Origin of the sequence: Agrobacterium sp. LY4, assembly GCF_001526585.1 — a bacterium.
Lineage (GTDB): Bacteria > Pseudomonadota > Alphaproteobacteria > Rhizobiales > Rhizobiaceae > Agrobacterium > Agrobacterium leguminum.
Map to the genome: position 1 here is coordinate 57,672 of NZ_ASYA01000001.1, position 57,290 is coordinate 114,961.

General features: G+C 59.6%; 54 protein-coding genes, 1 tRNA gene and 1 pseudogene (2 of these 56 cut by a window edge). 28 read left to right on the forward strand and 28 right to left on the reverse strand.

What is annotated here, in order from left to right:
* The 5 genes from L904_RS00265 to L904_RS00285 form a co-directional block, all read left to right on the forward strand.
* Positions 1-964, forward strand: the 3' portion of a protein-coding gene (locus L904_RS00265) for a tripartite tricarboxylate transporter substrate-binding protein (RefSeq protein ID WP_003524332.1). 20 nt of this gene lie to the left of the window's left edge; 964 of the gene's 984 nt are visible here — the last part of the coding sequence; its start codon lies off the left edge, out of view; its stop codon occupies positions 962-964.
* A 99-nt stretch (positions 965-1,063) separates the two neighbouring features.
* Positions 1,064-1,525 (forward strand): tripartite tricarboxylate transporter TctB family protein, encoded by a 462-nt coding sequence (locus L904_RS00270; RefSeq protein ID WP_020810348.1) that lies wholly within the window; start codon positions 1,064-1,066, stop codon positions 1,523-1,525.
* A gap of 9 nt (positions 1,526-1,534) precedes the next feature.
* The gene (locus L904_RS00275; RefSeq protein WP_003524335.1) at positions 1,535-3,040 is read left to right on the forward strand and encodes a tripartite tricarboxylate transporter permease; all 1,506 of its coding nucleotides are present in this window, start codon (positions 1,535-1,537) and stop codon (positions 3,038-3,040) included.
* 148 nt (positions 3,041-3,188) lie between these two features.
* Positions 3,189-3,401, forward strand: coding sequence for a SlyX family protein (locus L904_RS00280; protein ID WP_020810347.1), 213 nt, complete (start codon positions 3,189-3,191; stop codon positions 3,399-3,401).
* A gap of 13 nt (positions 3,402-3,414) precedes the next feature.
* Positions 3,415-3,966 carry a DUF924 family protein gene (locus L904_RS00285; RefSeq protein WP_020810346.1) on the forward strand — a complete coding sequence of 184 codons (552 nt, stop codon included), beginning with the start codon at positions 3,415-3,417 and terminating at the stop codon, positions 3,964-3,966.
* Positions 3,967-4,032: 66 nt separating this feature from the next.
* Here L904_RS00285 and dnaJ read toward each other — a convergent pair whose 3' ends face one another.
* From dnaJ to L904_RS28290, 4 genes are all read right to left on the reverse strand, one after another.
* Positions 4,033-5,169 carry a molecular chaperone DnaJ gene (gene dnaJ / locus L904_RS00290; protein WP_004439156.1) on the reverse strand — a complete coding sequence of 379 codons (1,137 nt, stop codon included), beginning with the start codon at positions 5,167-5,169 and terminating at the stop codon, positions 4,033-4,035.
* 90 nt (positions 5,170-5,259) lie between these two features.
* Positions 5,260-7,161 (reverse strand): molecular chaperone DnaK, encoded by a 1,902-nt coding sequence (gene dnaK, locus L904_RS00295; RefSeq protein WP_003524342.1) that lies wholly within the window; start codon positions 7,159-7,161, stop codon positions 5,260-5,262.
* Positions 7,162-7,470: 309 nt separating this feature from the next.
* Positions 7,471-7,560 (reverse strand) — tRNA-Ser (locus L904_RS00305).
* A gap of 4 nt (positions 7,561-7,564) precedes the next feature.
* Positions 7,565-7,870 carry a hypothetical protein gene (locus L904_RS28290; RefSeq protein ID WP_245303270.1) on the reverse strand — a complete coding sequence of 102 codons (306 nt, stop codon included), beginning with the start codon at positions 7,868-7,870 and terminating at the stop codon, positions 7,565-7,567.
* Between the two features lie 77 nt (positions 7,871-7,947).
* On the opposite strand from L904_RS28290, the gene L904_RS28295 reads away from it, so the two are divergent.
* The 10 genes from L904_RS28295 to deoA all read left to right on the forward strand — a co-directional run bounded on the left by L904_RS28295 (position 7,948) and on the right by deoA (position 17,005).
* Positions 7,948-8,097 (forward strand): hypothetical protein, encoded by a 150-nt coding sequence (locus L904_RS28295; RefSeq protein ID WP_245303271.1) that lies wholly within the window; start codon positions 7,948-7,950, stop codon positions 8,095-8,097.
* Between the two features lie 75 nt (positions 8,098-8,172).
* Positions 8,173-8,823, forward strand: coding sequence for a peptide-methionine (S)-S-oxide reductase MsrA (msrA, locus tag L904_RS00315; protein ID WP_020812546.1), 651 nt, complete (start codon positions 8,173-8,175; stop codon positions 8,821-8,823).
* Positions 8,824-9,037: 214 nt separating this feature from the next.
* A complete protein-coding gene (locus L904_RS00320) occupies positions 9,038-10,030 on the forward strand; it encodes a BMP family protein (RefSeq protein ID WP_003524348.1) in 993 nt (330 codons plus the stop codon).
* A gap of 82 nt (positions 10,031-10,112) precedes the next feature.
* Positions 10,113-11,618 carry an ABC transporter ATP-binding protein gene (locus tag L904_RS00325; RefSeq protein ID WP_020812545.1) on the forward strand — a complete coding sequence of 502 codons (1,506 nt, stop codon included), beginning with the start codon at positions 10,113-10,115 and terminating at the stop codon, positions 11,616-11,618.
* A 7-nt stretch (positions 11,619-11,625) separates the two neighbouring features.
* Positions 11,626-12,729 carry an ABC transporter permease gene (locus L904_RS00330; RefSeq protein WP_020812544.1) on the forward strand — a complete coding sequence of 368 codons (1,104 nt, stop codon included), beginning with the start codon at positions 11,626-11,628 and terminating at the stop codon, positions 12,727-12,729.
* Positions 12,730-12,735: 6 nt separating this feature from the next.
* Positions 12,736-13,707, forward strand: coding sequence for an ABC transporter permease (locus L904_RS00335; RefSeq protein ID WP_003493080.1), 972 nt, complete (start codon positions 12,736-12,738; stop codon positions 13,705-13,707).
* Between the two features lie 19 nt (positions 13,708-13,726).
* The gene (locus L904_RS00340; protein WP_003524353.1) at positions 13,727-14,116 is read left to right on the forward strand and encodes a cytidine deaminase; all 390 of its coding nucleotides are present in this window, start codon (positions 13,727-13,729) and stop codon (positions 14,114-14,116) included.
* A complete protein-coding gene (locus L904_RS00345; protein ID WP_003524354.1) occupies positions 14,116-14,916 on the forward strand; it encodes a purine-nucleoside phosphorylase in 801 nt (266 codons plus the stop codon). Before L904_RS00340 ends, L904_RS00345 begins: the two co-directional genes overlap by 1 nt.
* A 2-nt stretch (positions 14,917-14,918) precedes the next feature.
* Entirely contained in the window at positions 14,919-15,692 is a 774-nt protein-coding gene (gene deoC, locus L904_RS00350; RefSeq protein WP_020812542.1) for a deoxyribose-phosphate aldolase, read from the forward strand.
* Positions 15,689-17,005, forward strand: a complete 1,317-nt coding sequence (deoA, locus tag L904_RS00355) for a thymidine phosphorylase (RefSeq protein WP_080657640.1) — start codon at positions 15,689-15,691, stop codon at positions 17,003-17,005. The genes deoC and deoA overlap by 4 nt, the downstream gene beginning before the upstream one ends.
* Here deoA and L904_RS00360 read toward each other — a convergent pair.
* From L904_RS00360 to cyoA, 9 genes are all read right to left on the reverse strand, one after another.
* Positions 16,998-17,519: a TIGR02281 family clan AA aspartic protease gene (locus L904_RS00360; RefSeq protein ID WP_020812540.1), complete on the reverse strand. Its 522-nt coding sequence runs from the start codon at positions 17,517-17,519 to the stop codon at positions 16,998-17,000. The genes deoA and L904_RS00360 overlap by 8 nt on opposite strands.
* Positions 17,520-17,653: 134 nt before the next feature.
* The gene (gene upp, locus L904_RS00365) at positions 17,654-18,283 is read right to left on the reverse strand and encodes a uracil phosphoribosyltransferase (protein ID WP_003524359.1); all 630 of its coding nucleotides are present in this window, start codon (positions 18,281-18,283) and stop codon (positions 17,654-17,656) included.
* Between the two features lie 95 nt (positions 18,284-18,378).
* Positions 18,379-19,356 (reverse strand): adenosine deaminase, encoded by a 978-nt coding sequence (locus L904_RS00370; protein ID WP_020812539.1) that lies wholly within the window; start codon positions 19,354-19,356, stop codon positions 18,379-18,381.
* Positions 19,353-20,573 (reverse strand): phosphopentomutase, encoded by a 1,221-nt coding sequence (locus tag L904_RS00375; RefSeq protein WP_035264400.1) that lies wholly within the window; start codon positions 20,571-20,573, stop codon positions 19,353-19,355. Before L904_RS00375 ends, L904_RS00370 begins: the two co-directional genes overlap by 4 nt.
* 113 nt (positions 20,574-20,686) lie before the next feature.
* On the reverse strand, positions 20,687-21,448 hold the full coding sequence (locus tag L904_RS00380) for an SURF1 family protein (RefSeq protein WP_020812537.1): 762 nt from the start codon (positions 21,446-21,448) through the stop codon (positions 20,687-20,689).
* Positions 21,449-21,725: 277 nt separating this feature from the next.
* Positions 21,726-22,121, reverse strand: a complete 396-nt coding sequence (cyoD, locus tag L904_RS00385; RefSeq protein WP_003514416.1) for a cytochrome o ubiquinol oxidase subunit IV — start codon at positions 22,119-22,121, stop codon at positions 21,726-21,728.
* Positions 22,121-22,747: a cytochrome o ubiquinol oxidase subunit III gene (cyoC, locus tag L904_RS00390; protein ID WP_020812536.1), complete on the reverse strand. Its 627-nt coding sequence runs from the start codon at positions 22,745-22,747 to the stop codon at positions 22,121-22,123. The genes cyoD and cyoC overlap by 1 nt, the downstream gene beginning before the upstream one ends.
* Positions 22,748-22,753: 6 nt before the next feature.
* The gene (cyoB, locus tag L904_RS00395; RefSeq protein ID WP_003524365.1) at positions 22,754-24,757 is read right to left on the reverse strand and encodes a cytochrome o ubiquinol oxidase subunit I; all 2,004 of its coding nucleotides are present in this window, start codon (positions 24,755-24,757) and stop codon (positions 22,754-22,756) included.
* A gap of 76 nt (positions 24,758-24,833) precedes the next feature.
* Positions 24,834-25,907 (reverse strand): ubiquinol oxidase subunit II, encoded by a 1,074-nt coding sequence (cyoA, locus tag L904_RS00400; RefSeq protein WP_031234366.1) that lies wholly within the window; start codon positions 25,905-25,907, stop codon positions 24,834-24,836.
* Between the two features lie 306 nt (positions 25,908-26,213).
* Here cyoA and L904_RS00405 point away from each other — a divergent pair, with 306 nt between their 5' ends.
* The 3 genes from L904_RS00405 to L904_RS00415 all read left to right on the forward strand — a co-directional run bounded on the left by L904_RS00405 (position 26,214) and on the right by L904_RS00415 (position 35,216).
* Positions 26,214-27,542 (forward strand): MFS transporter, encoded by a 1,329-nt coding sequence (locus L904_RS00405; protein ID WP_020812534.1) that lies wholly within the window; start codon positions 26,214-26,216, stop codon positions 27,540-27,542.
* 406 nt (positions 27,543-27,948) lie between these two features.
* The gene (locus L904_RS00410) at positions 27,949-33,450 is read left to right on the forward strand and encodes a glutamate synthase-related protein (protein WP_020812533.1); all 5,502 of its coding nucleotides are present in this window, start codon (positions 27,949-27,951) and stop codon (positions 33,448-33,450) included.
* Entirely contained in the window at positions 33,447-35,216 is a 1,770-nt protein-coding gene (locus tag L904_RS00415; RefSeq protein WP_020812532.1) for a sulfite reductase subunit alpha, read from the forward strand. The genes L904_RS00410 and L904_RS00415 overlap by 4 nt, the downstream gene beginning before the upstream one ends.
* A gap of 39 nt (positions 35,217-35,255) precedes the next feature.
* On the opposite strand, the gene L904_RS00420 is transcribed toward L904_RS00415, so the two are convergent.
* From L904_RS00420 to fabA, 5 genes are all read right to left on the reverse strand, one after another.
* Positions 35,256-35,849, reverse strand: coding sequence for a TadE/TadG family type IV pilus assembly protein (locus tag L904_RS00420; protein ID WP_020812531.1), 594 nt, complete (start codon positions 35,847-35,849; stop codon positions 35,256-35,258).
* The gene (locus L904_RS00425) at positions 35,846-36,442 is read right to left on the reverse strand and encodes a TadE/TadG family type IV pilus assembly protein (RefSeq protein WP_020812530.1); all 597 of its coding nucleotides are present in this window, start codon (positions 36,440-36,442) and stop codon (positions 35,846-35,848) included. The genes L904_RS00420 and L904_RS00425 overlap by 4 nt, the downstream gene beginning before the upstream one ends.
* A 188-nt stretch (positions 36,443-36,630) precedes the next feature.
* Positions 36,631-37,437, reverse strand: coding sequence for an enoyl-ACP reductase FabI (fabI, locus tag L904_RS00430; protein ID WP_020812529.1), 807 nt, complete (start codon positions 37,435-37,437; stop codon positions 36,631-36,633).
* Between the two features lie 6 nt (positions 37,438-37,443).
* The gene (gene fabB / locus L904_RS00435; RefSeq protein ID WP_003524377.1) at positions 37,444-38,667 is read right to left on the reverse strand and encodes a beta-ketoacyl-ACP synthase I; all 1,224 of its coding nucleotides are present in this window, start codon (positions 38,665-38,667) and stop codon (positions 37,444-37,446) included.
* Between the two features lie 75 nt (positions 38,668-38,742).
* Entirely contained in the window at positions 38,743-39,258 is a 516-nt protein-coding gene (fabA, locus tag L904_RS00440) for a 3-hydroxyacyl-[acyl-carrier-protein] dehydratase FabA (RefSeq protein ID WP_003507274.1), read from the reverse strand.
* A gap of 317 nt (positions 39,259-39,575) precedes the next feature.
* On the opposite strand from fabA, the gene irrA reads away from it, so the two are divergent.
* On the forward strand, positions 39,576-39,995 hold the full coding sequence (irrA, locus tag L904_RS00445; RefSeq protein WP_003507276.1) for an iron response transcriptional regulator IrrA: 420 nt from the start codon (positions 39,576-39,578) through the stop codon (positions 39,993-39,995).
* 67 nt (positions 39,996-40,062) lie between these two features.
* Here irrA and L904_RS00450 read toward each other — a convergent pair.
* Positions 40,063-40,700: pseudogene (locus L904_RS00450) on the reverse strand (trimeric intracellular cation channel family protein).
* Between the two features lie 78 nt (positions 40,701-40,778).
* Here L904_RS00450 and L904_RS00455 point away from each other — a divergent pair.
* A complete protein-coding gene (locus L904_RS00455; RefSeq protein ID WP_051671926.1) occupies positions 40,779-41,297 on the forward strand; it encodes a hypothetical protein in 519 nt (172 codons plus the stop codon).
* A 12-nt stretch (positions 41,298-41,309) separates the two neighbouring features.
* On the opposite strand, the gene L904_RS00460 is transcribed toward L904_RS00455, so the two are convergent.
* Positions 41,310-42,020, reverse strand: a complete 711-nt coding sequence (locus L904_RS00460) for a YoaK family protein (protein WP_003524382.1) — start codon at positions 42,018-42,020, stop codon at positions 41,310-41,312.
* 205 nt (positions 42,021-42,225) lie between these two features.
* On the opposite strand from L904_RS00460, the gene L904_RS00465 reads away from it, so the two are divergent.
* The 8 genes from L904_RS00465 (at position 42,226) to L904_RS00500 (ending at position 49,581) form a co-directional block, all read left to right on the forward strand.
* Positions 42,226-43,167 carry an ABC transporter substrate-binding protein gene (locus L904_RS00465; RefSeq protein WP_020809180.1) on the forward strand — a complete coding sequence of 314 codons (942 nt, stop codon included), beginning with the start codon at positions 42,226-42,228 and terminating at the stop codon, positions 43,165-43,167.
* A 138-nt stretch (positions 43,168-43,305) separates the two neighbouring features.
* Positions 43,306-44,079: an ABC transporter permease gene (locus L904_RS00470; RefSeq protein WP_020809179.1), complete on the forward strand. Its 774-nt coding sequence runs from the start codon at positions 43,306-43,308 to the stop codon at positions 44,077-44,079.
* Positions 44,079-44,864, forward strand: a complete 786-nt coding sequence (locus L904_RS00475) for an ABC transporter ATP-binding protein (protein WP_020809178.1) — start codon at positions 44,079-44,081, stop codon at positions 44,862-44,864. The genes L904_RS00470 and L904_RS00475 overlap by 1 nt, the downstream gene beginning before the upstream one ends.
* Before the next feature lie 34 nt (positions 44,865-44,898).
* Positions 44,899-45,636 carry a histidine utilization repressor gene (gene hutC, locus L904_RS00480; protein WP_020809177.1) on the forward strand — a complete coding sequence of 246 codons (738 nt, stop codon included), beginning with the start codon at positions 44,899-44,901 and terminating at the stop codon, positions 45,634-45,636.
* A gap of 193 nt (positions 45,637-45,829) precedes the next feature.
* On the forward strand, positions 45,830-47,035 hold the full coding sequence (gene exbB, locus L904_RS00485; RefSeq protein ID WP_031233509.1) for a tonB-system energizer ExbB: 1,206 nt from the start codon (positions 45,830-45,832) through the stop codon (positions 47,033-47,035).
* A 6-nt stretch (positions 47,036-47,041) separates the two neighbouring features.
* Positions 47,042-47,518: a TonB system transport protein ExbD gene (exbD, locus tag L904_RS00490; RefSeq protein WP_020809175.1), complete on the forward strand. Its 477-nt coding sequence runs from the start codon at positions 47,042-47,044 to the stop codon at positions 47,516-47,518.
* Positions 47,515-48,441 (forward strand): energy transducer TonB, encoded by a 927-nt coding sequence (locus L904_RS00495; protein ID WP_020809174.1) that lies wholly within the window; start codon positions 47,515-47,517, stop codon positions 48,439-48,441. Before exbD ends, L904_RS00495 begins: the two co-directional genes overlap by 4 nt.
* Positions 48,442-48,591: 150 nt before the next feature.
* Positions 48,592-49,581, forward strand: coding sequence for an Ldh family oxidoreductase (locus tag L904_RS00500; RefSeq protein ID WP_020809173.1), 990 nt, complete (start codon positions 48,592-48,594; stop codon positions 49,579-49,581).
* Positions 49,582-49,798: 217 nt separating this feature from the next.
* On the opposite strand, the gene L904_RS00505 is transcribed toward L904_RS00500, so the two are convergent.
* From L904_RS00505 to phnD, 8 genes are all read right to left on the reverse strand, one after another.
* Positions 49,799-50,044, reverse strand: coding sequence for a LuxR C-terminal-related transcriptional regulator (locus L904_RS00505; RefSeq protein WP_020809172.1), 246 nt, complete (start codon positions 50,042-50,044; stop codon positions 49,799-49,801).
* Positions 50,045-50,508: 464 nt separating this feature from the next.
* Positions 50,509-51,549 carry an AraC family transcriptional regulator gene (locus L904_RS00510; protein ID WP_020809171.1) on the reverse strand — a complete coding sequence of 347 codons (1,041 nt, stop codon included), beginning with the start codon at positions 51,547-51,549 and terminating at the stop codon, positions 50,509-50,511.
* 87 nt (positions 51,550-51,636) lie between these two features.
* Complete coding sequence (phnN, locus tag L904_RS00515; protein WP_020809170.1) at positions 51,637-52,236, reverse strand: phosphonate metabolism protein/1,5-bisphosphokinase (PRPP-forming) PhnN; 600 nt, start codon at positions 52,234-52,236, stop codon at positions 51,637-51,639.
* Positions 52,233-53,369 carry an alpha-D-ribose 1-methylphosphonate 5-triphosphate diphosphatase gene (locus L904_RS00520; protein ID WP_020809169.1) on the reverse strand — a complete coding sequence of 379 codons (1,137 nt, stop codon included), beginning with the start codon at positions 53,367-53,369 and terminating at the stop codon, positions 52,233-52,235. Before L904_RS00520 ends, phnN begins: the two co-directional genes overlap by 4 nt.
* Positions 53,366-54,064 (reverse strand): DUF1045 domain-containing protein, encoded by a 699-nt coding sequence (locus L904_RS00525; protein ID WP_020809168.1) that lies wholly within the window; start codon positions 54,062-54,064, stop codon positions 53,366-53,368. The genes L904_RS00520 and L904_RS00525 overlap by 4 nt, the downstream gene beginning before the upstream one ends.
* Before the next feature lie 270 nt (positions 54,065-54,334).
* Positions 54,335-55,684 (reverse strand): phosphonate ABC transporter, permease protein PhnE, encoded by a 1,350-nt coding sequence (gene phnE / locus L904_RS00530; protein WP_020809166.1) that lies wholly within the window; start codon positions 55,682-55,684, stop codon positions 54,335-54,337.
* Positions 55,684-56,670, reverse strand: a complete 987-nt coding sequence (gene phnE / locus L904_RS00535) for a phosphonate ABC transporter, permease protein PhnE (RefSeq protein WP_020809165.1) — start codon at positions 56,668-56,670, stop codon at positions 55,684-55,686. Before phnE (L904_RS00535) ends, phnE (L904_RS00530) begins: the two co-directional genes overlap by 1 nt.
* Before the next feature lie 72 nt (positions 56,671-56,742).
* Positions 56,743-57,290, reverse strand: the 3' portion of a protein-coding gene (phnD, locus tag L904_RS00540) for a phosphonate ABC transporter substrate-binding protein (RefSeq protein WP_035264407.1). Its footprint extends 358 nt past the window's final position; 548 of the gene's 906 nt are visible here — the last part of the coding sequence; the start codon falls outside the window, past its right edge — the gene reads right to left on this strand; it ends in the stop codon at positions 56,743-56,745.

Here is a 57,290-nt window from a genome sequence, read left to right on the forward strand (position 1 = left end):
CACCGGCCTTGCTGCCGCCGCTGCCGTTTCCCTTTTTGCGCTGTCCGCATCCGCTCAGAATTATCCAGAGCGCAACATCACCATGGTCGTGCCCTTTGCCGCTGGCGGCCCGACGGATACGGTTGCGCGCCTTGTCGCTGAATCCATGTCGAAGGATCTCGGCCAGCAGATCATCGTCGAAAATGTCGGCGGCGCAGGCGGCACGCTGGGTGCTGGTCGTGTGGCATCGTCCGATCCGGACGGCTACACCGTTCTTCTCCACCATATCGGCATGGCGACAAGCGCCACGCTTTACCGCAAGCTTGCCTATGACACGCTGAACGCCTTCGAATATGTCGGCCTGGTCACCGAAGTGCCGATGACCATCCTGTCGCGCAAGAACCTCGAGACGACGGATCTGAAAGGTCTGATCGAATACGCCAAGGCGAACAAGGACAAGGTCACCGTCGCCAATGCCGGCATCGGCGCTGCCTCGCATCTGTGCGGCATGCTGTTCATGAGCGCCATCGAAACCCCACTCGTCACCGTTCCCTATAAGGGTACCGGTCCGGCCATGACCGATCTGCTCGGCGGCCAGGTTGACATCATGTGCGACCAGACCACCAACACCACCAAGCAGATCCAGGGCGGCACCGTGAAAGCCTATGCCGTGACCACGGCCAAGCGGCTGGACGTGCTGCCGGATGTGCCGACTGTTGTCGAAGCGGGCCTGCCGAAGCTCGAAGTGGGTATCTGGCACGGCATTTATACGCCGAAGGGCACGCCTGCGGAAATCAACGAAAAGCTCTCCAAGTCGCTGCAGGTCGCGCTGAAGGACAAGAATGTCGCGGCTCGTTTTGCCGAACTCGGCACCACGCCCTCCTCGGAAAGCGATGCGACGCCTGCGGCGCTGAAGGCCAAGCTTGAAAGCGAAATCGCGCGCTGGAAGCCGGTGATCGAAGCTGCCGGCCAATACGCCGACTGATGAACGCGGAATGACCGGCGGTGTCTCGCCGCCGGTCGACCGTGATCATTTTAACAGACGGACCGGTGTGATGCCGGCCGCGGTGGAGAGGCATCTTTCATGAAGTCGTTATTTAATGACCCTGCCGAGGCAGTCTGCGGGGCAATTTTCATGGGACTTGGCGTCTTTTTCGCCTTGCAGTCTTATGGGCTGGAGATCGGAACCGCTTTTCGCATGGGGCCGGGCTATTTCCCGCTCGTGTTGGCAATCATCCTGATCCTGCTCGGTGGCGTCATATTTCTGCGCTCAGCCCGGCCGGCCGGAGAAGGTATCGGAGCGATCGCTTGGCGGGGCATATTCTTCATCCTGCCCGCGCCGATCTTCTTCGGTTTCACTGTCCGGGGTCTCGGTTTCGTGCCGGCACTGTTTTTCAGCGCCCTTATCGCAGCCTTCGCCTCGCACAAGATGAGCCCGCTCATGGCGGTCATTCTTTCCGCTGCCATCACGGTCTTTTCCGTCGCTGTTTTCAATTACGGTCTCGGCCTGCCGTTCCAGCGCCTCGGCCCCTGGCTTAAATTTTGAGGTGCCGTGATGGATTTGCTCGATAATCTCGCTCTCGGTTTCGTCACGGCATCTTCGCTGGCAAACCTGTTCTTCTGCCTGATCGGCGTGCTGCTCGGCACCCTGATCGGCGTGCTGCCCGGCATCGGCGCGACGGCGACCATCGCCATGCTGCTGCCGATTACCTTCCAGCTCGAGCCCGTCTCGTCGCTGATCATGCTCGCCGGTATTTATTACGGCGCGCAATATGGCGGCTCGACCACGGCCATCCTGATCAACATGCCCGGCGAATCGTCATCTGCCGTCACCGCCATCGATGGTTACCAGATGGCGCGCAAGGGCAAGGCGGGCGCCGCACTCGCCATTGCCGCCATCGGCTCGTTCTTTGCCGGCACGGTTTCCACCTTCCTCGTGGCGATCTTCGCTCCGCCTCTGACGGCGATTGCGCTTGAATTCGGCGCGGCGGAATATTTCTCGCTGATGGTCGTCGGCCTCGTTTCTTCCATTGCGCTTGCCCATGGCTCCATCGTCAAGGCGCTGGCCATGGTCGTGCTGGGCCTGCTGCTGGGTTTGGTGGGCACCGATATCTATAGCGGTACGCCGCGTTTCACCCTCGGCATCCGCGAATATGCCGACGGTCTGAACTTCGTGGCCGTGGCCGTCGGCGTCTTCGGTATCGCCGAAATCCTGCGCAATCTCGAAAATGAGCGCACCCGTTCGGTGCTGATCGCCAAGGTCAGCGGGCTGATGCCGACACGGGAGGATTTCAGGAAAATGATCGCGCCGGTGCTGCGCGGCACGGTCATTGGTTCCGCTCTCGGCATTCTTCCGGGCGGCGGCGCGATCCTCGCGGCCTTTGCTTCCTATACGGTGGAAAAACGCGTCTCCAAGAACCCGGAAGAATTCGGGCATGGTGCGGTTGCTGGTGTGGCCGGTCCGGAGTCCGCCAACAATGCCGGCGCGCAGACCTCCTTCATCCCGCTGCTCACGCTCGGCATTCCCGCCAATCCGGTGATGGCGCTGATGATCGGCGCGATGATCATTCAGGGTATCGTGCCGGGTCCGAACGTCGCGATCGAACAGCCGGCGCTGTTCTGGGGCATCATTGCCTCCATGTGGATCGGCAACCTGATGCTCGTCATCCTGAACCTGCCGCTGATCGGGCTGTGGGTGAAGCTTCTGACGGTGCCCTATTATGTGCTGTTCCCCATCATCATGGCCTTCTGCGCCATCGGGGTCTACAGCGTCAATTCCAACGTCTTCGATCTCTATGCCGTCGCCTTCTTCGGCTTCATCGGTTACGTGCTGGTGAAACTGCGCTGCGAGCCGGCGCCGCTGCTCCTGGGCTTCGTGCTTGGGCCGCTGCTGGAGGAGAACCTGCGCCGGGCCATGATCCTGTCGCGCGGCGATCCGACCACCTTCGTCACCCGGCCGATCAGCGCCACCCTGCTCTTCATTGCTCTGGCCGTGCTGATCGTCGTCTTCCTGCCCAGCGTTAAGAAGAAGCGCGAAGAGGTTTTCGTAGAAGAAGACTGAGCAATGCCAAAGACTCGGATGCCGGCGATGGAAACATCGCCGGCTTTTTCCGTTTCTGGATCGCCATGACGAATTCGCTTCACCAAAGCGACATATGGTTGACTTAGGCGCTTTTAGGCCCAAGGAAGGGCTGGAAAGAGAGGTCGATATGACGTCGGAAACCGAAAAACGGATCATCGCGCTCGAGGAGACGGCCGCGCATCAGGCGAAGGTGATAGAGGAGCTGTCCGATCAGCTGGCGGAACAGTGGAAGGTGGTGGAACAGACCCGCGCCAAGCTCGAGCGGCTGACGGAGAGGTTCCTGAGCCTGGAGGAACAATCGCTGGACGCGCCCGCGATCACCCGGCCGCCGCATTATTGACAGGGAAGAACGAATGAAAAACGACACCGCCGCGCTGGCCGCCGATATCGTCGATTTCTGGAAGAAGGCCGGACCGGACAAGTGGTTCGACAAGGACGCCGCCTTCGACAACCACTTTCACGACCGTTTCCGCGATGCCCATTTTGCAGCAGCACGGCGTGAGCTGGACGACTGGCTGGAGGGCGCGGAAAGCAGTCTCGCGCTGATGCTTCTGCTGGATCAGTTTCCGCGCAACTGCTTTCGTGGCACCGCTCACATGTATGCAACCGACCCATTGGCGCGGCTTTTTGCCGACGAGGCCATTCGCCGTGGCCACGATCAGGCGATGGGCGGGGATTTGCGCGTTTTCTTCTATCTGCCCTTTTCCCATGCCGAAGATATGGCGGCCCAGCAGCATGCCTGCGTTCTGAACCAGCCGCTTGGCGGGCTCTATCTTCACCACGCCGAAGAACATCGCGATATCGTCGAGCGTTTCGGCCGCTTTCCGCATCGCAATCACATATTGCTGCGGGAAACGACGCCGGCGGAACGGCAATATCTGGATGAAGGCGGCTTTTCCGGTTGAGCCGGAAACGAAAACGCCGCCAGTCCCGAAGGGTGGCGGCGTTCTTAAAGCATGGGGCGGCGACAATCAGCCGTCGAAGAATTCCTTCATCCGGGCGAAGAAGCCCGTTGATTCCGGATTGTTCTCCTTGGAGGAGAGCTGCTCGAACTCCTGCAACAGCTCGCGCTGACGCTTGCTGAGTTTCTGCGGCGTCTCGATCTGGATCTGGATATAGAGGTCGCCCGTCTGCGCCGAACGCAGAACCGGCATGCCCTTACCCTTCAGACGGAACTGCTTGCCCGGCTGGGTTCCTTCCGGAACCGTAACGCGCGACTTGGTGCCGTCGAGCGTCGTGACATCGAAAGTGCCGCCAAGTGCTGCCGTCGTCATGGAGATCGGCACGGTGCAATAAAGGTCGGCGCCGTCGCGCTGGAAGAATTCATGCGGACGCACGGACAGGAAGATGTAGAGATCGCCCGCCGGACCGCCACGCATGCCGGCCTCGCCTTCGCCCTGCAGGCGAATGCGGGTGCCGTCCTCGATGCCCGAGGGAATGTTGACGGAAAGCGAACGTTCTTCGGTTACACGGCCCTGACCGTGGCACTTGCCGCAGGGATCGGAGATCGTTTGCCCGCGACCATGGCAGGTGGGGCAGGTGCGTTCCACCGAGAAGAAGCCCTGTGCTGCACGCACCCGGCCGGAACCCTGACAGGTGGCGCAGGTCTTGGGCTGCGTGCCGGGCTTTGCACCCGAGCCGGAACAGACATCGCAGGTGATCGAGGTCGGAACCCTGATCTGCGCCGTCTTGCCGGTGAAGGCCTCTTCCAGCGTGATTTCCATATTGTAGCGAAGGTCGGCGCCGCGCTCGCGTCCGCCGGAAGAGCGGCGCGCACGGCCGCCGCCCATCATCTCGCCGAAGATGTCTTCGAAGATATCCGAGAAGCCGCCATTGGCGAAACCGCCGCCGCCAAAACCGCCACCGCCGCCCATGCCGCCATTTTCAAATGCGGCGTGGCCGAAACGGTCATAGGCCGCACGCTTCTGCGGGTCCTTCAGCGTTTCATAGGCTTCGTTGATTTCCTTGAATTTCCGTTCGGAATCGGCATCGTCCGGGTTCTTGTCCGGATGGTATTTCATCGCGAGTTTGCGGAAGGCGCTTTTCAGCTCTTTTTCGTCCGCGGTCTTGCTGACGCCAAGTGTTTCGTAAAAGTCTGCTTTCGCCATTAAGTTAACAAGCCCCGCAAATGGATTTCCGGCTGCACGTCGGCAGCCGGATGTCTTGCATATGTTTTCAGGAGACGGGAGGTCACGCGATTAAGCGGACTTCTTGTCGTCCTTGATTTCCTCATAGTCGGCGTCGACGACGTCGTCCTTGCCTTCTGCGGAAGCATCGCCGGCCTCGGCCTGCTGCGCTTCGTAGATGGCCTGACCGAGCTTCATGGAAACTTCCATGAGGGTCTGGGTCTTGGCCTGAATGTCGTCTGCATCCGGCTCAGCGGCTTCGACGGCGGTCTTCAGGCTGGCAATGGCGTCTTCGATAGCCTTGCGATCGGTCTCGGAAACCTTGTCGCCATATTCCTTCACCGACTTCTCGGTAGAGTGGATGAGGCTTTCGGCCTGGTTCTTGGCTTCCACACCCGCACGGCGCTTCTTGTCGGCTTCGGCATTGGCTTCGGCGTCCTTCACCATCTTCTCGATGTCGGCGTCGGAGAGACCGCCGGAAGCCTGGATGCGGATCTGCTGTTCCTTGCCGGTGCCCTTGTCTTTCGCCGAAACCTGCACGATGCCGTTGGCGTCGATATCGAAGGTTACTTCGATCTGCGGAACGCCACGCGGTGCCGGCGGCAGGCCGACGAGGTCGAACTGGCCGAGCAGCTTGTTGTCCTGCGCCATTTCGCGCTCACCCTGCGAGACGCGGATGGTCACGGCCGACTGGTTGTCTTCGGCGGTCGAGAAGGTCTGGCTCTTCTTGGTCGGGATCGTCGTGTTGCGATCGATCAGACGGGTGAAGACGCCACCCAGCGTTTCGATGCCGAGCGACAGCGGGGTCACGTCGAGCAGCAGAACGTCCTTGACGTCGCCCTGCAGAACGCCGGCCTGGATGGCGGCGCCCATGGCAACCACTTCATCCGGGTTCACGCCCTTGTGCGGTTCCTTGCCGAACAGCTGCTTGACGACTTCCTGCACCTTCGGCATGCGGCTCATGCCACCGACGAGAACGACTTCATCGATCTCGGAAGCGGAAACGCCGGCATCCTTGAGTGCTGCCTTGCAAGGCGCGACGGTGCGCTGCACCAGATCGTCCACCAGGCTTTCGAACTTGGCGCGGGTCAGCTTCAGCGTCAGGTGCTTCGGACCGGAAGCATCGGCCGTGATGAACGGCAGGTTGATTTCGGTCTGCTGCGAGGACGAAAGTTCGATCTTCGCCTTTTCGGCAGCTTCCTTGAGGCGCTGCAGAGCGAGCTTGTCGTTCTTCAGGTCGATGCCCTGATCCTTCTTGAACTCGCCGGCCAGATACTCGACCAGACGCATGTCGAAGTCTTCACCGCCGAGGAAGGTATCGCCGTTCGTCGACTTCACTTCGAAGACGCCGTCGCCGATTTCCAGAACGGAAATATCGAAGGTGCCGCCGCCAAGGTCATAAACGGCGATCGTCTTGCCGTCTTTCTTATCGAGGCCGTAAGCGAGTGCTGCCGCGGTTGGCTCGTTGATGATGCGCAGAACATCCAGACCGGCGATGCGGCCGGCATCCTTGGTTGCCTGACGCTGGGCGTCGTTGAAGTAGGCAGGAACCGTGATAACGGCCTTCTCGACCTTTTCGCCGAGATAGGATTCAGCCGTTTCCTTCATCTTCTGAAGGATCATCGCGGAAATCTGCGAAGGGGAATAGGGCTTGTCCTGCGCCTTCACCCATGCGTCGCCATTGTCACCCTTGACGATTTCAAAGGGGACCAGAGCCTTGTCCTTTTCGACGGTCGGATCTTCATAACGGCGGCCGATGAGGCGCTTGACCGCAAACAGGGTGTTGGTCGGGTTGGTGACCGCCTGGCGCTTGGCCGGCTGGCCGACAAGGCGTTCGCCATCGTCGGAAAATGCCACCATGGACGGCGTGGTGCGTGCGCCTTCCGCGTTTTCAATTACTTTCGTGTCCTTGCCGTCCATCACTGCAACGCAGGAATTGGTCGTGCCAAGGTCGATACCGATTACTTTTGCCATGCTCTTCTCTCCTTGAAGCGAGCTGTCGGAACCCCGTGAGGCATTCTTGTGGCAGCTCCTTGACTTGGATTTGCAGTATTTGCTGCAGTTCTGCGGCGTATATAAGGAGCGATTTTTCCTGCTGCAAGGCGCAAGAGAGGGGGAAGCGCAGCAAAAAAGCGCAAGAAACCCCTGTCTGTGCAGAAGCATAGCCATCACGGCTTGCGGAAGAGGGAAAACGCGACTTGTGTGCGACACGGCGCCGTCGGTCGGCATCGCGGCGGGCGAACCGGTGAGGCTTGCTTTTAACGGCATCGGGGTGGGGTGAAATGGCGGACAGGGTGGGATTCGAACCCACGGTACGCTTTCACGCACACACGCGTTCCAGGCGTGCGCCTTAAACCACTCGGCCACCTGTCCTTTTTCAAATCTGCATGTTTTGAAGAATGCAAATCACTGGAACGGCGCGATATATACCGATGAATTCGCAGGGATCAACACGAATCTGACAGTTTTTTGAAATGTCGGCAATTTCCTGCGTTCCGATGCGATTGCAAAGCGGTTTTCCCGCCTTTATCGATGCATTATAGATTTCAAAATATGGCTGTCTGACCGGCAGATCGTAAGCGAGGTGTCCCTGATGAAAGCTTTTTTGCGGTTTTTGAGCTTTCTTTTCCTCGTTGCGGCGGTTTTTCTGGGCGTGCTCGTTCGATCCGCTCGGTTTCCACATCCTCGGTCAACGTCACCGGCATCCTGTCCGTCTGGAACTATCTTCTTCCTGCTTCCCGTACCATGGTGGAAGCGGCCATGGCTCACTATATTCACCCTGAAGCGTGGCGCTTCATTGAAAATGCCCTGTCGGCGGTGCCCGCATTTGCCGTTTCCCTGGCGCTTTCCCTGCTCTGCTGGATGGCGGGTTACAGGAAACACAAGGCGATGAGGCGTTTGTCGGCCTGACCCCGTGTCTGTCGAATTGGGCGCCCGCAGATGTGAAACGTAAGAAGCGGCGGAACTGGCCGCATGGAGGACCGAATGTTCCTGTTCGATACGCTTTCAAAAAAAACGACGATGCCGACCGAAGAAACCGCCTTGCCCGGCCGTGAAGAGGCGCTTGCGGTGCCGGAAGCCCATTTCGTCAATGGCCGGCCCTTGAAGGGGCCTTATCCTGACGGACTTGAAACCATCTATCTCGGCATGGGCTGCTTCTGGGGCGCGGAACGGTTATTCTGGAAAACGCCGGGCGTGTGGGTGACGGCGGTGGGTTATGCCGGCGGCTTCACCCGCAACCCCACCTATCAGGAGACGACGACGGGCCAGACGGGCCACGCCGAAGTGGTCAAGGTTGTCTACGATCCGGCGGTTATCTCACTCTCGGGCCTGCTGAAGATATTCTTCGAGGAGCATGATCCGACACAAGGGATGCGGCAGGGCAACGATGTTGGCACGACCTACCGTTCCGCCATTTACGCGACGACGGAAGGGCAGTTGCAGCAGGCGCAGAAGGCGAGCGATGCTTTTCAACAGGCTTTGGACGAGGCCGGCCATGGCAGCGCCATCACCACCGAGATCGGGCCGCTTGAAAAGTTTTATTACGCTGAAGACTACCATCAGCAATATCTTGCCAAGAACCCGGGCGGCTACTGCGGCCTGAGGGGAACCGGCGTAAGCTGCAATATCGACTAGATTTTTTGCAGGTCGCCCCGGTGGAAAGACCAAAAAAGCGCCAGAATAAAGTTTTTCCACCGGGTCAAAAAAACCGGATGAATTTTTCATTGAGCCATGCAAGGATATGAGGCAAGCACAGCCGGGAAAACGGCTGGCGGTTCCGCAGACATTCCCGGTCAACGGGATTGCGGGAGGACCCTTAAAATATCAATTGCAACAACAGGGCTGCACAATGAAAAAATCCCTTCTGACGCTTTTTGCGCTCGCCGCAATGTCGGCTTCCGCGCTCGCCGCCGATATCAAGCCGGCGCTGGTCTATGGCACGGGCGGCAAGTTCGACAAATCGTTCAACGAAGCCGCTGCGGCCGGCGCTGAAAAGTTCAAGGCAGAAACGGGCATCGAGTTCCGCGATTTCGAACCGACCAGCGACACGCAGGGCGAACAGGCCATCCGCAACTTTGCGAGCAAGGGCTTCAACCCGGTCGTTGCCGTTTCCTTCGCCTGGACCTCGGCCATGGAAAAGGTCGCAGCCGAATTCCCCGACACCAAGTTCGTCATCGTCGATTCCGTCGTCGAGCTGCCGAATGTCCGCTCCGTCGTCTACAAGGAGCACGAAGGCTCCTATCTCGTCGGTCTGCTGGCCGGCATGGCCTCCAAGACCGGCAAGGTCGGCTTCATCGGCGGCATGGATATTCCGCTGATCCGTAAGTTCGCCTGTGGTTATGCACAGGGTGCCAAGGCGGCCAACGACAAGATCGAGGTCTTCCAGAACATGACCGGCACCACGGGTGCTGCCTGGAACGATCCGGTGCGCGGCGGCGAACTCACCAAGAACCAGATCGACCAGGGTGCGGACGTGATTTACGCGGCAGCCGGTGCGACCGGTATCGGTGTGCTGCAGACTGCCGCCGACAACAAGAAGTTCTCGATCGGTGTCGATTCCAACCAGAACCACCTGCATCCCGGCTCTGTTCTGACCTCCATGGTCAAGCGCGTCGATCTGGCCGTCTACAATGCCTACAAGGATGCCAAAGACGACAAGTTCACCCCCGGCATCGTTGCGCTCGGCGTCAAGGAAGATGGCGTCGCCTACGCGGTCGACGACAACAACAAGGCCCTGATCACGCCGGAAATGACCGCCGCCGTGGACAAGGCGAAGGCCGATATCATCTCCGGCGCCGTCAAGGTTCATGACTACATGGCGGATAATTCCTGCCCGAAATGATATGATATGTAACGGGGGCGCATGATGTTTTTCATCTTGCGCCCTTTTCATATCCAGCCTTCGGAGAGGTTTCGGTTTGAGTATGGACCCTGCAATCGAACTGGTGGGCATCGACAAGAAATTCGGTGCCGTTCACGCCAACAAGAATATCAATCTGACCGTCGCCAAGGGCACGATCCACGGCATCATCGGGGAAAACGGTGCCGGGAAGTCGACCCTGATGTCGATCCTCTACGGCTTTTACCAGGCGGATGCCGGTGAAATCCGGGTGAATGGCACGCCCGTCGCGATCCGTGACAGCCAGACGGCCATCAATGCCGGCATCGGCATGGTGCATCAGCACTTCATGCTGGTGGAGAATTTCACCGTGCTGGAAAACGTCATGCTCGGCGCGGAAGGCGGCGCATCGCTCGCCAAGGGCCGGGCGGCGGCCCGCAAGGAATTGCAGCGCCTCGAGGACGATTACGGTCTGGAAGTCGATCCGGATGCGGTCATCGAAGAATTGCCGGTCGGTCTGCAGCAGCGCGTCGAAATCCTTAAAGCCATGTATCGTGGCGCCGAAATCCTGATCCTCGACGAGCCGACCGGCGTTCTGACGCCGGCCGAGGCCGATCACCTTTTCAAGATTCTCGGCGTCCTGCGCGAGCAGGGCAAGACCGTCATCCTCATCACCCACAAGCTGCGCGAAATCATGGCGATCACGGATTCCGTCTCCGTCATGCGCCGCGGTGAAATGGTCGCGACCCGCAAGACCTCCGAAACCAGCGTGGAGGAACTGGCCGAACTGATGGTTGGCCGTCGCGTGCTGCTCAGGGTGGAAAAGGGCGAGACGACACCGGGCGATGTTCTGCTCTCAATCCGCAATCTCACTGTCAAGGACAGTCGCGGCGTCACCATGGTGGACGATGTCTCGCTCGACGTCCGCGCCGGTGAAATCGTCGGCATCGCCGGCGTGGCGGGCAATGGCCAGTCGGAACTACTCGAAGCCATCGCCGGCATCCGCAAGCCCTATTCGGGAGAAATATGGGTGGATGGCCAGAAGGTGGACCGTCCCGATCCGGCGATCTTGCGCAAACTTGGTCTGGCGCATATCCCGGAAGATCGCCACCATATGGGGCTGGTGCTGAAATTCGAGGAATATGAAAACTCCATCCTCGGTTATCACCATGACGAGCGTTACGGCAAAGGACCGTTCCTCAACCCCGAGGCCATCCGCAGGGATGCGGTCGAAAAGATCGAGAAATACGATATCCGCCCGCCGAACCCGCAGCTGAAGACCGCCAATTTTTCCGGCGGCAATCAGCAGAAGATCGTCGTCGCCCGCGAAATCGAACGCGACCCGAAGATGCTGATCATCGGCCAGCCGACACGCGGCGTGGATATCGGCGCCATCGAATTCATCCATCGCCGCATCATTGAAATGCGCGATGCCGGTAAGGCGATTTTGCTGGTTTCGGTCGAGCTCGATGAAATCCGTTCCCTTTCGGACCGGATCATGGTCATGTTCGCCGGCCGTGTCGTTGGAGAAAAAACGGCGGAAGCCGAAGAACAGACGCTGGGCCTGATGATGGCCGGCATCGCCGCATGAGGCATGAATGAGCACCGCTTCCGTACCCCTACCAAACTGGATCAGCTACGGTCTGTTGCCGTTGCTGAACGTCGTCACCGCCTTTCTGATTTCCGGCCTCGTTGTCTGGTCGATCGGGGAAAGCCCGCTGGCGGCGCTGCGCCTGCTCATCGAAGGTGCGCTCGGCCGTGGCGACGCCATCGGCTTCACGCTGTTCTACACGACGAGCTTCATCTTCACCGGCCTTTCCGTCGCCGTGGCCTTCCATGCCGGCCTCTTCAATATCGGTTCCGAAGGTCAGGCCTATATTGGCGGGCTGGGTGCGGCGCTGGTGGCGCTGGCGCTCGACCGTTACGTGCCGTGGTATGTGACGATGCCCTTCGCCGTCATCGGTGCCGCGCTTTTTGGCGCGGCCTGGGCCTTCATTCCGGCCTGGCTGCAGGCAAAACGCGGCAGCCACGTCGTCATCACCACCATCATGTTCAACTTCATCGCGGCTGCACTGATGGTCTATCTGCTGGTGAATGTGCTGATCGTGCCGGGCAAGATGGCGCCGGAAACGCGCACCTTTCTGCCGGGCGGGCAATTGCCGAAGCTTGACTGGTTGATGGCGCTGTTCGGCCTTAAGCTCGGGCCGGCGCCGTTCAACGTCTCCTTCATCATCGCACTGGTCATGTGTTTCCTCGTCTGGGTGCTGATCTGGCGCACCAAGCTCGGTTATGAGATGCGCACGCTCGGCATCAGTCCCTCAGCCGCTATCTATGCCGGCATTCCCTATGCACGCACCGTCATCATCGCCATGCTCATTTCGGGCGGTCTGGCGGGCATGATGGCGCTGAACCCGGTCATGGGGGCTTCCGCCCGTCTGCAGGTGGAATTCGTCGGCGGTGCAGGCTTCGTTGGCATTGCCGTGTCGCTGATGGGGCGGAGCCATCCGCTCGGCATCATCTTCTCGGCATTGCTGTTTGGCATTCTCTATCAGGGCGGTGCGGACCTTTCTTTCGAGATGCCGAATATTACCCGCGAGATGATCGTGGTGATCCAGGGTCTGGTGATCCTGTTTGCCGGCGCGCTGGAATATATGTACCGGCCGGCGGTCGTCCGCATCTACCAGCGTTTGGCAAAGGGGTGAGCCGATATGGATTTTTTCGATATGCTGGTCAGCATCCTCGGCTCGACCGTCCGCCTCACCATCCCGCTGCTCTTTACCGCACTTGCCGGGCTTTTTTCCGAACGCGCCGGCGTGTTCGATATCGGGCTTGAAGGCAAGATGCTGGCGGCGGCCTTCGCCTCCGCCTGCGTCGCCTATCTCACAGCGGACCCATGGGCCGGTCTACTGGCGGGCATCACTGTTTCCATCCTCTTCTCGTTGATCCATGGTTTCGCCGTCATCACCAATCGCGGCAATCAGATTGTGTCGGGCGTGGCGCTCAACTTCATCGCCGCCGGCCTGACGGTGGTTCTGGGGCAAGCCTGGTTCGGGCAGGGCGGCCGCACGCCGCAATTGCCGTCCGAAGGCCGCTTTGCGCCGATCATCCTGCCGGGTGCGGATGCGATGCGCGAAGTGCCTTTCATCGGCCCGCTTTATGCCAATGTCATCTCCGGCAACAATATCCTCACTTATCTCGCTTTTCTGGCGGTGCCGCTCTCCTGGTGGGTGCTTTACCGCACCCGTTTCGGCCTGCGTCTGCGCGCCGTGGGTGAAAACCCGGGCGCGGTGGATACGGCAGGCATTTCGGTGACATGGATGCGCTTTCGCGCCGTCATCGTCGCCGGTTTCCTCTGCGGTTTCTCGGGCGCCTATCTTGCCGTTGCGCAATCGGCGGCCTTCATCGCCAATATGTCGGCCGGCAAGGGCTATATTGCGCTCGCGGCGCTGATTTTTGCCAAATGGAAGCCGGTGCCGGTCATGTTCGCCTGCCTGCTCTTCGGTTTTCTGGATGCCTTCGCCAACTTCATGCAGGGTAAATCCGTGCCCGGTATCGGCGAGGTGCCGGTGCAGATTTTCCAGGCCATGCCCTATATTCTGACCTGCATCCTGCTTGCCGGTTTCATCGGCGTCGCCAAGCCCCCCAAGGCCGGTGGCGTTGCCTATGCGAAGGAGCGTTAAACCCATGTCCCGAGACCCGATGTCCCATGCCCTGTTCGAGGCAGCGGTGGAGGCCATGGCCTTTGCCCATGCGCCCTATTCGAAATTTCCGGTCGGTGCGGCGATCCGCGCCGAAGACGGCAAGATCTACAAGGGCGCCAATATCGAGAACCTCTCCTTCCCGCAGGGGTGGTGCGCTGAACCTTCCGCCATCAGCGCCATGATCATGGGTGGGGCGAAGAAGATCAGCGAAATCGCCGTTATCGCCGAAAAGCTTGCTCTTTGCCCACCCTGCGGCGGCTGCCGGCAGAAGATCGCCGAATTCGCCACGCCGGATACGAAAGTCTATCTCTGCGACGAAACCGGCGTGCAGAAGGTGATGACCATGGAAGAGCTTTTGCCCTTCAGCTTCAAGACAGAGCTGCCCTGATGCCGGATATGCTGATCGATATTCTGGTGGAACGCCTGAACGGCCTGATGCCGCGTGTCGCCATCGTCCTCGGCTCGGGTCTCGGTTCACTGGTGGAAGACGTCAGCGATCCGATCCGGGTGCCCTATGCCGAACTTCCCGGTTTTCCCGCAAGCGGCGTTTCCGGCCATGCGGGCGAGCTGGTGGCGGGCTATCTTGGTGGTGAGCCGGTCATGATGCTCTCCGGCCGGGTGCATTATTACGAAAAGGGCGATCCGTCCGCCATGCGCGCGATCATCGGGGCGCTGGCCGGTCTCGGCGTGCAGTCGCTCATCCTCACCAATTCGGCAGGTTCGGTCAGGCAGGATATGCCGCCCGGGTCGGTCATGCAGATCACCGATCACATCAACTATTCCGGCATGAACCCGCTGATTGGCGAGGAAAGCGACCGCCGCTTCGTCGGCATGACCACCGCTTACGATCCCGATCTGATGCTTGCCATGCGCAACGCCGCCATCCGCGCCACGGTGCCTTTGTTCGGCGGCGTCTATATGTGGTTTTCCGGCCCGAGCTTCGAAACGCCGGCGGAAATCCGCATGGCGCGGCTGCTGGGGGCGGATGCCGTTGGCATGTCCACCGTGCCGGAAGTCATCCTTGCGCGCTTTTTCGGGATGCGCGTTGCCGCCGCATCGGTTATTACCAATTACGGTGCCGGCATGACCGGCGCGGAACTGAGCCATGAGGAAACCAAGGACATGGCTCCGGTGGGCGGCAAGAGACTTGCCGCTATCTTAAAGGAAATGATCGCAGGAGGAGCGTGACCATGGAACTCCAGCGTCCGCGCGAAGCGGCTGCCCTGACACTGTCCTTGCTGGACCTGACCAATCTTAAGGAAGACTGCACACCCGAGCAGATCGCGGCTTTGTGCCAAAGGGCGCATACGGAATACGGCAATACGGCTGCAATCTGCATCTGGCCGCGCTTCGTGGCGCAGGCCCGTGCTGCTTTCGGAAAAGACCATGCTATCCGCATCGCCACGGTCGTCAATTTTCCTTCGGGCGATCTGGACATCGCGACCGTGGTTGCCGAAACCGAGGCGGCAATCCGCGACGGCGCTGACGAAATCGATCTCGTCATTCCCTATCGCAAATTCATAGCAGGCGATGAAACGGCGGTGTCCACCATGGTGGCCGCCGTTCGCAAGGCCTGCGCAGCACCCGTGTTGCTCAAGGTCATTCTTGAAACCGGCGAGTTGAAGGACAAGGCGCTGATCCGTCGCGCATCCGAACTCGCCATTGCCGAAGGGGCCGATTTCATCAAGACCTCAACCGGCAAGGTTGCCATCAATGCCACGCTGGAGGCAGCCGACATCATGTTGCAGGCGATCCGCGACAGCCGGCAGAAGGTGGGTTTCAAGCCCGCCGGCGGCATCGGCACGGTGGAGGACGCCACGCTTTACCTCAGGCTTGCGGAAACCATCATGGCGCCCAACTGGGCCATGCCGTCCACCTTCCGTTTCGGCGCTTCGGGTGTTCTCGATGATGTGCTGAACGTGCTGGCCGGCGGCGAGCCCGCCAAGGCCGCCAGCGGGTATTGAGCTTGATCCCGCAGGAAATCATCCGCCGCAAACGCGATGGCCTGTCACTTGAGCCTCGGGAGATTGCCGCTTTCATAGAGGCGCTTTCGAAAGACGGCATCTCGGAAGGGCAGGCGGCCGCCTTTGCCATGGCGGTGTTCTTTCGCGGCATGAACCGGGATGAGATGGTGGCGCTGACACTCGCGATGCGCGACAGCGGCGATATCCTCTCATGGAGCGATCTCGGCAGGCCGGTGGCGGACAAGCATTCCACCGGCGGCGTCGGCGATAATGTCTCCCTGATGCTCGCCCCCATCGTTGCCGCCTGCGGTCTCGCCGTGCCGATGATTTCCGGCAGGGGCCTTGGCCATACCGGCGGCACGCTGGACAAGCTGGAAGCGATCCCCGGTTACAACGTCATGCCGGACGAGGTGTTGTTTCGCCGGACGGTGAAGACGGTCGGCTGCGCCATCATCGGCCAGACGGGCGATCTCGCTCCCGCCGACAAACGGCTTTATGCCATTCGCGATGTGACCGCGACGGTCGATTCCATACCGCTGATCACGGCCTCCATCCTGTCGAAGAAGCTTGCAGCCGGGCTGCAGACGCTGGTTCTGGATGTGAAGGTCGGCAGCGGTGCTTTCATGCAGAGTGTTGAGGATGCCCGCAATCTGGCCCGCGCGCTGGTCGATGTGGCGAATGGTGCAGGGCTGCCGACAACGGCGCTGATAACCGACATGAACCAGCCGCTCGGCGATGCCGCCGGTAATGCGGTCGAAATCGTCAATTGTCTGGATTTTCTGGCCGGTCGCAAGGCCGGCACCCGTCTTGAAAAGGTGGTCCTGTCCTTTGCGGCGGAAATGCTAGTGCAGGCGCAAAAGGCGGCCACGCTGGAGGAAGGAGAGGCGCTGGCGTCAGCTGCGCTCTCCTCCGGCCGGGCGCTGGAAATCTTTGCGCGGATGGCTTCGGCACTGGGCGGTCCATCGGATTTCGTCGAGCGCCCGTCGCGCTATTTGCCATCAGCGCCGGTCATTCTTCCGGTTCTGGCGGAGCGCAGCGGTTTGCTCGCCTCCTGCGCCACGCGCGATCTTGGCATGGTTGTCGTCGAACTCGGCGGCGGCAGAAGAAAGCCATCAGACACGATCGATCCTTCCGTCGGTATTTCGGATATCCTGCCGCTCGGTACGAAAGTGGAAAAGGGCGAGCCGATCGCCATTGTCCACGCCGCTTCCAGTGACGAAGCGGAACATGCCGTGAAAAGAATAGCGGCCTGCTATGGAATTGCTGACAGCGCGCCGGAAATCGATGCGCCCATTCTCGAGCGGATCACCTGACCAGCCGCATCTCGCCGCCCGATACCTTGAAAGACGACAATTGCTTCAGGAAGCTCATGCCGATCAGCATGTTGCTAAGCGCATTGTCCTTCAGCACCATGGCGTCGACATTCTGAACCCGGATAGCGCCGATCTCCACCCGGTCCAGTTTCACATAGGCCGCCATGGTCTGACCATTGGCCGTTGAAATCGCATATTTAAAATCGAGGCTGTTGACGCCGTAACCGAGACGGCGCGCAATCGTCTCGTTGATGGCGACCATGGAAGCGCCGGTATCGACAAGCCCGTCGAAGGATTTGCCGTTGATGCGGAAGGTGGCATTGAAGTGGCCGCGGGCATCCGCTTTCAGATTGACGCCGCCAAGGGAGACGGACTCCGGTTTGGCCGCTTCGGGTCTGGCTTCCGCTTTCTCGATGCTCGTTTCCGGGCGCGGCTGAAATTTTTCCACCAGCGCCGGAATTTGCGTGGCACCGACCGAAAGACCAACAAGCAGGAAAATCGCGCGCGCCAGCAAGTCGTTGCTCCTCAAAGGGCAGGGTTATTTTTGCCGAGAATAGACGTAAAACATGCTGAAATCTTAAAAGAAAAAGCCATTCGCCGCTTATCGGGCGGCGAATGGCTCAAACGGTTAAGCGATGATGAACGGCGTTATTTGGTGCCATACATGCGGTCGCCGGCGTCCCCGAGGCCGGGAACGATATAACCCTTCTCGTTCAGATGGCTGTCGATGGCGGCGGTGTAGATATGCACATCGGGATGCGCTTCACGGAAATTCTTGATGCCTTCGGGCGCCGCCAGCAGACACAGAAAGCGGATGTTCTTCGCACCGCGTTCCTTCAGCTTTTCCACGGCGGCGATGGAGGAGTTGCCGGTTGCCAGCATCGGATCGACAACGATGATAAGGCGCGCATCGAGGCTTTCCGGAGCCTTGAAGTAATATTCGACAGCTTCCAGCGTGTCATGATCGCGATAAACGCCGATATGGGAAACACGCGCCGAAGGCACGAGCTCGAGCATGCCTTCCAGCAGGCCGTTGCCGGCGCGCAGGATGGAGGCGAAAACCAGCTTCTTGCCTTCGAGCACGGGGGCTTCGATGGTTTCGAGCGGCGTATCGATGGTTTCCATCGTCATCTCAAGGTCGCGCGTCACTTCATAGCAGAGCAGCGTCGAAATTTCCCTGAGCAGGCGGCGGAAGCCGGCCGTGGAAGTTTCCTTCTTGCGCATGATGGTAAGTTTGTGCCGCACCAGCGGATGTTCGATGACTGTGACGCCGTCCATGAAACTGGCCTTCCTTTTATCTTATGCCCCTGTAATTCACCGAAAGCGTGCTTTTCGCAAGCCTTCTTCGCGGTTTTACCCTGCGAACCGCAACGTCAGGCGCCGTCGAGTTTCGCAAGCAGTCGTGCGCGTGTTGCCTCGTCCACGAAGGCGCATTCCAGCGCGGTCCGCGTCATGCGGTCGATCTCGGCATCGCTGAAGCCGAACTCATCCGCAGCCAGCGCATATTCCCGCGCAAGCGAGGTGAAGAAGAACGGCGGGTCGTCGGAACTGATGCACACTCGCACCCCTGCATCGCTGAGAGCTTTCAGCGGGTGGCTGGCAAAATCAGGATAGACGTTGAGAGCGATATTCGAGCCGGGGCAGACTTCCAGAACCGTTCCCGCCTCGGCCAACCGGGTGATGAGACCGGCATCTTCGATGGCGCGCACGCCATGCCCGATGCGGGACGGTTTGACGAGATCGAGCGCATCGGCAACGCTTTCCGGTCCGCAAACCTCGCCGGCATGAATGGTTAGTCCAAGGCCGGCATCGCGGGCGATGTCGAAGGCGCGTGCATAATCGGCGACGCGGCCCATCCGCTCCTCGCCGGCCATGTTGAAGCCCGTCACCAGCGGATGTTGGGCACGTGCCGCATATTCGGCCGCGGCGATTACCCGCTCCGGGCCGAAGTGGCGCTCACCGGTGACGATGATGCGGGTTTCGATCCCCGTCTTTTCCCTTGCGATGCGGATGCCTTCGGCAATGCCGGCTAGATAGGCGTCGGCACCGAGCCCGATGCGGTCGCCGTGATCGGGCGAAATGATCAGTTCGCTATAGATCGTATTGGCTTCGGCGAGTTCGGTCAGGTAGGTCTCAGTCAGGATGGCATAGTCCTCATCCGTTTTGAACACCTGCGCCACCGCATCGTAACAACGGATGAATTCGGCGAAATCCGACCAGACATATTGGCCGTCCCGCAGAAAGCCGCTGGTGTCGATGCCGTATTTCTCCGCCTGTTTCGCGACAAGGGCGGGCGGGGCCGCACCTTCGATGTGGCAGTGAATTTCCGCTTTCAGCAAATGCGATGTCAAATGAAGCTCCTGCCGTGAGAACCGGCCTCGATGCCAAGATGGTGGGCGATGCTTTCGCCGATATCGGCGTAGCTTGAACGGATGCCGACATCGCGTGAGCGAATGCCCGGCCCGAATGCCATGATCGGCACCCGTTCCCGTGTATGGTCCGTGCCCCGCCAGGTGGGGTCGCAGCCGTGATCGGCGGTCAGAAGGGCGATATCGCCTGGCGCCATCTTGCGATGGATTTCGGGGATTCGCGCATCGAAGGCCTCAAGGGCGGCGGCGTAACCGGCAACGTCGCGGCGATGGCCATAAAGCATGTCGAAATCGACGAAATTGGTGAAGACGAGATCGCCGTTTTCAGCCTCGTCGATAGCCTGCAACGTCGCATCCATCAGGGCGCTGTTGCCATTTGCCTTGATGACGCGCGAGACGCCCTGATGGGCATAGATATCGCCGATCTTGCCGATGGCGTGTACTTTTCGGCCGGCCTCCAGAAGTCTGTCGAGCAGGGTCGGCTCCGGCGGCAGAACGGAGAAATCGCGGCGGTTGCCGGTGCGTTCGAAAGTCGCGACCGTCTCGCCGATGAAGGGGCGGGCGATGACGCGGCCGATATTCAGCGGATCGAGCAGCTTGCGCACGGTCTCGCAGAGCGCGATGAGACGCTCCAGACCGAAATGCGTTTCATGCGCGGCGATCTGGAAAACGGAATCGGATGAGGTGTAGCAGATCGGTTTACCGGTCCTGATATGCTCCTCGCCGAGCGCAGCGATGATCTCGGTGCCGGAAGCATGGCAATTGCCGAGAATGCTCGGAATATCGGCTTGCCTGCAGATCGCTTCCACCAGTTCCGGCGAAAACGCATCGCCTTCCGTCGGGAAATATCCCCAGTCGAAGGTGACGGGCGTACCGGCGATCTCCCAGTGACCGGAAGGCGTGTCCTTGCCCTTGGAGATTTCGCTGGCGGAGCCGTGCAGGCCGAAAATGCGCTCAGGCGGTTCCATGCCGGCGGGAATGTCGCCGCTTGCCTGCCGCGCGATCTCCAGCAGGCCGAGCGAACACATGTTCGGCAGTTTCAGCGGACCGGAGCGAAGCCCCGCTTTGTCGGCAGCTCCTGCTGCACAGAATTCCGCGATATGGCCGAGTGTGTTTGCGCCAAGATCGCCATAACGCTCCGCGTCGGGTGCGCCGCCGACGCCGAAGGAATCCAGAACGAGAAGAAATGCTCTTGCCATAACTCACCGAAACAAAATGCGCCGACGGGCAATGTCAGGCCGAACTGTCGTTATAGATCAGCAAAACGTGAAGAAGGAAGTGCTTTTATGAACCATCCGGTAAAACCAGCTGCTTAGTCCTTGTCCCGTTTCGGTTTGGGGGCGTTGAGGTTGCGCAGGACATACCACCCCGCAGCCACCACCATCGCCGCCAGAATATACCACGTAACGGCATAGGAGAGGTGGTTGTTGGGAAAGGTGAGCATGGTCTTGCCGCCGACCGGCAGGCCGCCCGGATTGGGTGTCGCATCGGCGTCGACATAGAACGGCGCGACATCGGAAAGGCCCGATGCCTGCGAGATTTGCGGAATGTTGCGGGAATACCAGCGGCCGTTTGCCGGATCGTTGGTGCGCAGGAAAAGCCCACCGGTCTCGGGCGCGCGCATCAGCCCGACGATCTCGACGTTTCCGGTCGGTTCGCCTTCCTGGCGGGAGGACGGGTCGCGCCTGTCGGACGGCACGAAGCCGCGATTGACGATGATGCTGGAGCCATCGTCCCGCTTGAGCGGCGTCATCACCCAGTAACCGGGGCCGAGGTCCGTGACCGTATAGACCTGAACCTCCCTGTCATTGAGGAAGGTGCCGGACAGTTTCACACGGCGATATTCGTATTCCGCCGGATCGCCGAGCGCCGGCCATTCTTTGACGGCAGGGGCGTCGACGGGATCGGCATGGGCGCGGGCTTCGACCCGCTCGATAAGATCGAGCTTCCAGGAAAGGCGCTTGACCTGCCAAGTACCGAGCGCGAGCAGCAGACCCGTCAGAACAACGGTCAGGAACAGGACGACGATGGCCGCAGGGCGGATGCGCCGGTTATGGGGTGTGGTTTCGCTCATGTCACGGTCCTTGCGAAGCGCGCCTGGCAGAAACCAGTCTGCTTTGGCGGGTTTCCTAGAGCATTTCCAGGAAAAGTGGAACCCGGTTTTCCGTCCGGAAATGCGCCAAAACAAAGAGTTAGAGTGTTTTCGCGATTCGAAGAAAAGCGAAAAACTCTAGCGCCCGCATGCGCTTTTTCCAGCAAATAACCCCATAAATCGCACCACGATTCATGGGGTTATGTGTTGGTGCGTTAGCCGGCCCGCCGGAAACCCGGCAGGCCGTTTATTATGCTGCTCAGGGCAGGTTCTTCACATCTTCGATGTGCAGCGGCATCATGTTCTTGTTCATGTTGTACATGACCCAGAGCGAGCCGGAGAGCGTGATCAGGAGCACCACGACGGTGAAGATCAGCGCCATGAAGGTCCAGCCGCCTTCGGACTTGGTGTCCATGTGCAGGAAGTAGATCATGTGCACGAAGATTTGGATGACGCCGAGACCCATGATCGCGATGACCAGCAGGGTCTTGTTTTCAAGAACGTCGCCCATGACCAGCCAGAAGGGGATCGCCGTCAGGATGACCGACAGGACGAAGCCGATCATGTAGCTCTTGAAGGTGCCGTGGCTCGCGCCATCATGGTGATGATGGTCGTCGCCATGCGCGTCGTGATGTGCGTGTGCTTCGGAACTCATCAAAGAACTCCCATGAGGTAAACGAAGGAGAAGACGCCGATCCAGATGACGTCAAGGAAGTGCCAGAACATCGACAGGCACATCAGGCGGCGCTTGTTTGCCGCGATCAGGCCGTGCTTGGCGACCTGGAACATCAGCGTGACGAGCCAGATGATGCCGAAGGTGACGTGCAGACCGTGCGTACCGACCAGCGCGAAGAAGGCCGACAGGAACGCCGAACGCTGCGGACCCGCGCCTTCCGCGATCAGGTGATGGAACTCGTAAAGTTCCACGGCGAGGAAGGCGAGGCCGAAGAGGCCGGTCACACCCAGCCAGACCAGCGTGGCCTTTACCTTCTGCTTTTCCATTTCCAGCATGGCGAAGCCATAGGTGATGGAGGAGAGAAGCAGGAAGCCGGTATTGATCGCCACCAGCTTCAGGTCGAACAGGTCGGCGCCGGAAGGGCCGGCCGCATAGTTGCGGCCGACAACGGCATAGGTGGCAAACAGCGTCGCGAAGATAAGGCAGTCGCTCATCAGGTAGAGCCAGAAGCCCAGCGAGGTGCCGTTCTCCGGGTGATGGTCTTCCTTCAGGTAGAAGACCGGTGGTTCAGCGCCGTCGACGCTTTGTGCAGGTGTATGAGACATGTTCCGTTACGCCTGTTCCGCGAGCAGCTTGGTACGCTCCGCTTCGACCGTCGAAACGTCGGAAGCCGGAATGTAATAATCGCGATTGTAGTTGAAGGTATGGGCGATGGAGACCGCGATGATGGCGAGCATCGACAGAGCCGCAAGCCACCAGATGTGCCATACCAGGGCGAAGCCGAGAACCACGCTGATGGCGCTGATGATCACGCCCGCGCCGGTGTTCTTCGGCATATGGATCGGAATGAAGCCTTCCTTGGGACGGTTGTAACCGCGCTTCTTCATATCCGCCCAGGCGTCGACATCATGGATGACGGGCGTAAAGGCGAAGTTGTAGGCGGGCGGCGGCGACGATGTCGACCATTCCAGCGTACGGCCGTTATAGGGGTCGCCGGTCACGTCACGCAACTTGTCGCGCTTCAGGAAGCTGACGATGAGCTGGATGACGAAGGAGGCTATGCCGAGCGCGATCAGGAAGGCGCCGAAGGCGGCGATCACGAACCAGATCTGCAGGGAATTATCTTCGAACTGGCTGATACGGCGGGTGATGCCCATCAGGCCGAGAATATAAAGCGGCATGAAGGCGAAATAGAAGCCGATGAACCAGAACCAGAAGGACAGCTTGCCCCAGAACGGATCGAGCCGGTATCCGAATGCCTTCGGGAACCAGTAGACGATACCCGCAAGCACACCGAACACGACGCCACCGATGATGGTGTTGTGGAAGTGGGCGATGAGGAACAGCGAGTTGTGCAGCACGAAGTCCGCCGGTGGAACGGCGAGAAGAACGCCGGTCATGCCGCCGATGACGAAGGTGATCATGAAGCCGATGGTCCAGAGCATCGGAACGTCGAACTTGATGCGGCCCTTATACATGGTGAAGAGCCAGTTGAAGATCTTCGCGCCCGTCGGGATCGAGATGATCATCGTGGTGATGCCGAAGAAAGCGTTGACGCTTGCACCGGAACCCATGGTGAAGAAGTGGTGCAGCCACACGATATAGGCGAGGATGGTGATGACGCCCGTGGCGTAGACCATCGATGCATAACCGAAAAGGCGCTTGTTGGAGAAGGTCGAGACGATTTCCGAGAAGACGCCGAAGGCCGGCAGCACCAGGATGTAGACTTCGGGATGGCCCCAGATCCAGATGAGGTTGACATACATCATCGGATTGCCGCCGAGATCGTTGGTGAAGAAGTTGGTGCCAACGTAACGGTCGAGGGTGAGAAGGGCGAGCGTGCCGGTCAGGATCGGGAAGGAGGCCACGATCAGGATGTTCGAACACAGCGATGTCCAGACGAAGATCGGCAGGCGCATCATGGTCATGCCAGGCGCGCGCATCTTGATGATCGTCACGATCAGGTTGATGCCCGATAGCGTCGTTCCCACACCGGCGATCTGCAGACCCCAGATATAATAATCGACCCCGACACCCGGGCTTCCATCGATGCCGGAGAGCGGCGGATAGGCCAGCCAGCCGGTCTGCGCATATTCACCGATGAACAGCGAGATCATGGTGATGACGGCGCCGGCCGTGGTCATCCAGAAGGAGAAGTTGTTGAGGAAGGGGAACGAAACGTCGCGGGCGCCGATCTGCAGCGGCACGACGAAGTTCATCAGACCCGTGATCATCGGCATGGCCATGAAGAAGATCATGATGACGCCGTGGGCCGTGAAGATCTGGTCGTAATGGTGCGGCGGAAGGTAACCTTCCGATCCGCCAGACGCGATCGCCTGCTGGACGCGCATCATGATGGCATCGGCGAAACCGCGCAAAAGCATGACCAGCGCCAGAATGATGTACATGATACCGATCTTCTTGTGATCGATGCTCGTGAACCATTCATTCCAGAGATAGCCCCAGAGGCGGAAATAGGTGAGGGCGCCGACGACGGCGATACCGCCCAGAGCCACGGCCGCGAAGGTCGCGACAAGAATGGGCTCGTGAAGCGGGATGGACTCCCATGTCAGCTTCCCGAACAGGAACGACGTTTGATCGGAATTGACGATCATTTTTAGCCTCTTGCGATTCTAAGACATAAGATCGGCGCAGCCATTGGCCGCGCCGCATAATGCCGGGACGTATCCGTCAGCCAGCGACTTGTTTCGTTTCCGGCAGCGCCGCAGGCTCGAAAGTCTGTCCTTCGAGCGCAGCCGGAGTGGATTGGGGACCGCTGGCGACGCCAAAGGGCGCAAGCGGCGTGCAGACGACGGAGTTCAGCGCCTTGGCGATATCGATGCCTTCCTTGCCGCCGCCGCCATTGGCGTCGATATGCATCATGTCACGCATGCAGAGCTTGTTGGGCTCGACGCAGCGGTTGAGGATGGCGCTGTAGAGTTCGGGATCGACCGAAGCGAAATATTGTACCGGCTCGCGCTCGGAAGGCTTGGCGAATTCCAGATATTCCTGACGGCCGAAGCCCTTGCCGCTTTCTTTCGCCTTCGCCACCCACTGGTCGAAGCCCTGCTGGCTGAGGCCGTGGAACTTGAAGCGCATGTGGGAGAAGCCGGGGCCGGAGAAGTTGGCCGAGAAGCCGTCATAAACGCCTTCCTTGTTGATGACGGCGTGCAGCTTGGTCTGCATACCGCCCATGGCGTAGATCTGGCCGGCGAGCGCGGGCACGAAGAAAGAGTTCATCGCCGTCGTGCCGGTGATCTTGAAATTGATCGGAACATCGACCGGAGCAGCGAATTCATTAACGCTGCCAATGCCGAGTTCGGGATAGAAGAACAGCCACTTCCAGTCCATGGCCACCACTTCCACCGTGATCGGTTTGACATCGGCGGTCACCTGGCGGTTCTCGTCGATACGCTCCAGCGGGCGATAGGGGTCGAGACGGTGAGTGGAAATCCAGGTGACCGTGCCGAGCATCAGGATGATGGCGACCGGAGCCGACCAGATCACCATTTCAAGGCGCGTGGAGTGGTGCCACTCGGGATCGTAATCCTCGGCCTTTGCCGATTCCCGATACTTCCATGCGAAGAAAAGCGTCAGGACGATGACGGGGACGATGATCAGCAGCATCAAGACCGTGGACGTGATGATAAGATCGCGCTGCTGGATGGCGACGTCGCCCGAAGGGTTCATCACCACGAGGTTACAGCCGCTGAGCAGCAGCAGAGCCGGGATTGCCAGAAGGGCGGACGGGAGTTTTTTGATCATGCGCACGTTCTTTGAACTCGTACAGTTTGGATTATGCCGCGAATAATTGCCGAACATCATTTTTCAAATGAGGTATATTGTCGCGGTGCAGCGAAACCTTCGCGATGCACCATGTCTCGGGCAGAGCTGCGTTTAAGGACGGAGCGCGTGCATTATCGCATGGTCGGCTGACTGGGCAACCCTTTATTGCCAAACTTCAATTGACGTTACGTAGGGTGCGTGTGACAATCCGTCGCATCGTAACGCAACGGAAGAGGAGCCGGCGCGTTACAGGAAATGGTTCGTCCATGACGCAGGAGGGATATTATGAGTTATACGAATGCTGCTCCATCCTTTGGGCAGGCGCCGGAGGCGAACGGAAATGGGGCCGGTCCCGTTAAGGTCGATCCGGATCGCATCACGATTGCGGTCATTCTTGCGAGAATGACGGAATTCTTTGACTTTTTCATCTATGCCATCGCCTCCGCGCTCGTTTTCCCCCACGTCTTCTTTTCTTTCGTCGATCCGCTGACGGCGACGCTCTATTCCTTTGCGGTTTTCTCACTGGCCTTTATCGCAAGGCCGATCGGCTCGCTGATCTTCCTCCAGATCGACCGCAAATTCGGGCGCGCCGTGAAGCTGATGGCCGCCCTCTTCACGCTCTGTGGTTCCACCATGGCGATCAGCTTTCTTCCGTCCTATGCGGAAGCGGGCATGCTTGCTCCCTGTCTTCTGGCGGTATTCCGCATCGGCCAGGGCCTTGGGCTCGGCGGCGCATGGGACGGTCTTGTTTCGCTGCTCGCCATGAATGCACCGCAGAAACAGCGCGGCTGGTACGCCATGATGCCGCAGATCGGTGCGGCCATGGGCTTCGGTCTCGCCAGCGCCTTTTTTATTGTCTTCGTGACACAGCTTTCCAATGCGGAATTCCTCGCCTGGGGCTGGCGTTTCCCGTTCTTCGTGGCGCTGGCGCTGAATGTTCTCGCGCTCTTCGCCCGCCTGCGCATGATCGTGACGCCGGAATTCCAGGCCATGCTGGAACAGCACGAGCTGGAACCGCGCCCCATGTTCAAGATGCTGCGCTCGCAGTTTCCGGTGGTGGTCACAGGTGCATTCGTGCCGCTGGCAAGCTTTGCGCTCTTTCATCTTGTCACGGTCTTCCCGTTGAGCTGGGTTTCGCTCAACACCAGCCAGCGTGTCTCGGACTTCCTGTTCGTGCAATTCGTCAGCGCCATCATCGCCGGCGGAATGATTGTGGTCTCCGGTATTCTGGCCGACCGGATCGGCAGGCGGAAGCTTCTGGCCATCGCAGCGGTGCTGATCGGCCTTTTCAGTCTGGTTGCGCCGGTTCTTCTTGGTTCCGGCGATATTGGCCGCTATCTCTTTGTGCTGATCGGATTCTCGCTGCTTGGCCTGTCTTTCGGGCAGGCGGGCGGCGCGCTTGCTTCCCGCTTCAGCCGTGAGTACCGCTATACCGGCGCATCGCTCACCTCGGATATTTCCTGGCTGATCGGCGCCGGTTTTGCGCCGCTCGTCGCGCTCGGATTTTCGTCCAAATTCGGCCTTTTCGCAGTCGGTATTTACCTGATGTCGGGTGCGCTCTGCACGCTGATTGCCCTTTGGTTCAGCCGCACGCTGGACATGCCTTCGGAGTGATCTAGGCAATTTAAAAATCTCTGCAGCCATCGCGCCGCGGAATCCTGTCGGATTTCGCGGCGTTTTTGTTTTTTTATTGCGCCGAGTCGATTTTAATCTTGACTCGGTCGATCATGAAATATTATGTAAGCAATACTGACGTAATTCAGTGTATCTCACCGCCGGAAAGCCGGCCATCAGGGAACGCGATGCGAACGACGACGATCATTATTTGCGAAAAAGCGGCCATCGCCGCCAAGCCGTTTGACGGCCGCAAAACGACCGTTCGCGCCATTAAACGCCGATAAGCAGCAGAATGAGGAGCAGCCAGGTCGCCTGCGGCTCCGCCCGCAGAGTGCCGGCTGACGCGCCGGGTTTCGGGAAAGAGGGCGATGCCGCGCGAAATGCGCAACGAGAGGAGAGTGCCTTGAGTGTGACGGAGCAAAAATTCGGCCTTTACGATGCGGCTTTTGAAAAAAGCAGCTGTGGTGTCGGTTTCATCACCCGCAAGGACGGCGTGCAGACGCATGATGTGCTGAAGCGCGGCCATGAGGCGCTCTGTGCCGTGCCGCATCGCGGCGGCATGTCGGCGGAAGGTGTCGGCGATGGTGCCGGCGTGTCGCTGGATTTGTCGCTCTCCTTCTTTCGGGAATTGACCGGTGAGGCCGGCTTGCAGGCCGGCCGGTTCGGCGTCGGTAATTTTTTCCTGCCGCAAAATCCGGCTTTCCACGGCGAGGCTGTCGGTATCATCGCAAACGCCCTCAAAGAGCAGGGCTTTTTAATCCTGCTCGTTCGCGATGTGCCGGTGAATGACGCGGCCATCCGCCCCGCCGCCATCCCTTACCAGTTGCCGATCCGGCAATGGGTTTTCTCGGCTCCTGCCGAATGCGCAACCCTCGCCGAATTCGACTGGCGCATCCACAAGGCGCTGCTGGCCATCGAGGCGCTTGCCTATACCGTGCCGGAACTTGCCGGCTTTTATCCGTTGTCACTCAGCGCCCGCACGCAGGTTCTGAAAGGGCGTCTGAACTCGCATGAGGTCATGCCCTATTTCTGTGACCTTACCGATCCGCGCCATGAAGTGCATACGATGTATTTCCACACGCGGTTTTCCACCAATACCGATCCGCATCCCTCCATGGCGCAGCCCTTCCGCCTGATGGCGCATAATGGCGAACTCAATACCGACAAGAAGAACCGGCTGTCTGAAGCGGCCGTGGCGCTGGCGAAGAATGCCAGCATCATTCGGCCGAAGGGCCAGTCGGACAGCTGCCGTCTGGATCAGACCCTGCAGGCACGGGTAATGGAAGACGGTCTCGACCTCGTCACCGCCGTGGTCTCGATGATGCCGCCAGCCTGGGAAAACGACGATACCCTGTCACCCGACGTCAAGGCGATGCTGGAGTATTTCTCGCTCTATGAGGAAAAGAATGACGGCCCGGCCGCGCTGATCTTCGGCGATGGCACCATCATCGGCGCGCGGCTTGATCGCCTCGGCCTGCGCCCGCTGCGCACCGTCGAGACGCAAGATTATCTCTGCGTCATGTCGGAGGCCGGGCAGATCGCGTTTCCGGCGGAAAGCGTCATCCGCCGCGGCCGCATCGAGGCGGGCGGCATGCTTTATTACGATCACGCCGAGCGTCGTGCTTTTTCCACGGTCGAGGCGCTGGAGCTTCTGGCCGCGCAGCGGGACTATTCCTCGCTGCTATCTGAAGCGCGCGTAATGCTTGGTGATCTGCCGGAGGTGCCCGCCGACAAGCAGGGCTCGCCGCTGCGTTACAATGGCGATCTGGAACGCCACCAGCGTTATGTCGCCTATTCGCATAATCAGGAAAGCTTCAAGTTCCTGATGGACCCGATGCTGGCCTCCGGCGCGGAAAAGATTTCGGCGATGGGTTACGGCAATGCCATCAATGCGCTTTCCGATCAGGAAGGCGGCGTCGCGAAGTATTTTTCACAGCGTTTCGCGCAGGTCACCAATCCGCCGCTCGACAGTATTCGTGAGGCCGATGGCATGACGTTGCGTGTCGCCCTCGGTGCGAAGCCGAACAGCGGCGCGAAGAAGGCCCGCCAGATCGTCGTGCGCTCTCCGATCCTGACCCATCTCGATATGCTGCGTATTCGCGAACAGTCGGAGACGCCCCTTCGTCGTTTTGAAATGCTCTATTCGCCGGTCTTCGATGTTGCGGAGGCTAATGAAACGGCCCTGCGGCAGGCAATCGATGGTCTCTGCGATGAGGTTGTGGCTTTCGCAGCAGAGGAAGGCGGCATCGCCGTCATCACCGACCGGCATGTCTCGGCAGGCCGCGCCGCTCTGCCGATGATCATGGTCGTTTCCGCCATCAATCAGCGGCTGATCGAGGAAGGTCTGCGGCTGCGTATTTCCCTGATCGTGGAAAGTGGCCAGTTTTCTTCCTCGCATCACATAGCAGCCGGCCTCGGCTTCGGCGCTTCTGCCGTCTATCCGCTTGGCGTGCAGTTCCGCGCTGAGGAGAAATTCGGTGCCGATGCCGACAAGGCCTTCAAGCGTTTTGCCAAGGCGGCGGAAAAGTCGCTGATGAAGACCATGGGCAAGGTCGGCCTGTGCACGGCGGAAAGTTACATTGGCGGCGAGTTCTTCGAGCCGAACTTCCTCGACACCAACGATGCTGTATTGAAGCGCTATTTCCCGAATGTGAAGACCCCGGTTGGCGGCGTCAACTTCGCCGTCATCGCGCAGGCCGTGGCGGACTGGCACTGCAAGGCGCTGTCCGTGAAGGGCGAAAACGACATTCCGCTGCTCGGCCTCTTCAAGGAGCGCGCGGAAGGCGCCGGCCATTCCTATGGCACAACGGCGGTGCGCGGTTTCGTGGATATGACGGAGGAAAAGATCGGTTTCGACAAGGGAACCGAAAACGAGGAGGCGCTGCGTCTCCTGCCGCTCAACCGGCTCGAAGATGCGTTCGGTCTCAACGATGCCGCCTATTATCACAACAGCTTCGACCGGCTAACGCCAGACGCAATCGACAGATTCGAGGTAACACCTGGTTACCGCGCCTTCGCCCGCATGATGGCGGAGGAAAGGGCGCGCCGCCCCGCCGCCTTGCGCGATGTTCTGGAATTGCCGGCCGATCTGACCTTCGCCGGTTCCGCGGAAGAATTCCGTCGGGAAATGGGCCGTTTTTCCCGGCAGGGCAATAACAGCTTCATGGTGCGCGGATTGCGCTGCGAAGAGGCGGGAGACGGCGCTTTCCGGCTGCAATTGACCGGCCCGCACGGTCATGAGCTTGCCCGGCTTGCCGCACTCGGCCAATCGCTGCTCGACCGTTTCGGCGCGGATATTCCAGGCCATTGGCTGGAAGGTGGCGCACTCATGGTTCAGGCTAAGGGTGAAGCATCCGCCTATCTCTCGCTTATCCGCACTGCACCGGAAAGCATTCCGCTCGATGCCGTTCAGAAGGCGAGCGAGATCACCAAAACCCTCGCATCGGGTGCCATGAGCCACGGCGCGCTGGTTGCCGCTGCCCATGAGGCGGTCGCCCATGGCACCAACATGGTCGGCGGCATGTCGAATTCGGGTGAGGGTGGCGAGCATATTTCCCGTTACGGCACCATCCGTGCCTCGCGCATCAAGCAGTTCGCTTCTGGCCGCTTCGGCGTCTGGGCCGGTTATCTTGCCGATCCGATGCTGGAGGAAATCGAGATCAAGATCGGTCAGGGCGCAAAGCCGGGTGAGGGCGGGCAGTTGCCGTCTCCCAAGGTGACGGTGGAAATCGCCGCCGCACGCGGCGGCACGCCGGGCGTCGAGCTTGTCTCGCCGCCGCCGCATCACGATACCTATTCGATCGAGGATCTGGCCCAGCTCATCCATGACGCCAAGGCAGCGCGCGTGCGGGTCATCGTCAAGCTGGTCTCGTCGGAAGGCATCGGCACGATTGCGGTCGGCGTCGCCAAGGCGGGGGCGGATGTCATCAATGTCGCCGGCAATACCGGCGGCACGGGTGCGGCGGCCGTCACCAGCCTCAAATATACCGGCCGTGCGGCGGAGATCGGCATTGCCGAGGTCCATCAGGCGCTTTGCGCCACCGGCCTGCGCGCCAAGGTGCTGCTGCGTTGCTCCGGCGCACACCAGACGGCGAGCGACGTGGTGAAATCCGCCCTTCTTGGCGGCGACAGCTTCGAATTCGGCACGACGGCGCTGATGATGCTGAAATGTGTCATGGCCAAGAACTGCAACATCAAGTGCCCGGCCGGTCTCACCACCAATCAGGAAGCCTTCAACGGCGATCCGCGGGCGCTGGCGCAATATCTCATGAATATCGCCCATGAAACGCGCGAGATTTTGGCCGGGCTCGGGGTTGCCTCGCTGCGGGAGGCACGCGGCCGTTCCGATCTTCTTCATCTCCTCGATCATCCGGCGAGCGTCGGCCAGCTTGACCTCCGGGCAATGCTTGCCGTGGTCGAAGAGGTGAAGATCGACAGCCCCGTCTATATGGAAAAGGACTTTGCACTGGACGATGCCTTCATCGAACTCGTGCGCTCGGCCCTGGTCGACAGCAGGCGCGAGAACATCGAGCTTGGCGGCAATCGTTTCCTCAACAATTGCAACAAGAGCGTCGGTGGCCAGCTCGCCGTCGATATCGAACGCATGCTGAACCATGAGCTTTCCGATGAAGAGGCGGATGCGCTGCCGGCGGTGAAGCGGGACAGCCGTGGCCGCCGGTTCCTGGAGGCAGGTTCGGTGCGCATCGATACGTCCGGTTCCGCCGGGCAGTCTTTCGGCGCTTTCTGCAATGACGGCATGGTCATGGTCCATACCGGCACCTGCAATGACGGCGTCGGCAAAAGCGCCTGCGGCGGCACCATCGTCGTGCGCTCCCCCGGCGGCGGCTCAGAAGAGGCGGGCGGTAATGTGCTGGTCGGCAATTTCGCGCTGTTCGGCGCCACCGGCGGCCGCACCTTCGTGGAAGGGCAGGCGGGTGACCGTTTCGCCGTTCGTAACTCCGGCGCCACCGCCGTGGTCGAAGGCGTGGGTGATTTCGCCTGCGAATACATGACCAACGGCGCGGTGCTGAACCTGGGCAGCTTCGGCAAGGGTTTCGGCAACGGCATGAGCGGCGGCTTTGTTTATCAATATGATCCCTATGGCGATTTGCCGAAGAAGGTCAGCCACGATTCCATCCTGCTCGGCGCGATCACGGGAGAGGATGAGCAGGCCGCGATTCACAATCAGGCAGTCCACCAGCTTCTGACCTTGCATGTCGCGGAGACCGGCTCGGCCAAGGCGACATGGCTGTTGGAAAACTGGGAAAGTGAACAGCATAATTTCGTCTACGGCATGCCGCGTGCCCTGCTGCTTTATCAGGACAGCGATGAGATCCTCAAAGCCAAGCCCCGCAAGGAGTTGCTGGAGGAACTTGCATCCGCGCTTGCCGCCCACCAGCTGCGCAAGTTCAAACTCGCCTATCGCGACCGCAAGGCCGTCCTGAACGGAACGGTGCCGGGTTATGGCGAGACGGATACGGAAGACATGTATGCGCTGCTCAACAATTATACCGTGTTGAGCATGGCGCAGGCCATCGCTTTGCAGCGGCTGCCGCTGGCCTCGGGCCCTTCCGATCCCGCCATCGAAAAAGCCGTGCGCAATCTCATCCTCACGGAAGATTATGCGCTGATGCAACGGCTGCTGAAATATGCGCGCGAGGCGCTTTCAGACCATAGCGATGAACAGCTTGCGGTGATGATCGCCGCCAAGCGGCTCGACGATTACAAACAGGCGCTGGCGCGCAGGAACATCTGGTCGGTGGACAGCCCCGGCACCTATGGCTGGATCATTCAGCAGAACCGGAAAAACATCGAGAAGATCGGCCGTCTGCCGGGCTTCGAGGAGCTTTTCGCAGCCCGCGCCATCCCCGACCTCGCCACCGCATCCAGCCACAGGGCAGCATGATGAAGATACCTTATATTCCCGAAGACGCGCCCTTCAACGGTGATCAGCGCGCATGGCTTTCCGGTTTTCTGGCGGGGCTCCATTCCCGTGCCGCCATCGGCCTGGAGACATCGGTTGCCGCCGCTGCTCCCAGGGCGGCGGCCAGTGTGCTGAATATTCTCTTCGGCACCCAGACCGGCAATGCCGAGGCGCTGGCGATGGATATTGCCGCCGCCGCCCGCGCGCAGGGCATGCAGCCGGTGGTGACGGCACTCGATGATGTCTCGATGGACAGTCTCGGCGCCATGAAGCGGGTCATCGTCGTCACTTCGACCTATGGCGAAGGTGAAATGCCTGACAATGCCCAGCTTTTCTGGGAAGCGCTCGCCGCGGACAGCGCGCCGCGTCTGGACGAGGTGAATTTTGCCGTCCTCGCGCTCGGCGATACCGGCTATGACGGCTTCTGCCAGGCGGGCAAGCTTATCGATACGCGGTTCGAACAACTCGGCGGCAAGCGTATGAAGACGCGTATCGATTGCGATATCGACTTTGAGGACGCTGCCGCCGCATGGATCGGTGAGACCCTGCCGCTCGCGGTTGCTGTCGATGGCGGCAGCGCGGCATCTGTCACCATGCCCGACATCGCCGAGCCGCCCGTACGGGCAAAACAGGGCTGGAGCCGCAAAAATCCCTATTCCGCTGAGGTAAGCGTCAATCGTCGCCTGTCCGGTCCCGGCTCGTCCAAGGAAATTCGCCACTACGAATTCGATCTCGGCGAAAGCGGCCTGGACTATGAGGCGGGTGACGCTCTTGGCGTCGTGCCCCTGAACGATCCGAAACTGGTCGGCGCGCTGCTGAAACACTTCGGGGCGGCTGCGGACAGCCAAATCGCCGTGCTGGACCGGCCGGTCGGCGATGCGCTTCTCAACATGTTCGAGATATCGACGCCTTCGCGCGAACTCGTCGCCGAAATCGGCAAGCGGGCGGGGCATGACGAACTCAGCCACATTCTCGCAAACGGGGACAGGGAGCAGCTGGCCGCCTTTCTCTGGAGCAAGGATATTCTCGACCTCATCAATCTCGGCGGAAAGCCACTATTCGATGTTGCTGAATTCGTGACATTCCTGAAGCCGCTGCAACATCGCGCCTATTCCATCTCCTCCAGCCCGCTGGTTGCAAAAAACAGCGTGCATCTGACCATCGCCAGCGTGCGTTATCGCGCCGAGGGCCGTGAGCGTGGCGGCGTGTGCTCCACCTATCTCGCCGACCGCGTGGAGGCCGGGCAGAGTGCCGGGATTTTCGTCTCGCCGAACAAGGCGTTTCGTGTGCCGCAGGACAATGATGCACCTGTTATCATGGTGGGACCGGGTACGGGCATCGCGCCGTTCCGGGCTTTTTTGCAGGAACGGCAAGCCCGAGGCGCAAAGGGCAAAAACTGGCTGTTTTTCGGCGACCAGCACCGGCAGTCGGATTTCATCTATGAAAACGAGCTTGGCGACATGAGCCGCGATGGTGTGCTCACCCGCCTCGATCTCGCTTTCTCGCGGGATCAGGCGGAGAAGATCTATGTCCAGACCCGCATGCGGCAGAACGGCAAGGCGCTCTATCAATGGCTTGAAGAGGGCGGTTATTTCTACGTCTGCGGCGACGCGACCCGCATGGCGAAGGATGTCGATGATGCCCTGCACAGCATCGTCAGCGATGAGGCCGGCATCTCCGCCGAGGCGGCGAGCGAGTATGTGAACCGGCTGAAACGCGAAAAACGTTATCTGCGCGACGTCTACTAACTATTGCCATGACGAGACCGTTCTGACGCACCGATTGGTTCAGCAATTGGTGCAGACGGTCTCGGCGTCGCGTTGCTTGAAGAAATACTCGCGGCCGATCGTGATCGACTTCACCCCGGACGAGGCAAGATCGGGCATGAACATCAGCAATTCATGCGGGATGGAAAGTTCGACGTGGATGAGAAAGCTGTTTTCCACGAGCAGGCGCGTCGGAACGGCGACCGGTGACCCCACCGCATAGGGTCTCAGATTTTTCTCATCCCAGGACCAGGTGATTTTCGCCTGTTTTTGCGCGTCGATCTTGATGCCGCTGATCTTCAGCTGCAGACCCTTGGTACTATAGGGCGCAAACACGGCGGCTGCGACATCCTGCATGCCCGCGAGATAGGTTTTATCGACGGAACCTGTTTTCGATATCAGATCGTTGATGGAAGCTGCTGCGCTGCTTGCCCGCTTGTAGGTGTTGTATCCGATCGTCAATTCGAACGAGGTCAGATAAAGCGCAAGCAATATCGGAAAGAGGATCGCGAACTCCACCGCGCCCACGCCTCGGCGATCTTTGGCAAAGCGTGAAACGAGCGCCATCAGGCGTCGTTTGCCGTTTGCCGCAACGGACACCAGCCCTGCCATCATGAGCCCCCGCCTGTGATGTATTTCTCGTTCATGAACGCATTTGTCGCGACGATGAGGAAATGTGAGGGCATCGATCCGTCGGCCGGACGTATTTTTGTCAGGTATGGCCGGATGATATCGGCAACCACACGCCAGCGATAATAAACACGCAACATGTTGATGGTTTCCGGCCCGCCCGGTTTGAAGCCGAATTGAGCCGTATCGAGATCGTAATATTCGCCATAGGCCTTCAGCGGTATCGTGGTCGGAATATCCTTGAAGGCGGTAAAGGAGCGAAGGTCGATATAGAGCTTCTGTTCTTTCTGGATTTCATCCGCTGAGCAGGTGATCATCACTGAAACTTCATTGCAGAAGCTCTTGCGGAAATCCTCTTTCGAAATCGAGCTGCTGATCTGCCCGGTGCGCAGACGCCGCGCCATGTTCTCGGTGGCATTGGCGACGACCTGTTCCGCCATCAGGGCGATGAAGGTCTCGATGATCGCAAAGACGACGAGGAAATAGGGGATCGCGAGTATCGCGAATTCTATAGCCGCTGTCCCGTCGCGCGAGACTCCGAATTTTTCCAGCAATGGCTTCAGTTTGGCCAGTCGCATGAGGCGATATCGATCTCTAAGAATATGCGGCAAGCGCAACCGTTGAATTTGTTGCGGACCATAACCACCCGATGTTTAAATTCAGTTACTCCAATAAATTATACTTTAGTGATTTCCGAAATTGATACGGCCCACAATATAAAAAGCCCGGCACATGGCCGGGCTTTTGTTGACGCTGAAACGGACGCTTATTCCGCATCCGCTTTGGAGAGAACCTCCAGCGTGGGTGTGGAGGTGATGTTATAACCACAGTCCACATAATGGCATTCGCCGGTTACGCCGCGCGACAGATTGGACAGCAGGTAAAGCGCCGATCCGCCGATATCGTCGATATCCGCCGTCCGCCGAAGCGGTGCGTTTTTCTGGTTCCATGCGTAGATCGCCCGCGCATCCGAGATGCCGGCACCCGCCAGCGTGCGGACCGGACCGGCCGAGATGGCGTTGACGCGGATGTCACGCGGGCCGTAATCGGCGGCGAGATAGCGAACGGACGCCTCGAGCGCCGCCTTGGCGACGCCCATGACGTTGTAGTTCGGAATGACACGCTGCGAACCATTATAGGTCAACGTCAGCATCGAGCCGCCATTGGTCATCAGTTCTGCGGCGCGCTTGGCGATTTCCGTGAAGGAGAAACAGGAAATGACCATGGTGCGGCTGAAATTCTCGCGCGTCGTATCCGCGTAGAGGCCCTTCAGCTCGTTCTTGTCGGAAAAGCCGATGGCATGGACGATGAAATCCAGCGAGCCCCATTTTTCGCGGATCGTCGCGAACAAGGCGTCGACCGAGGCGATATCCTCGACATCGCATGGCACGATGAAATCGGATCCGAGTTCGGCGGCGAGCGGTTTCACACGCTTGCCGAGCGCTTCACCCTGATAGGTGAAGGCCAGTTCCGCGCCCTGTGCCGCAAGCGCCTTGGAGATACCCCAGGCGATGGAATGATTGTTTGCGACGCCCATGATGAGGCCGCGTTTACCCTGCATGATGCCGTTCATGGGCAATTATCCGTTATGACGCTGGAAGACGAGCGTGGCGTTGGTGCCGCCGAAGCCGAAGGAATTGGAAAGGATGGTGTCGATCTTGGCGTTGTCGATGCGGCTGCGAACAATCGGAACGCCCGCAAATTCGGGATCGAGTTCGGAAATATGCGCGCTTTCGCCGATGAAGCGTTCCTGCATCATCAACAGGCCGTAGATCGATTCCTGCACGCCGGCCGCACCCAGCGAATGGCCGGTGAGCGACTTGGTCGACTGGATATGCGGGATCTTGTCGCCGAAGACTTCCCGGATCGCGCCGATTTCCTTGCTGTCGCCAACCGGCGTCGAGGTGCCATGGGTATTGATGTAGTCGATGTCGCCCTTGACCGTGGAAAGCGCCTGCCGCATGCAGCGGATTGCGCCTTCGCCCGAAGGCGCCACCATGTCGTAACCGTCGGAGGTCGCGCCGTAACCGACGATCTCGGCGTAAATCTTGGCGCCGCGCGCCTTTGCATGTTCCAGCTCTTCGAGAACCAGCACGCCCGCGCCGCCGGCAATCACGAAACCGTCGCGGTTGACGTCATAGGCGCGCGACGCGACGCTCGGCGTCTCGTTATACTTGGACGACATGGCGCCCATGGCGTCGAAGAGGTTGGACATGGACCAGTCCAGATCCTCATGGCCGCCCGCGAACATCACGTCCTGCTTGCCCCACTGGATCATTTCAGCGGCGTTGCCGATACAATGCGCCGAGGTGGAGCAGGCCGACGAGATGGAGTAGTTGACGCCATGGATCTTGAACCAGGTGGCAAGCGTCGCGGAGGCGGTGGAGGACATGGCCTTCGGCACGGCAAAGGGGCCGATGCGCTTCGGGCTGTTGTTCTTCAGCGTGATATCGGCTGCCTCGACGATGGTGCGGGTGGAAGGACCGCCCGAACCCATGATGATGCCGGTGCGCTCATTGCCGCTGATGTCGCTCTCTTCGAGACCGGAATCGGCGATCGCCTGCTTCATCGCGACATGGTTCCACGCGCCGCCCTGCGACAGGAAGCGCATGGCGCGGCGGTCGACCAGATCGGTCGGGTCGAGAGACGGCTTACCCCAGACCTGGCATTTGAAACCGTGTTCGGCAAAATCCGGCGAAAATGAAATGCCGGATTTGGCATTGCGCAGCGATGCGGTGACTTCAGCGGCATCACCGCCGATGGAAGAAACAATACCGAGGCCGGTGACAACAACTCGTCTCATGAAAGGGACCTTTTCTTAAGATTTCGGCTGGACGACCGAAGCCGCCCGGCGTTTGTCAGGACTATTCCGTCTGCCTCAGGCAGCCTTTTCCTTCGACAGGCCTACGCGCAGGTCCGTCGCCTGATAGATGGTTTCGCCATCCGCCTTGAGCCAGCCGTCAGCGGTTCCGAGCACCAGACGGCCACGCATCACGCGCTTGAAATCAATACCATATTGAAGGAGCTTGGTGTGAGGGCGAACCATGCCCTTGAACTTCACTTCGCCGGTGGAAAGCGCCATGCCGCGGCCTTCTTCGCCCAGCCAGCCGAGGAAGAAGCCGGTCAGCTGCCACATGCCGTCAAGGCCCAGGCACCCCGGCATGATCGGGTTGCCCTGGAAATGGCAGGGGAAATACCAGTCGTCGGGGCTGACATCGTATTCGGCGCGGATGAAACCCTTGTCGAAGGCGCCGCCGGTTTCGGAAATTTCGGTAATGCGATGGACCATGAGCATGGGGGGCAATGGGAGCTGTGCATTTCCCGGGCCGAACAATTCGCCGCGACCGCAGGACAGGATCTCCTCGTAATTGTAACTTGATTGCCTCGTTGCCATACCGCTTTCACTTCCCCAGTTACTGGTGTTGATCGACTTCACTAGAGCAAGTTAGGTTCAAAATGAAGCGCTGCAAGGGCAGAGGCCGCTCTGCCCACATTCTTTGTCTTCGAACCTTCTTCGCAGAAGTCATTACCTCAATATGCCGTCCGCATACAGGAACCGTACGGCTGGAACCAGAGGAAATTTGCAGGAATGGCCGGTTTGCCGCCATTTGCCGCGCCTAAGCCACGCCGAAACTATTGAAAGCACTCGCCGCAAAAGATATATGCTAATGCAATTGGTAAGTTTCATACCTCTGTTTGGAATGGGATTGCATGGCATTTGACGCCACATTGGATATCGGAACGAGGTTGCGGCGCTCGGGGCTGCGCCCCACGCGACAGCGTGTGGCTTTGGGCGATCTGCTTTTCGCAAAGGGCGATCGCCATCTGACGGTCGAGGAACTGCACGATGAGGCGGTCACCGCCGGCGTGCCCGTTTCTCTCGCCACGGTCTACAATACGCTGCACCAGTTCACCGAAGCCGGCCTCATCCGTGTTCTCGCCGTGGAAGGCGCCCGCACCTATTTCGACACCAACGTCTCGGATCACCACCACTTCTTCGTGGAGGGCGAGAACGAGGTTCTGGATATTCCCGTCAATAACCTCCAGATCGACAATTTGCCGGAAGCGCCCGAGGGCATGGAAATCGCCCATGTGGACGTGGTCATCCGCCTTCGTCGCAAGCGCGGATGAGGCTTAAGTCCGAAAACAGAAATGGCGCCCACGGGCGCCATTTCTGTTTTCGGCGGTCTTCCATATATCACTTCATGATGTCTTCCGGCCGTCTGCCGGGCTTTGCCTTGTAGGGCGGAAAAGTCCAGCCGAAGATCAGCGCGCCTGACCGGACGGCGAAGGCCGTCAGGACGCCTGCGGCTGATGCGGCATAAAGCGGTGCGCCGAGGAAATAGACGACAATGAATGTGGAGGAGCCCAAGAGCGCGCAGGTGATGTAGATTTCCGGGCGCAGCAGCACGGAAGGTTCGCCGGCGAGAATATCGCGCAACACACCACCGAACGTCGCCGTCAGAACGCCGGTGACGATGGCGACGGTTGCGGAGCCGCTGGCGGCAAGCCCCTTGGCGGCTCCCATGACGCAATAAGCGGAAAGGCCCAGCGCATCGAGCCAGATCAGTACGCGGTAACGGGATTCGAACAGATGCGCGGTGAAGAACAGCAGCACCGCGACCGAGACGCAGACGAGGATATAGGTCGGGTTCACCACCCAGAATACCGGCGTCCTGCCAAGCACCAGATCGCGCACCGTGCCGCCGCCAATGCCGGTCGCGGCGGCGAAAAACAGGAAGCGATCAGGTCGAGCTGCTTGCGCGAGGCGGCGAGCGCACCGGTTGCGGCAAAGATGGCGACGCCGGCATAGTCGAGAAAACCCAGAAGCGTCATGAAAAGGTTCCCCCCGGAAACACGGGCTGCGAACACGTCAGTGTCGCGCAAGCACTAAACTCTAGGCTGGCCGCCCGGATGATCGCAACATCCATAACCGAAACGGATGCAAAGGAAAATGCCGTGCGAATCGCTCTCGTTGCCGCTCTTCAGGCGCTGGTTCTCTTGATGTTTCCGGTGGCGCTCTCGGCGCAGCAGCAACTGGTGAACGACCCCGAGATCTACGAGAAGGATCATTTCCGCAACGAGTGCAAGGTGGCGGCCTTCGGCGACGATTTCGTCACGCGGCTGGATATCAACAATGACGGGCTGATGGACGCCGTCGTCAATCACGGCGTTCTCGATTGCGACGGCGAAGAGGGCCGCAGCTGCGACGACGAGGGATGCCCCTATAATTTCTATGTCCAGGTGAAAGAGGGCGGTTATCTGATGATCGCGACGGCCCGAATTTACGACTATGATTTCATCAAGCGCTTCGGCAACATGGTTTTTGTGCTGAAGATGCATCCGCGTTATTGCGAGCGTACCGACAAGGAGCCCTGCCTGATGACGGTGCGGGTGCGCGGCACGAAATTCGTCACCATCTCGCGAAAGTGACGGCGACGATTTTCAAGGCGTAATTCGCCGGATTTTGACCCTTTGATTGTAGCGCTGGCGAAGCGAGCGCGGGATGATGAAGGTGGCGATGGCGACGGCGAAAACCGTGGCCGCAACCACCCAAAGGGCATTCGATTGCAGGGTGGCGGCGAGAACGGCGCCGCATATCGCGCCGCATATCATGCCAAGCCATGGCACGATCTGAATGCCCCAGTCGAGGCTTCGTTCGCCGAGAAGAAAACGACCGATGCCGCGGCCGAAGCGGGAAAGCGCGCCGGTCACATAGGTAAGCCCGATTGGCAGTCCCTCAATGTGCTCAACGGCGGCGTTGACCATGCCCATGGCGAAAACGACGAGATAAAATTGCGCAAGAGCGGAAGTCTCGCCGCCGAGCAGCGCGGCAATTGTTACCAGCAATCCCACCGCCATCAGAACGGCGAAGATGCGCCGGTCGAACTTATGCGCCACCACGATGCCGCCGGCATTGCCCGCCACGAAGGCAACGATTGCGAAAAGCAGTTTCGCGGCGTGGGAATAGAGGCCAGCCTCCATCGAGACTGCGGCGCGTGTGGTGTTGCCGGTCATGAAGGATACGAAGTCACCTGAAATATGCAGGCCCACCGCATCCGTCATGCCCGCGATGAAGGAAATGGCGGCAACCAGTGCAATTCCAGTTCCGGTTCGCCTTGCCCTGATGATACTGCGACGTCTTTGTCTGGTCATGGAAAGCTCGATATGGAAAAACGGCGGCCTGCGCGCGGGGCCGTGTTATCCTATGTCTAGAATGCCGGATGGTGTATTTGCAATCTTTCTGGAGGCCTTCGGAAGCTTCTATTTTGTCTAGACAAATATAAAATCCCTGCCTACCATGCCTCAAATAAAGCGATAAACAACATCGCACAAAAATAAATCAAAAGGGGTTCAGATCATGAAGAAAACATGGGTTCTCGCCACAGTCGCCGCGCTCTTTTCATCCGCTTCCGCCTATGCCGAGACGTCGGTGACGATTGGCATGTCCGGCTGGACCGGTTTTGCGCCGCTGACGCTCGCCAAACAGGCCGGCATTTTCGAAAAGAACGGCCTGAAGGTCGACATCAAGAAAATCCCGCAGGCGAGCCGCCATCTGGCCCTTGCTTCCGGTGACATTCAGTGCGCCGCCACCACGGTGGAAACATGGATCGCGTGGAATGCCAATGGCGTGAAATCCACCCAGATTTTCCAGATGGACAAGTCGCATGGCGCGGATGGCATTGCGGTGCGCAGTGATGTTGCCAAGGTCGCGGACCTGAAAGGCAAGACGGTTGCCGCCTCCGCGCCGGGCACCTCCCCTTATTTCTTCCTTGCCTGGATCCTCAAGGAAAACGGCCTCACTCTTAAAGACGTCAAGGTCGTCAACCTCGAGCCGGGACCGGCCGCGCAGGCATTCGTTGCCGGTCAAAATGATGCGGCCATGACCTATGAGCCCTATCTGTCCACCGTCCGCGCCGCCCCCGACAAGGGCAAAATCCTCGCCACGACGCTGGATTATCCCGCCGTCATGGATACGTTCGGTTGCACCCCGGATTTCCTGAAGGCCAATCCGCAGGCGGCGAAAGCCCTGGCGGACAGCTATTTCCAGGCCCTCGAGCTCATCAAGGCCGATCCCGAAAAGTCCTATGCGACGATGGGGGCGGATGTGAAGCAGACCGGCGAGGCCTTTGCCGCTTCGGCAAAGTTCCTCGAATGGCAGGATAAGGCCGCCAACCAGAAGTTTTTCGAGGGTGAATTCAAGGCATTCTCGGAAAAATCGGCGGACCTGCTGCTGGAAATCGGCGTGATAAAGTCGAAACCCGATCTTTCGACCCTCGCGGATACGTCCTTCATCAAGTAACAGAAAAGGCGGCCGCATTCCCTGCAGGGAATATTGCAGCCAAAGACAAGTGAGTGCGTCGATTGTGCGTCACGAAACGCGCACGGCGTTCTGATGGCGCGGCGAAGGTGCCGCGCCGGTTTTCCGGACAGGCGACAGATGCAACCTCTTCAACCCATAAGGAACAGCACGAGAATTGCTCTCGGCATCCTGTTCTTCGTGCTGTTTTTTTCCGCCTGGGGCTTTGCCACGCTGGGCGGTTTCGTATCGCCGACCTTTCTGGCCGACCCCATCACCATGCTGAAGGACGGCATCTATTTGCTGACCGATCAGGGTTTTGCCAGCGATATCGGCATGACAATCTGGCGCGTGGTCGGCGGTTTCGTGCTGGCATCGCTCGTTGCCGTGCCGGTCGGCATCGCCATGGGGGCCTATAAGCCCATCGAGGCGCTGCTTGAGCCTTTCGTCTCCTTCGCACGCTATCTGCCGGCTTCCGCCTTCGTGCCGCTCCTCATTCTCTGGGCCGGCATCGGCGAGATGCAGAAGCTGCTGGTGATCTTCATCGGCGCGGTGTTCCAGATCATCCTGATGGTGGCCGTGGCTGTCGCCGGCACGCGGCGTGATCTGGTGGAGGCCGCCTATACGCTTGGTGCGAAGGACCGGGGCGTTGTTCGTCGTGTTCTCATTCCCGCCAATGCGCCCGATATTGCGGAAATCCTCCGTCTCGTTCTCGGCTGGGCCTGGACCTATGTCATTGTCGCTGAACTGATCGGCGCCTCCTCGGGCATCGGCTATATGATCATCAACAGCCAGGCGCTGATGGCGACCGGGCAGATCATCTTCGGCATCATCGTCATCGGCATTATCGGTCTTATTTCGGACTTCGCGTTTAAATCGCTGAACCGGAAGCTTTTCGCCTGGAGGCTTGCCTGATGAGCGAACTCGTTATCAAGGGCGTCAGCCGCACTTTTCCGGGTGTGCAGGGCGGGCAGCCGACGCTGGCCCTCCAGCCCACCGATCTGGAAATCCCCCGCAATGATTTCGTCACCATCCTCGGCCCGTCGGGATGTGGAAAATCGACCTTGCTGCGCATCATCGCCGGTCTCGACCGCCCAACGACGGGCGAAGTGCTGCTGTCCGGCAGGGCGGTGACGGGGCCGGGGGCGGATCGCGGCATGGTGTTCCAGTCCTACACCCTGTTTCCCTGGCTGACGATCCGCGAAAACGTCGCCTTCGGCCTGCGCGAACGCGGCGTTGCCGAGAAGGAAAAATGGGAGATTGTCGACAGCTATATCGACAAGGTCGGCCTGCGCGGCTTCGAGAACCATTGGCCGAAACAGCTCTCCGGCGGCATGCAGCAGAGAACGGCCATTGCCCGTGCCCTGGCGAACGGCCCGAAAATCCTGCTACTCGACGAGCCTTTCGGCGCTCTCGACAACCAGACGCGCGGACTGATGCAGGAACTGCTGCTCGGTATATGGGAGCGGGAGCAGAAGACGGTCATTTTCGTCACACACGATATCGAAGAGGCGGTCTTCATGGCGTCGCGTGTGGTGACCATGTCCGCAAGGCCGGGTCGCATCAAGTCGATCACGCCGGTCGACCTGCCGCATCCGCGTCACTACACCGTCAAGGCCAGCCCGGAATTTTCTGAGCTGCGCGCCAAGCTTACGGAGGAAATCCGCAGCGAGGCGATTGCCGCCGCTGCCCATGGATAGTTGATCCGGCAAAGGGGAGGATAAAAGCATCGGGATGAGGAGCACAGGCGCCGATCTTCAGGAAAAATCGCTGCACGAGCGCATTCGCAATGATGTCGAGCGCCACATCATGTCGGGCGAATGGCCGCCGGGTTATCGTATTCCCTTCGAACACGAGATGACCCGGCAATATGCCTGTTCGCGCATGACGGTGAACAAGGCTCTCGGCGAACTGGTGCAGCGCGGACTCATCGAAAGACGCCGCCGTCTCGGCACCTTCGTTCGCCAGCCCCATGCGCAATCCGCCGTTCTGGAAATCCACGATATTGAGCGGGAGGTGCAGGCGCTGGGTCTGGTCTACGGTTACCGTCTTGACAAACGACGGCTGCGTCCTGCGGGGGAAGAAGACGGCGCGGCCATGGCGCTTGCCGCCGAGGCCCCGGTCCTGGAACTCACCTGCACGCATTTCGCCGGCGGCGTTCCCTTTTGCCTTGAGGAGCGCATCATTAATGTCACCGCCGTTCCGGAGGCGGAAGCCGCGGATTTTTCACAGATCGGGCCGGGGACGTGGCTGCTGAAAATGGTGCCCTGGAGCGCTGCCGAACATCGCATCAGCGCCGTTTCCGCCGACCGTAAAAATGCAGCCGCGCTCGGTATTGCTTCCGGTGCTGCCTGTCTGGTGATCGATCGGCGGACCTGGCATGGGGCGGACTATATCACTCGTGTCCGTGTCACCTATCCCGGTGACCGTCATGCTCTCATTGCGCAGTTTTCGCCCTCGCAGAGCAGCTGAAGGCCTTCGATCGGTCAATTTTTTGTAAAGAAGAGTTTACGGGTCGTCTTTTGACAATATAATAGTTGTCAAAAGAACTCAGGTTTATTATCGGAACGTCAAGCTTTCACGACGGTATCCGTTCATGACCCCGGTTTTCAGGAACCGGTCAATCTGCGGATGAGTTCATCGACGGAAATCCGGGATAAAAATTATGTCAGCTGAGACCTCAACTTCTTCCGCATCCTTCAACAAGGCAAACACAACAAGGCATCTCTCCCTTGCCATGACTGTCACCTTGCTGGCCGGCTTGAGTGCCGGCGCGGTTTTCGCTCAGACGGCACCGGAAACCCAGATACAGACCGCACCGCAAACGGAAGCGGTTCAGCCGGCACAGCCGGCCGCTCCTGCAACGCCGAGCGCTCCGGCTGCCGCGCCCGTCCAGCCTTCCGCGACTGCACCGGAACAGCCGGCTGCCACCGCACCCTCGCAGCCTCAGTCAACTCAGCCCGCACCGGTCCAGCCTGCGCCGGCTCAGCCCGCGACGAATACCGCGCCGGGAGCCGAAGGCCTGGCGCCGCAGCCGACGCAGACCGAGCAACCCGCACAGACGGGCCAGACGACCGCGCCGAATGAAGCCGCGACCCCGATAGAGCCTGTCAGCACCGAGCCCGCGAGCGCTGAACATCGTGCGGATATCCCGCACAACCTTTCTCCCTGGGGCATGTTCATGGCGGCCGACTGGGTCGTGAAGGGTGTCATGATCGGTCTTGCCTTCGCATCTCTGGTCACGTGGACGGTCTGGGTCGCGAAGTCTATCGAGCTTGCAGGTGCGCGGGTGCGCGCCGGCTCGACGCTCAAGGTCATTCGCAGGGCAAAAACCCTGACCGAGGCCACCGAGGCCGTCGAAAAGAAGGGCGGGCCGGCAGCACTGATGCTGCGCATGGCAACCCACGAAATGCAGCTTTCCGATGCGGTGGTCGAACATACGGATGGCGGCGGTATCAAGGAGCGTGTCTCTTCGGCGCTGTCGCGTATCGAAACCCATGCGGGTCGCCGCATGTCGCGCGGAACGGGTGTTCTTGCGACCATCGGTTCCACCGCTCCCTTCGTCGGTCTGTTCGGCACCGTCTGGGGCATCATGAACTCCTTCATCAGCATTTCGGAATCGCAGACGACCAACCTCGCCGTCGTCGCGCCGGGCATTGCCGAGGCGCTGCTCGCCACCGCCATCGGCCTTGTCGCCGCTATTCCGGCCGTGGTGATCTATAACGTCTTCGCCCGCTCCATCACCGGTTACCGCCATCTGCTGGCGGATGCCGCAGCCGGTGTGGAACGCCTTGTCAGCCGCGATCTCGATTTCCGCCGTATTCCGCCGGGCAGCACCAGCAAGCCCGCAGTATCGCTGGTTGGACGGTGATCGGCCATGGCTGGCGGTATTCGCGAAAATAGCGGAGACGATCTCTCCGAAAACCACGAGATCAATGTCACGCCCTTCATCGACGTGATGCTGGTTCTTCTCATCATCTTCATGGTGGCCGCACCGCTGGCCACCGTCGATGTGAATGTCGATCTGCCCGCATCCACCGCAAAGCCGGCGGAACGCCCGGAGGAGCCGCTTTATCTGACGGTCAAGGACGATCTCTCGCTCAATCTCGGCAATGATGCGGTTGCCCGCGAAGCACTGGCCGCCACCATCGACCGGCAGACGGGCGGCAAGAAGGATACGCGCATCTTCCTGCGGGCCGACAAGGCGGTCGATTACGGCCACTTCATGGAAATCATGAATCTGCTGAGAGATGCCGGTTATCTGAAGATCGCCCTCGTAGGACTGGAAAACGCGGCTGCCGCATCGCAGCCCGCCGCCGTTGGGCAACCTGCAGCGCCGGGAACCGCGCCATGACTGAAAACGGCTACCCGCAGGCCCGGCATTCCCGTCTCGGGGAAGTGACGCTGTGGTCCGCCGCGGCGCTGCTCATGCTGGGCGTTCACGCTGGTTTTGCCTATTATCTGATGCAGGAGCCCGAAGAGCTGGATGCCGGCGGGCCGCCGCCTGCTGCAATCATGATCGAAATGGCGGCGATACCGGAGGCCGTCAAGACCGAAGAAACGACGCCCGCGCAGGATGTCGAGGACGCCGAAGAGGTGAAGAGCGACAGCAGCGAACCGGTGGAGGAAGCTGCCCCGGAAGAGCCGCCGCCACCGGAGCCGGTTGCGGAAACGCCGCCGCCGCCAGAGCCGGTGCAGCCGCCTGAACCGCCGGTCGAGGAGATCGTCGAACCGCAGGAAATTCCCGAACCCGTGGAGCCGGTCGATCCGGTTCAGGAGCAGATGATGGCGGAACTCGAAAATGTCGAGGTTCCTCTGCCCGTCATGCGTCCTCCTCCGCCGCCCGTCGAAAAGAAGGTGGAAAAAAAAGAGCCGGAAGAGAAAAAGAAGGTCGAGCGCCAGCGTCCCAAACCGCAGCAGGCATCGGAACTGCGCGAAACGGCGAAGGCTGAAGCCCAGCAGTCCGACCGGACGGCGGCATCGCGCAGCAATGCCGGCTCCTTCTCGTCCTCGTCCATGTCAAATGCCGATTGGGGTGCGAAAGTGCGCTCGGCGATGCAGCGGCGACTGGTGCGTTCGGCTGGAAAATCGGGGATGACCATTACGGTTTCATTCAAGATAGACAGCGGTGGTTCCGTCGGCGGTGCGAGGATTATTTCATCCACCGGTGACTCGGCGATGGATCAGAAGCTTCTGGCCGTCATACAAAGAGCGTCCGTCTCGCCGCCGCCGCCAGGCGCAAATACGAGTTTTACCCTGCCGATTCTTTTCAAGTAGGGTGAAACAGCCCGACCGCATAAGGGCATCCCGACTCTGGAGAGGATGGGATGCCCGATTTATTTTCCATGTTGATTTGCAGCGACCGTATACCGCAAAGTAGGACCAATCCGTCCCATCGCATGCAAGCCAACAGGAATCACGAAAATCATGAAATTCTCAATCGCAGAGGCGGAGGATCTCGTATCCTCTATCTTTGAGCGCAACGGCGTTCTGCCGCAAAACGCCCGTTCGGTAGCAAAGGCGCTCGTCGCCTCCGAGGCGGCCGGTCAAGGCGGTCACGGTTTTCGCCGCATCCCCGTTTATGTCCGGCAGGCGCGGGTTGGAAAGGTCGATGGCAAGGCGCGTCCGGTGGCGACCCGCGTGAAGCCGGGTGTGCTCTCGGTCGACGCCAATCACGGCTATGCCTATCCGGCGATCGATTGCGCCCTTGGGGAATTGCCGGACATGGTCCGGCAGCAGGGCATTGCGCTTGCCGCCATCCACCGCTCCCATCATGCGGGTGTCATGGCGCTGACCGTCGAACGCCTCGCCGAAATGGGTTTTGTCGCACTCATGTTCGCCAACGCCCCGGCATCCATGGCGCCTTGGGGCGGCAGCAAACCGCTTTATGGAACCAATCCAATCGCTTTCGCCACTCCCGTCAGCGGCGCCGATCCGCTGGTCATCGATCTCGCGCTCTCCAAGGTCGCGCGCGGAAAGATCATGGCGGCCCGCCAGAAGGGTGAAACCATCCCCGGCGACTGGGCGCTCGACCGAAATGGTCGGCCGACGACCGATCCCGAAGAGGCCATAGAGGGAACCATGGTGCCCGCAGGCGAGGCCAAGGGCGCTGCGCTGGCGTTGATGGTGGAGATCATGGCCGCTGCGGTGACAGGCGGAAACTTCGCATTCGAGGCTTCTTCCCTTCTCGACGACAAGGGAGCGCCGCCCTCTCTCGGCCACACGATCATCGCCATAGACCCGGTATCGTCAGGTGGTGCGGCCTTTACCGAGCGGCTGGCGCTCATCGCCGGCGAGATAGAAAAGCAGGAAAATGTGCGTCTGCCCGGTCGCCGAAGCCAGGGGATTCGCAAGCAGGCGCTGGAAAGCGGCATCGTGATCGAAAGCGATATTCTGGCCGAAATTCAATCGCTCTGACGTGATAATAAAAACCCGGCGGGTCGAATATGACCCGCCGGGCAAACCGTAAATGGCTGCTTTGCATTTGCGTCGATAGGGCCGGACATCATGTCCAGCCCGCTTTGGTCCGCCATCCCGCCATTGATATGGAAGGATTTTGACGCAGAAAGCCGCTCATTCGGTTTTCAGCTTACGGGAGGGGACGTTTCGCGTAAGCTTGGATATCAGGTGGCGATTACGCGTCCTGTTCGATCAGGCCGCGCAGCAGGGCGATGCTGACGGCATTCAGCAGATTGGTGGCGCCCAGCCTGTGGCGCACCCTTTCAAGAGTGTCCTTCACGTCCGCTTCGTCCGCGCCGGTTATCAAGGCGATGTGGGACGGATGCTTGCCCCGCGCGACCAGCCCCAGATAATGCCGCTCACGCTCCGAAAGGATGATTTCACGCGTCTGGCGATGTTCATGCGGCGTATTTGAAGACATTTTCTTTCAGCCTTAAAAGAGATTGGCCTTCCCGGGGCACGATCAGTCAATGATTCATTCCCCGAAACCAGCTCGTTTACCGCTCTGTCTATACGCGAACAGAAACGCTAATTTCGCCAATAGGTTTCATCGGGCATCGGTAATTATGCAATACAGGGCCGCTTTCGCAGCCAGTCGATCGCGGCGCGGACGCTCTATTCTGTGCATTGAAAGGAACTGCGACATCGATATCGCCAAGGACCACAATTGGTCTGGCGTGAAATGCAGCTTCAAGGCTCTGGAATGTTTTCGTCACACCCGAAGGATATGCGGCGCTCTAATAGGCGATGTGCCACGCCGATAGAATAACATCTCGCGCCAAGTTTTTCGTTTTATTGTTATGTTTCGGCACATATTGCGATGAGCATCGACATATTTCTCAAATTTAATGGGTCATTTCGAAATATTGATGCCGTCAACATGTATCATCCGGCGGAATGATGCGCGTGTTTCTTGCGAATGTCGGTCGGTGTCGCGCCGAACCAGCGGGAAACGGAACGCGAAAACGCACCGGGTGTCGAATAGCCAAGCCTGTAACTGATGTCGGATACCGGAAGATCGCTTTCCACGAGGAGTTTGAAACCGGCATTTTTGCGAATGGCGTCCTTTATCTCGTTGAGATTGGTGCCGAGCTCTGCGAGCCGCCGTTGAAAACTCCGTTCCGACAGGTTAAAATAGGGAGCGATCTCGCCGAGCGAAAGCTCGGCATCCGAGAGCCGCATCTGCATGTACCGCTTCACCTGGTCAATGAAATGGGTCGCGTCCGCCGATGTTTCCGGTCGCAACATGCGGCATTGCAGGTTCATCAGCTCGAACAGCCGCTCATCCGCATTCGGATTGACCACATCGAGAAGCGATACCGGAAGACGCATGGTATGGATCGGCTGGGAGAAACTGACGCGCCTGGTCATTCTTTCTTTAAATAGCTGAATATTACTTGGTTTCGGCCGCTCCAGACCGATCTCGATCTGGTTGATACGATCTCCGAGAATATCTCGGAGACGTTGTACCAGGACGGCGAGCGACAAATCCACATATTGATCGCGTTTGGCGATAACCGGCGCGAAGGACCATGACAGGGTTACCTGCGTGGCATCCGTTACCATGGTGAAATTGCTGTTGTTGGTCGCGTAATAGACATGGTCCTGAAGAAAACGCAGGAACGCCCGTACCGTCGGTGCGCTGATCAGCCCATATCCGAACGCGCCGGATGCACCCGCTGGAAAGGTGGAAGCGCATTGCAGACCGAAGGCGTCGTCGCCGGAAATCAGTGCGCAGGTTTCGAGCAGGCGGGAAAATCTATCGAGGCTGATACGTTCCGTTAGGCTGCTGAATATGGCTGGATCAATGTCCAGAGCCTTGCAGATCGGCGCGATATCGATGCCCCGGGACCGGGCATAATTGCTGACGCCGGCAGCCAGACCGGCCACCACACTTATCTCGTCGCTGACCCTTTTCTCGGGCATCCCTCGCCTTGGCGTACCATGTTTGGAAATTGTCGCCTGATGGTAAGCCTTGAGAGAGCGTTTGTCGAGCAGCCCGGCTCCGGGATTTTAAGTGCGGTCGGTGTCTGCGCTTTGCTCCAGCACTTGCATGATGGCTTGGCCGGCATCTTCGATAGCGCCGCTATTGTCGACGGTCGTCACGTCGAAATCTCCAACGACCGTCAACGAGCTGCGTTCCAGCCGCCGGAGAATATCGTCCCGGCTTTCCCGCCCGCGCTGTTCCAGCCGCCTTGCCAGCACATCCGGCCGCGCAACGATGTTCACGACCTTAAGACGGGAAAAGGCGGTGCCGAAATGCGGCAGGGCGGAACGCGAACCGTTGGCGATGACCACATCTCCCGCATTGAGATGACGATAGACAGCGGCCGGGATGCCATATTTTAACCCATGCGCCTGCCAGGACACCGCGAAGGCGCCCTCATCTTCCAGCCGGTTGAACTCGTGCATCGAAACGGCATCGTGGTTTTCACCCCCCGCATCGCCGCTGCGGGTAATGACGCGGCGGGTGAAGTGAAAGCCCGGCCGCCCACACAGTCGCGCTGCGGCATAGTCCATCAGCGTGTCCTTGCCGGCCCCGCTCGGGCCGACAATCACGATCATCGTGCCGGGCGATGCCGCGCGCCGGCTATCCTGCCCATCATCGGTCATGCCACGCGCTTGCCCTGACGCCAGACGGAACGGGCGACCGGCACACCATCCTCGCGGTGAACCCGGACCAGATCGGCCCGCAATCCCGTCGCGATACGACCGCGATCGAGAAGGCCGACGGTGCGCGCCGGCGTGGCGGTGACCATGCGCAGCGCTTCCGGCAGGCTGATGGCTTCTACCTGATCGGCGAGCAGGAATGGCGCGAAGAGCAGGCTGAAGGGCACATAGTCGGAAGAAAGAACATCCAGCACGCCGATCTCCGCGAGGTCGCGGGCGGCGATGTTGCCGGAGTGGGACTTGCCGCGAACGATGTTCGGCGCGCCCATCAGCACGCTCATGCCGGCGCTGTGCGAGGCTTTTGCGGCCTCGACGCTGGTGGGGAATTCCGCCAGTTTTACGCCGTGGCCGATAGCCTCGCCGACATGTGCTTCGGTGGCGTCGTCATGGCTTGCGACCGTAATGCCGCGCTCGGCGCAGCGGGCGGCCAGATAATCGCGGTGCTTGGCGGAATATTCCGCCGACGCCGCCTGCCGACGCCGCACGAACTCGGCGAAAGCCTCGTCGCTCAGCCCACGCTTCTTCTGGTAATAGAAGATATATTGATCCATCGACTGGAACTGGCGCTGCCCCGGGGAGTGGTCCATCAGAGAAATCAGCCGTACGCGCGGATCGGTTTCGAAGTCTTCGAAATGTTCCAGCACATCCGAGGAAGCGACTTCACAGCGCAGATGCAGCAGGTGATCCGAACGAAGGCGGTTCTGATCCGCCGCGGCCTCGATGGCGTCAGCCATTTCGCGCATTTCACCCTTCTTGAAGCCACCGTCTTCATCCGAACCGAGCCGCAGGCAGTCGAATACGGTGGTGATGCCGGAGGCGGCCACCTGGGCGTCATGGGCCTGAATGGCGGCGATCTTGTCCCAGATCACGCCGGGGCGCGGCGAATAATGTTGCTCAAGATGGTCGGTATGCAGTTCCACCAGACCCGGGATCAAATAATCACCTTCGAGGTCTTCGCCGGTTTTGGAAGCACCTTCGCTGATATCGGCGATCTTGCCGTCACGGATCAGGACTGAGCCCAGAATAATATCGTCTTCCAGAACGATACGGGCATTGGAAAGGGCGTGCTCGGTCATGGGTTCGCATCTTTCTTTGGTGGCTGGCCAAGGGGGTGCCAGCTATGAACGGTAAAGGGCGCGCCGCGCGTTTCTTCAACGAACAAGGCGAGGCCGGAAATGCTGAGAGGTCGATCGGTGAATTCGGAAAACCGCGACGAAAGCACCTCGTGCATGGCGGGCTGCTCGCTCTCGTCGATGCGGCCGGTCAGCGTCATGTGAAAACGGAAATCATCCATGACATGCGGATAACCCCAGAGAGACAGATTTTGCCGTTGGCTCTCCGTCAGCATCTGTGGCCGCCGACGGGCAATATCGGTCTCTGACAGGGGCGCGCGAAACCGGTCGAAATGATCGACGATCTCGGCGGCAAAATCCTGCAGCGGCTGATAGGTGCGGTCCGGGATCAGTGCGAAAAAGGGCCCGAGTGCACCGACGACGACGCGCGGAATTTCGAAGGTGGACTGGCTGGCTGCGAAATCTTCGAAGGCCGTGAGCAGCTCCGCCTCGCTGTATTTTTCGGCAAGCTCGAAAGGAGCCTTCAGGGTCGCGTGGAAACCGTAACGGCGGGGCTCCTCCGTCATGTCGGCATAGTCGTCGTGGTCGTCATGCAGCGTGCCGGAAAATGCGTCGCGGCCGAGCCAGCGTGACGCCGCCTCAGTCAACGGGTGATCTTTAGCCGGAGAAAAATAGATGGCATAGCGCACGGCAAGCACTCTTCAGTGTCATGGGAGACCAAGGATGAGAAGCTATTTGGCGTGACTCGCCAGCTTCCCGCAAGGTCAGGAGTGCGAGGTAATTGGTTTCCGTGACAGAATGATGATGCCGAAGGAAAAAAGCGCATTGGAAATGCGGCAAGCTTCCGAATGTGCTGAAGACACAGGCAGAGATGATGACGGATACGGCCGGCATAAATCGGGACTGCGCAAGTGTCCGGCGGAGATGACGAACATCATTACGACGTTCGCCATTCCATCCCTTCAGGCCTAGTGTTGTGTTTTGCCGATCAGGCGTGAACGCAGCGAATTGGAGATGTGGTCGAACAGGAAAACGACGAAGAGGATGAGCAGGACCATGTAGGCTACCTTGTCCCAGTCGGCATTGGTGCCCATCGCCTCCAGTAGTTTCAGACCGATGCCGCCCGCGCCCACCGCGCCGATGATGGTGGCGGAGCGGGTGTTGCTTTCCCAGAAATAGAGTGACTGCGAAATGAAGACCGGCAGGACCTGCGGCAGCACACCGAAGCGGTTGACCGCAATCGGGGAAGCGCCGACCGATTTGACGCCTTCGCGCTGCTTGTCGTCGACATTTTCCAGCGCCTCGGCATAGACCTTGCCGAGCGCACCGGTATCGGTAAAGAAGATCGCGGCAATGCCGGGGATCGGTCCGGGCCCGAAGCTGCGGGTGAAGAACAGCGCCCATATCAGCATGTCGATGGAACGCAGGAAGTCGAACAGCCGCTTCATGCCCCAATTTGCGGCCCTGTTGGCGGTGATGTTGCGCGCGGCGATGAAGGCGAGCGGCAGGGCAACGAGCGTGCCGAACAGCGTGCCCACAAAGGCCATGACAAGCGTCTGCATCAGCTTGGAAAGAATATCGGCATGCTGCCAGACGCTGTTGTCGAGGAAATCATCCACCATATGGCCGATATTGGAGCGCTCGGGATCGAGCCTTTCTCCCCACAGCGCGAGAGCGGCGAGTTCACCATAGCCCTTGCCCCAGAATTCCGATTTGGTGTCGAACAGGAAATTCGCCCATCCGAGGAACCGACGCTGAACATAGACCTGGCTGGTGCGGATTTCCGCCTGGCCGGCAAAACCAAAATGCACGAGAACCTTGTTGCCGTCCTGCTGGATTTCCTGCGGCACGTCGTCGGATACCCGGGCCTGTTCGCCATTGATGATGACGGGGTAATTCTTGCCGTCGACATAGACATCCACCCGGGTCGGGGTCACATCGAGGCGGTTTTCCATGCCCGCATAAACGACGCTGTAGCCGCCACCCGGCAGGGGCTGCAGCCAGTCGATCTTTGCATCGACCGGATATTGCCCGCGGCTGGACCATTGCGGCTCCACCTTGCCGTCTTCGAAACGCAGGCGCGGCTGAGCACGCCAGGAATACCAGTCCTGAATATAGCTCGAGGCACGATCCCACCGGCCCTGCATGAAAGCCGGCCCGACATTGAAGAAGAAAAAGCAGGCGACGAGATAGGCGAAGACGATGAGGATGCCGGCCAGCAGGCCATATCGCTGCATGAAACCGCGATTGAACACGTGCGGATGCGCGGCCATCAGCCTCTCGCGGTCGGCGGTGTTGAGAATGAAGCTGGACGACATCAGGCCGCTCCCCGTCCGAATTCGAAGGATTGATGGCCGATCAGCCTGCGGCGCAGCCAGCTGGAAAACTGGTCGACGGCGATGATGGTGATCAGCAGCAGGATGATGATGGCATAGGTCTTGGAGGCGTGGTCGTTGCCGATCGACAGCCGGAAGACCTCACCGATGCCGCCGCCGCCGACCGCACCGATGATGGTGGAGGCGCGCACGTTGATTTCGGCGCGCAGCAGCGCGTAAGAGACGAAATTGGGCAGAACCTGCGGCACGATGGCGAAACGCACCCGCTCCAGCCAGTTGGCGCCCGCGGCGCGCAGGCCTTCATCGGGCTTCATGTCGGCATTTTCCACCACTTCGAAGAACAGCTTGCCCAGAGCGCCGATCGTGTGGACAGAAATCGCGATGATCGCCGCTATCGGACCGATCGACAGGATGGCGGTGAGTAGCCCGGCGACGACGATTTCCGGGAAAGCGCGCAGCACTTCCATGACCCGGCGCACCACAAAGCGCACGAGACCGGCGCCGACGAGATTGGTGGAGGCGAAGAAGCAGAGCACGAAGGCGAAGCTTGTACCGATGATTGTCGAGACCAATGCGATGTTGAGGGTGATGATCAGCTGGTAAATGAAATGCGGGATGTAAAAGCTGTCGGTGACATAGACGCGATCCGCGACGTAATTGTACTTCATCGAGCCATTGTCATAGGGCGACGGCAGATCGAACATCGCGCGGAAGATTTCAAGCGGGCTATCCGGCACAAACGTTTTCAGAAAATCGAAGAAATATGGCAGGCGCTCGAAGAACTTGCCTGAATTCGCCTCGTTGGCAAAATTCAGCGATGCCGCGAGAGTGACTAGAAAGACCACGAGCGAAATGACGGTATAGATCCGCCGCGTCGCAAGCTGCTGTTGATAATGACGCATGACCGTTCGGGACGATGCGCTCAATCCCTCGGGCGTGAGGGTACCCTGTTGCAGTGTGGTCGCCATGCCGCTTTTCCTTTATTGGCAAAAAGCGGCGATGCCATAGGGCACCGCCGCTTTCAGAACATTCAGTCAGGATCAGCCGCCGATAACGGACTTACGGGCGTCGATGATCGTCTGGTAGAAGGACGGATCGACCTTGATGTAGGCGGTGTTCTTGCCCTGCGTGTAGGCCTGGAAGCAGGCGAGGTCCTTCTTGGGCAGTTCCATGAAGTAGTCTTCAACCTTCTGCTTCATGCTGTCGCCGAGCTTGTTGGTGACCATCAGCGGGCCGTTCGGGATCAGCGGCGACTTCCAGACTTCGACGATATCGTCCATGTCGAGGTTGCCCTTCTTGACCATCTGGTGAAGGTTGCCGCCCGAGTAGCCTTCTTCCCACTTGCCGACGCCCGAACCGAAGGTGGTGCCAACGTCGAACTTCTTGTCGAGAACGGCGAGAACGAGGTTCTCATGGCCGCCGCCGAAGCCGGTTTCAGAGAAATATTCCTTAATCGGCGTGCCGGTTTCCTTCGGGATCGCCACGTTCGGAACGAGGAAGCCGGAGGTGGAATCCGGGTCGGCGAAGCCGATCTTCTTACCCTTGGCATCGGCCAGCTTCTTGATGCCGCTGTCCTTGCGGGCAACCA

Bases quoted from the DNA above. Each gene is read 5' to 3' on its own strand.
- L904_RS00270 (WP_020810348.1), top strand. From the start codon at position 1,064: ATGAAGTCGTTATTTAATGACCCTGCCGAGGCAGTCTGCGGGGCAATT.
- L904_RS00275 (WP_003524335.1), top strand. From the start codon at position 1,535: ATGGATTTGCTCGATAATCTCGCTCTCGGTTTCGTCACGGCATCTTCG.
- L904_RS00280 (WP_020810347.1), top strand. From the start codon at position 3,189: ATGACGTCGGAAACCGAAAAACGGATCATCGCGCTCGAGGAGACGGCC.
- L904_RS00285 (WP_020810346.1), top strand. From the start codon at position 3,415: ATGAAAAACGACACCGCCGCGCTGGCCGCCGATATCGTCGATTTCTGG.
- dnaJ (WP_004439156.1), bottom strand. From the start codon at position 5,169: ATGGCGAAAGCAGACTTTTACGAAACACTTGGCGTCAGCAAGACCGCG.
- dnaK (WP_003524342.1), bottom strand. From the start codon at position 7,161: ATGGCAAAAGTAATCGGTATCGACCTTGGCACGACCAATTCCTGCGTT.
- L904_RS28290 (WP_245303270.1), bottom strand. From the start codon at position 7,870: ATGTGGAAACCGAGCGGATCGAACGAGCACGCCCAGAAAAACCGCCGC.
- L904_RS28295 (WP_245303271.1), top strand. From the start codon at position 7,948: ATGGCTCACTATATTCACCCTGAAGCGTGGCGCTTCATTGAAAATGCC.
- msrA (WP_020812546.1), top strand. From the start codon at position 8,173: ATGTTCCTGTTCGATACGCTTTCAAAAAAAACGACGATGCCGACCGAA.
- L904_RS00320 (WP_003524348.1), top strand. From the start codon at position 9,038: ATGAAAAAATCCCTTCTGACGCTTTTTGCGCTCGCCGCAATGTCGGCT.
- L904_RS00325 (WP_020812545.1), top strand. From the start codon at position 10,113: ATGGACCCTGCAATCGAACTGGTGGGCATCGACAAGAAATTCGGTGCC.
- L904_RS00330 (WP_020812544.1), top strand. From the start codon at position 11,626: ATGAGCACCGCTTCCGTACCCCTACCAAACTGGATCAGCTACGGTCTG.
- L904_RS00335 (WP_003493080.1), top strand. From the start codon at position 12,736: ATGGATTTTTTCGATATGCTGGTCAGCATCCTCGGCTCGACCGTCCGC.
- L904_RS00340 (WP_003524353.1), top strand. From the start codon at position 13,727: ATGTCCCATGCCCTGTTCGAGGCAGCGGTGGAGGCCATGGCCTTTGCC.
- L904_RS00345 (WP_003524354.1), top strand. From the start codon at position 14,116: ATGCCGGATATGCTGATCGATATTCTGGTGGAACGCCTGAACGGCCTG.
- deoC (WP_020812542.1), top strand. From the start codon at position 14,919: ATGGAACTCCAGCGTCCGCGCGAAGCGGCTGCCCTGACACTGTCCTTG.
- upp (WP_003524359.1), bottom strand. From the start codon at position 18,283: ATGGACGGCGTCACAGTCATCGAACATCCGCTGGTGCGGCACAAACTT.
- L904_RS00375 (WP_035264400.1), bottom strand. From the start codon at position 20,573: ATGGCAAGAGCATTTCTTCTCGTTCTGGATTCCTTCGGCGTCGGCGGC.
- L904_RS00380 (WP_020812537.1), bottom strand. From the start codon at position 21,448: ATGAGCGAAACCACACCCCATAACCGGCGCATCCGCCCTGCGGCCATC.
- cyoD (WP_003514416.1), bottom strand. From the start codon at position 22,121: ATGAGTTCCGAAGCACACGCACATCACGACGCGCATGGCGACGACCAT.
- cyoC (WP_020812536.1), bottom strand. From the start codon at position 22,747: ATGTCTCATACACCTGCACAAAGCGTCGACGGCGCTGAACCACCGGTC.
- cyoB (WP_003524365.1), bottom strand. From the start codon at position 24,757: ATGATCGTCAATTCCGATCAAACGTCGTTCCTGTTCGGGAAGCTGACA.
- cyoA (WP_031234366.1), bottom strand. From the start codon at position 25,907: ATGATCAAAAAACTCCCGTCCGCCCTTCTGGCAATCCCGGCTCTGCTG.
- L904_RS00405 (WP_020812534.1), top strand. From the start codon at position 26,214: ATGAGTTATACGAATGCTGCTCCATCCTTTGGGCAGGCGCCGGAGGCG.
- L904_RS00415 (WP_020812532.1), top strand. From the start codon at position 33,447: ATGATGAAGATACCTTATATTCCCGAAGACGCGCCCTTCAACGGTGAT.
- L904_RS00420 (WP_020812531.1), bottom strand. From the start codon at position 35,849: ATGATGGCAGGGCTGGTGTCCGTTGCGGCAAACGGCAAACGACGCCTG.
- L904_RS00425 (WP_020812530.1), bottom strand. From the start codon at position 36,442: ATGCGACTGGCCAAACTGAAGCCATTGCTGGAAAAATTCGGAGTCTCG.
- fabI (WP_020812529.1), bottom strand. From the start codon at position 37,437: ATGAACGGCATCATGCAGGGTAAACGCGGCCTCATCATGGGCGTCGCA.
- fabB (WP_003524377.1), bottom strand. From the start codon at position 38,667: ATGAGACGAGTTGTTGTCACCGGCCTCGGTATTGTTTCTTCCATCGGC.
- fabA (WP_003507274.1), bottom strand. From the start codon at position 39,258: ATGGCAACGAGGCAATCAAGTTACAATTACGAGGAGATCCTGTCCTGC.
- irrA (WP_003507276.1), top strand. From the start codon at position 39,576: ATGGCATTTGACGCCACATTGGATATCGGAACGAGGTTGCGGCGCTCG.
- L904_RS00455 (WP_051671926.1), top strand. From the start codon at position 40,779: ATGATCGCAACATCCATAACCGAAACGGATGCAAAGGAAAATGCCGTG.
- L904_RS00460 (WP_003524382.1), bottom strand. From the start codon at position 42,020: ATGACCAGACAAAGACGTCGCAGTATCATCAGGGCAAGGCGAACCGGA.
- L904_RS00465 (WP_020809180.1), top strand. From the start codon at position 42,226: ATGAAGAAAACATGGGTTCTCGCCACAGTCGCCGCGCTCTTTTCATCC.
- L904_RS00470 (WP_020809179.1), top strand. From the start codon at position 43,306: ATGCAACCTCTTCAACCCATAAGGAACAGCACGAGAATTGCTCTCGGC.
- L904_RS00475 (WP_020809178.1), top strand. From the start codon at position 44,079: ATGAGCGAACTCGTTATCAAGGGCGTCAGCCGCACTTTTCCGGGTGTG.
- hutC (WP_020809177.1), top strand. From the start codon at position 44,899: ATGAGGAGCACAGGCGCCGATCTTCAGGAAAAATCGCTGCACGAGCGC.
- exbB (WP_031233509.1), top strand. From the start codon at position 45,830: ATGTCAGCTGAGACCTCAACTTCTTCCGCATCCTTCAACAAGGCAAAC.
- exbD (WP_020809175.1), top strand. From the start codon at position 47,042: ATGGCTGGCGGTATTCGCGAAAATAGCGGAGACGATCTCTCCGAAAAC.
- L904_RS00495 (WP_020809174.1), top strand. From the start codon at position 47,515: ATGACTGAAAACGGCTACCCGCAGGCCCGGCATTCCCGTCTCGGGGAA.
- L904_RS00500 (WP_020809173.1), top strand. From the start codon at position 48,592: ATGAAATTCTCAATCGCAGAGGCGGAGGATCTCGTATCCTCTATCTTT.
- L904_RS00505 (WP_020809172.1), bottom strand. From the start codon at position 50,044: ATGTCTTCAAATACGCCGCATGAACATCGCCAGACGCGTGAAATCATC.
- L904_RS00510 (WP_020809171.1), bottom strand. From the start codon at position 51,549: ATGCCCGAGAAAAGGGTCAGCGACGAGATAAGTGTGGTGGCCGGTCTG.
- phnN (WP_020809170.1), bottom strand. From the start codon at position 52,236: ATGACCGATGATGGGCAGGATAGCCGGCGCGCGGCATCGCCCGGCACG.
- L904_RS00520 (WP_020809169.1), bottom strand. From the start codon at position 53,369: ATGACCGAGCACGCCCTTTCCAATGCCCGTATCGTTCTGGAAGACGAT.
- phnE (WP_020809166.1), bottom strand. From the start codon at position 55,684: ATGTCGTCCAGCTTCATTCTCAACACCGCCGACCGCGAGAGGCTGATG.
- phnE (WP_020809165.1), bottom strand. From the start codon at position 56,670: ATGGCGACCACACTGCAACAGGGTACCCTCACGCCCGAGGGATTGAGC.